Raw genomic sequence first — 56,227 nt, 5'->3', positions numbered from 1 at the left:
AGAAACACCGTGCGACATTGACGGCACCGTGCCTGGCCGATATGGCCTTGTCGATGGAGCGGCTCGAGCCTGGACGTCTGGCCGTCGAGAAAGCATTGCGGACAAGGCAGCAGTTCCCCTGGACAAGCCAGTGCGTCGGCCCATACGCTTTCCCAGTCATCGACCAGCGATGGCAGCGCGCCCTTCGCTCGCAAGTGGCCCAGCAATTCGCGGTGCATGCCCTCGAGTGCCATGGCCTTCTCCATTCGTATTCGTTGGGGACGCCCACACGGACGCCCGCCAATAGGCCTGCGGGACCGACGCGGACCTATCGGGACTTCAGCCGCGAGCCTGGCCTGGTCAGCGTCCATTTGGTTACAAAGCCAGACACTTTTCGAATGTGAAAGTATTACATTTTTACCTTGCGAAGTGTGCTGTTTCGCAGAGGGCCAAACCGGCGATTCGAGATCGCGACCATTGGCCATCGGGTGCCTGTTGAGCAGGCCCATCTCGAAGGAGGGCTCATGTCAAAGATTGTCAAAGGCAACAAACTCGTGAGGCGGATGGGGCGTCGGACCACACTGTCCTCGCAACGACGGCGGGCCACAAGGCGGACCACTTCGGTGGCTCTGCATGCGAGCGACGGCGCGCAACTGGCCTGGATCGCGGCGTCTCGCGTCAGAGAGGCGGCCCAGAATCGAATCGTCTTCGCTTTTCGACGCTATGTCGAGGCTTCGGGGCCTGGGCCCACGGACGCCGAACTGCATCTGTTCGCGCGGCTCGCCATCGCGGAGCAGCGATTGAGAAGCAAGCTCTCGGGGCGGCCCGCTGGCAGGGTCTGGGACTCGGGTTCCATCAGCAGTCGCTGAAGTTCGAGACGGCCTTTTTCTGTGGGAGGGGTCAACCGGCTTCGTCGCCGTCGATCGAGGCCGAATGGCGGGATCCGGCCATCGCCGAGACCAGGCCCACCGCACTGGCACGAATCAGTTCCTGGCGCAGGGCCGCTTCGAGCAGGCGGCGCGCTGTCTCCGGCCGGTCGTGGTCGTATTCTTCGTCCAACTCGCAATGCAGGTAGTAGTCGACCCGGGCCATGAGCCGTTCGACCGATGCTGCGAGGTCTTTCTCGTTCATCTTCCGCTCCTCCGAACCAGTCGTGCGGAAACGACCTTGGTTTGATCCCGATCTTCCTCTGGACTCACCCTGCGCTCACCCAGTCATCGACTGTGTGAGTTTCGTCATTATCCTCCCCCCACGCGCTGTTGCCCCCGGTCCTTTGTCGTGGTGCGCCAACAGTGTGTTCGGGTAGCAAGTTTGTTGGTGCTTTGGTATTCGAAATTCAGCGAAGACGCAGCCGATTCCAGGCGTTGACCAGCCTCGAAGGGCGCGCGGGCGGCGAAGCCGACTCGCTGCGGATGGGCTGCTTGGCGGTCTCGGCGGCGCTGGCAGGCGCCGGAAGCCGATGCCGGACGCTGTGCGCCACCCGCACGCAGTCCTTGATGTGCAACTCGCCCAGGGACCGCAGCGCTGCATAACTGAGCGTGGCAGAAACCACTTGGCCTGCGAGGGGAACGAATCGGGCCGCCTGGCTGGCGGTCAGCTTGACGCCCGCATGGCGGGCCAGCGTGACGAGCAGTTCGCGCGTGACCAGCCGCCCGACCAGCAACGCCCCGACGGCGGCGGCGGTCTTGCGTATGCGTTCGCGCTCGTGCGGCGCCATGCGCTCGACCTGGGTCACCGAAAGGCCGAATTCAGTGCTGATCTGCGGCACCACGCGGGCCAGCAAGGCGGCGTCGGCCGCCCAGTCGATGCCCGGCAGCGGCACGGCGCCGACCGCAGCCGCCATCAGCGCCTTGCGGCCGAGCAGACGACGGCTGCGCCGGATGGCCTCGATCAGCTGGGGATCGCCTTGGGCGAGCTCGATGGCGGAAGACATTCCGCCGCATTATCAGGCGGCGAGCGTTTCCAGTTGGTCCGACAGGGCCAGCCAGCGCTCTTCGAGGCGCGCGATCTCGTCGCCGAGTGTCTTCAGCCGCTTGCCGGCTTCGGCGATTTCCGGGGCCGGCAGGGCCTGGGCCAGTCGTTCTTCGAGTGCGGCCTTCTCGCTGCTCGCGGCGGCCAGCTGCTGGTCGACCTGCGCCAGTTCGCGCTTCAGAGGCTTGGCTTGCTCGCTGCGCTGCTGCCGTTCCTGGGCGTCCTGCTTGCGCTGGTTCCTGGCGGCCGGGGCGGCATCGGCTTGCCGGGGCGCCGGCGCGCTGGCGACCGCGGCTTCGGCGGGTCGCGCGACGACTTCGGCCGCACTGGCCGTCGCGGCATCCCGGTTCGCCACCTTGGCCTCCTCGCGCAGCCGCTTGGCTTCGTCCAGCAGGTAGCGCTGGTAGTCGTCCAGGTCGCCATCGAAATCGGTGACCACGCCGCGGCCGACCAGCCAGAACTCGTCGCACACCGAGCGCAGCAGTGCGCGGTCGTGGCTCACCAGCATCAGCGTGCCCTCGAACTCGTTGAGCGCCACGGCCAGCGCCTCGCGGGTGGCGAGGTCCAGGTGGTTGGTGGGCTCGTCGAGCAGCAACAGGTTGGGGCGCTGCCAGACCATCATGGCCAGCACCAGGCGCGCCTTTTCGCCGCCGCTCATGGTGCCGACCGCCTGCTTGACCATGTCTCCGCTGAAGTTGAAGCTGCCGAGGAAGCCGCGCAGGTCCTGCTCGCCGGTGCGTTCCTTGGCGTTGGCGCCGAGCTCGCGCGCCATCCGCACCATGTGCTCGAGCGGCGTGTCCTGCGGCCGCAGCACGTCGAGTTCCTGCTGGGCGAAGTAGCCGATGTTGAGTCCCTTGCCTTCGGTGACGGTGCCGGCCAGTGCGCCCATTTCCCGGGCGATGGTCTTCACCAGCGTCGACTTGCCCTGGCCGTTGGCACCCAGGATGCCGATGCGCTGGCCGGCCAGCACCGAGCGGTTGACGCCGCGCAGGATGGTCTTCGGTGCCTCGTCCTCGACCCGATAGCCGAAACTCGCATCGCTGATCGACAGCATCGGATTCGGGATGTTGCCCGGTTCCTTGAATTCGAAGGTGAAGTCGGCTTCGGCCAGCAGCGGCGCGACCTTCTCCATGCGTTCGAGCGCCTTGACCCGGCTCTGCGCCTGCTTGGCCTTGCTGGCCTTGGCCTTGAAGCGGTCGATGAACTTCTGCAGGTGGGCGATCTTGTCCTGCTGCTTGGCGAAGGCCGATTGCTGCAGCTCCAGCTGCTGCGCCCGCAGGGTCTCGAAGGCGCTGTAGTTGCCGCCGTAGCGCGTCAGCTTCGCATGTTCGATGTGCAGGGTGACGTCGGTCACGGCATCGAGGAACTCGCGGTCATGGCTGATCACGATCATGGTGCCGGCGTACTTCTGCAGCCAGGCCTCCAGCCAGACCAGCGCGTCCAGGTCCAGGTGGTTGGTGGGTTCGTCGAGCAGCAGCAGGTCGCTCGGGCACATCAGCGCGCGCGCCAGTTGCAGCCGCATCCGCCAGCCGCCCGAGAAGCTGTTGACCGGCTGGTCGAGCTCGTGGGCCTTGAAGCCGAGCCCCAGGATCAGCGACTGGGCGCGCGGCACCGCGTCGTGCTCGCCGGCATCGGCCAGGTCGGTGTAGGCGTGGGCCAGCGCCATGCCCATCTCGTGGTCGTCGGGGTCGGCCTCGTGGCCTGCCTCCGCCCTGGCGAGCAGCTCGCGCAGCTCGACCAGCCGGGTGTCGCCGCCGACCACGAAGTCGGTGGCCGGCTCTTCGGTCTCGGGCATGTTCTGGGCGACCTGGGCCATGCGCCACTGCTTCGGCAGCGAGAAGTCGCCACCATCTTCGTGCAGCGTGCCGTTGAAGAGTGCGAACAGCGTGGATTTGCCCGCGCCGTTGCGTCCCACCAGGCCAACCTTCTCGCCGGGGTTGATGGTGACGCTGGCGCCGTCGAGCAGCACTTTGGCGCTGCGGCGCAGGATGACGTTCTTGAGAGTGATCATTTCGGTGCCCGCCGGTTGGCGGGCAGTTCAGAGGAGGGATTCGCGCGCGACCAGCAGCACCTGGTCTTCGCCCGCGCTGGTGGCTAGCCACACCACCTCGAGCTGCGGAAAGGCAGCCTCGAAGTGCGCGCGTTCGTTGCCGATTTCAAGCACCAGCACGGCGGAGTCGCTCATGCGGGCCGGGGCGTCGGCGAGCAGCCGGCGAATGAAATCCATGCCATCGGCCCCGCCGGCCAGGGCCAGTTCGGGCTCGGCGCGGTATTCCGCCGGCAGCGCGTCCATGCTGGTCGCGTTGACGTAGGGCGGATTGCAGAGAATCAGGTCGTAGGGGCCATCCACGCTCGCAAGCCCGTCCGACTCGATGAGCCTGATGCGATCGTCGAGCTGGTGGCGCGTGACGTTGATGGCGGCCACCTCGAGCGCCATGGTCGATAGGTCGGCGGCGTCGACGCCGACGTCCGGATAGGTCAGCGCCGCCAGCACCGCGAGGCTGCCGTTGCCGGTGCACAGATCGAGCACCCGGCGCGTGTGCGGGCCCAGCCAGGGATCGATGCTGCCGTCGGCCAGCAGCTCGGCGATGAAGCTGCGCGGCACGATGGCGCGTTCGTCGATGTAGAAGGGCAGGCCCTGCAGCCAGGCTTCCCGGGTCAGGTAGGCGGCCGGCTTGCGGGTGTCGATGCGCTGCGCGAACAGCGCGCCGACGCGGGCGGCATCGGTGGGCGACACCGGGCGCTCGGCCACGGCATCGAGCTCGTCCAGCGGCAGGCCCAGGCGCCACAGCACCAGCCAGACCGCCTCGTCGAAGGCGTTGTCGGTGCCGTGGCCGAAGGCCACGCCGGCGTCGGCCAGCTGCTTTGCGCCGGCCTCGATGAGTTCAATGACGGTGCTCATACGAGGAGCAGCGCTTCGAGCCGGTCCAGCGTGCGGCGGTAGATGTTCTTGAGCGGTTCGATGTCGGCCACCGCGATGTGCTCGTCGATCTTGTGGATGCTGGCGTTGACCGGCCCCAGCTCGACCACCTGCCGGCAGATCTTGGCGATGAAGCGTGCGTCGCTGGTGCCGCCGCTGGTCGACAGCTCGGTCTCGATGCCGGTCTCGGCGCGGATTGCCTGCTGCACGGCTTCGACCAGCGCGCCGGGCACGGTGAGGAAGGGCAGGCCGCCGAGGGTCCAGGCGAGCGTGTAGTCGAGTCCGTGCGCATTGAGCACCGACTTGACGCGCTGCTGGAGCGATTCGGGCGTCGATTCGGTCGAAAAGCGGAAATTGAAATCGATCACCGCCGCACCCGGGATCACGTTGCTCGCGCCGGTGCCCGCGTGGATGTTGCTGATCTGCCAGCTGGTCGGCTGGAAGTGGTCATTGCCGGCATCCCAGCCGCCGGCCGCGTTGATCGCGACCAGCTCTGCCAATGCCGGCGCGAACGCATGCACCGGGTTCTTCGCCAGGTGCGGGTAGGCGATGTGGCCCTGCACACCGTTCACCGTGAGCTTGCCGCTCATCGTGCCGCGGCGGCCGTTCTTGATCATGTCGCCGCAGCGTTCGACCGAAGTCGGCTCGCCGACGATGCAGTAGTCGATGGCTTCGCCGCGCGCCGCCAGCGTGTGGCAGACCACCACCGTGCCATCGACGCCCGGGCCTTCCTCGTCGCTGGTGAGCAGCAGCGCCAGCGTGAGCCGCGGATCGGGCGTCGCGGCCAGGAACTCCTCGATCGCGACCACGAAGGCGGCCAGCGAGGTCTTCATGTCGCAGGCGCCGCGGCCATACAACCGGCCCTCGCGGTGCGTCGGCGTGAACGGATGGCTGGTCCACTGCTCGAGCGGTCCGGTCGGCACGACGTCGGTGTGGCCGGCGAAGGCCAGGGTCTTCGAGCGCTCTCCGGTGCCGGGGCGTACCGCCCACAGGTTGGTGACGCGAAAGTCGGACGGGCCGCTCTCGATGGTCTCGAGCCGGAATCCGAGCCGTGCCAGGCGTTCGCCGAGGATCTGCTGGCAGCCGCCGTCGTCGGGGGTGACCGAGGGGCGGGAGATCAGTTGTTCGGCGAGCTGGAGCGTTCGGGACATCGATGCGGGGCAGGTGGCTCAGGGACGCACGTCGAGCGTGATGTCCGTGAAGGTGGGTTCCTCGACCTGGTCGAGGAGGGAGCGCTCTTCGTTGCGCGTGGGCGGCGCCTTGCGGTTCTGCAGGCGCCACATCAGGTTGGTCGGCGAATCGGCCTGGGCCAGGCCTTCTTCGCGCGTCACCAGGTTCTCGGTGATCAGCCGCGCGATGTCTTCCTCGAAGGTCTGGGAACCCTCGGCCATCGATTGTTCCATGGCTTCCTTGACCGCCGAGAAGTCGCCCTTGCCGATCAGCTCGGCCACCAGCGCGGTGTTGAGCAGCACTTCGAGCGCCGGCACGCGGGCGCCACCGGGCGTGCGCAGCAGTCGCTGCGCGACGATGGCGCGCAGGGCGCCGCTGAGGTCCCCCAGCAAGGTGGTGCGCACTTCCACCGGGTAGAAGCTCAGGATCCGGTTCAGCGCCCGGTAGCTGTTGTTGGCATGCAGCGTGGCGACGCACAGGTGGCCCGACTGCGCGTAGGCGATCGCGGCGGTCATGGTCTCGCGGTCGCGGATCTCGCCGATCTGGATCACGTCGGGCGCCTGGCGCAATGCGTTCTTGAGCGCGATCTGCAGCGACTGGGTGTCGCTGCCGACGTCGCGCTGGTTCACCATCGACTTCTTGTTGGTGAAGGTGAATTCGATCGGTTCCTCGACCGTGAGGATGTGGCCGGTGGCGTTCTCGTTGCGGTAGTCGAGCATCGAGGCCAGCGTGGTGCTCTTGCCGGCGCCGGTGGAGCCGACCATGAGGATCAGGCCGCGCTTCTCCATCACCAGCGTCTTGAGGATCTCGGGCAGGTTGAGGTCCTCGAAGCTCGGGATGGTCGAGGCGATGTGCCGGACCACCACCGCGTAGCTGCCGCGCTGGCGCATCGCGCTGATGCGGAAGTTGCCCGAGCCCTCGAGCGCGATCGCCATGTTGAGTTCGCCGGTGCGCTCCAGTTCGGCGATGCGGCTTTCGTGCACCACCTCGCCGAGCAGGCTCAGCGGCGCCTCGGGCGGCAGCACCTGGGCGTTGATCGGCATGCAGTTGCCGTTGATCCGGATCAGTGCCGGAGAGTTGGCCGAAAGATAGATGTCCGAAGCCTTGCGCTCGGCCATCAGACGAAGAATTCGTTCCATCGTGCTCATCGGCTATCTCTCCTCGGCGTTGTGGTTGTTGAACTCGGTCGTCGGCGGGCCGCCCCCTCAGGCGGCCGGCTTTTTCTTCAGTCGCGCAGCAGGTCGTTCAGCGAGGTCTTGGCCCGGGTCTGGGCGTCGACGCGCTTGACGATGATCGCCGCGTAGAGGCTGTAGCGGCCGTTGTCCTTGGGCAGCGTGCCGCTGATGACCACCGAGCCGGCCGGCACGCGGCCGTAGCTGACTTCGCCGGTCCCGCGGTCGTAGATCGGCGTGCTCTGGCCGATGTAGACGCCCATCGACAGCACCGAGTTCTCTTCGACGATCACGCCCTCGACCACCTCGGAGCGGGCGCCGATGAAGCAGTTGTCCTCGATGATGGTCGGGCCGGCCTGCAGCGGTTCGAGCACGCCGCCGATGCCGACGCCGCCCGACAGGTGCACGTTGGCGCCGATCTGGGCGCAGGAGCCGACGGTGGCCCAGGTGTCGACCATCGTGCCTTCGCCGACGTAGGCGCCGATGTTGACGTAGGACGGCATCAGGATCGCGCCCTTGGCGATGTAGCTGCCGCGGCGGGCCACGGCCGGCGGCACGATGCGCACGCCGGCTTCCTTGAGCTCGTTGGCCGACAGGTGCGCGAACTTGGTCGGCACCTTGTCGTAGAAGCCCAGCGCGCCGGCCTGGATCTGCTCGTTGTCCTTCAGGCGGAAGGACAGCAGCACGGCCTTCTTGATCCACTGGTGCACGGTCCACTGGCCGACCGCTTCGCGCGTGGCGACCCGCAACTTGCCGTTGTTGAGTTCGGCGATCACGTGGTCGACGGCGTCGCGCACTTCCTTCGGGGCGCTGGTGGCGGAGATGTTGGCGCGGTCTTCCCACGCGGCGTCGATGGTCTGCTGGAGTTGTTGGGTCATGGAGTAGCTCTGTTCTGGATGAAGTTCACGATGCGGTTCGCGGCCTCGGTGCATTCGGCCGTGTCGGCGACCAGCGCCATGCGGATGCGCCCGCGGCCCGGATTGGCACCGGCCACGTCGCGGGCGAGGTAGCTGCCGGGCAGCACCGTCACATTGTATTGAGCGTAGAGCGCCCGGGCGAAACCGGGGTCGTCGCCTTGCCACGAAGGCGGCACGCCGGCCCAGAGATAGAAGCTGGCGTCGGGCAGGCGGACGTCGAGCACGGGCTCGAGCAGCGGCGTCACGGCGGCGAACTTGGCGCGGTACCGGGCCCGGTTGTCGACCACGTGGAGTTCGTCGTCCCAGGCCGCGATGCTGGCCGCGGCCACCGTGCCGCTCATCGCGCTGCCGTGGTAGGTGCGGTAGAGCAGGAAGGACTTGATGATCGCGGCGTCGCCGGCCACGAAGCCGCTGCGCAGGCCCGGCACGTTGCTTCGCTTGGACAGCGAGGTCAGGGCGATCAGGTTGCGGAAATCGCTGCGGCCGAGCTTGGCGGCGGCTTCGAGCCCGCCGAGCGGCGGCTCGTCGCGGAAGTAGATCTCGCTGTAGCACTCGTCGGAGGCGATCACGAAGCCGTGCCGGTCGGACAGAGCGAAGAGTTTTTCCCATTCGCCGATCGGCATCACGGCACCGGTCGGATTGCCCGGCGAGCAGACGAACACGAGTTGGGTACGCGTCCAGACGTCTTCGGGCACGCAGTCCCAGGCCACCGCGAAGTTGCGCTCGGGCACGCTGGGCACGTAGTACGGCTCGGCGCCTGCGAGCAGGGCCGCGCCTTCGTAGATTTGATAGAAGGGGTTGGGCGACAGCACCCTCGGGGCCGGCGAACGGCTGGCATCGACCACGGTCTGGGCCAGCGCGAACAGGGCCTCGCGCGACCCGTTGACCGGCAGCACCTGGGTGGCGGCGTCGAGCGCCAGCCCGTAGCGCCGCTGCAGCCAGCCGGTAAAGGACTGGCGCAGATTCAGATCGCCGGCGGTGGCCGGGTAGACGGCCAGTGCGTCCATGCCGGCCGCCAGCGCGTCCTTGATGAAGGCCGGCGTCGGGTGCTTGGGCTCGCCGATGCCGAGGCTGATCGGCGTGAACGCAGGGTTCGGGGTGATTCCCGCGAACAGTTGTCTCAGCCGCTCGAAAGGGTAGGGCTGCAGTTTGGCGAGCAGGGGATTCATGATCCCGAATTATCAGGGAGCGCGGGCAACGAGGTATGCAATCGACGCAACCCTTTCGGGAACACCGCGGAACCGGCTTTGCCGGGCCGCTGGTGTTGCCCCTGGCAGGGGGCTGAGAAGCCGCGGCTCCAAGCCTGCCCGCGCAGGCTTGGACGGCTCCGAAGCGCCGCTGCCTCTGGCAGCGACTCGAGGCGGCTACACGAAGTGAGCCAACCTGGGGGTGAGCTCAAAGTCTTTTGACCAGCACCTGGCTCTTGCGATCCCAGTTGTACTTGCGCTTGCGGGCCTCGGGCAGCCAGTCGGGGTTGACCTGCTGGAAACCGCGCTTGAGAAACCAGTGCATGGTGCGGGTGGTCAGCACGAAGATGCTTTCCAGGCCCGAGGCCTTGGCGCGCTGCTCGACCCGCTTGAGGATCCGCTCGCCGTCGCCCTGGGCCTGCGAATGCGGCGACACGGTCAGCGCGGCCATCTCGGCGGTCTTCGCCTCGGGATAGGGGTAGAGCGCCGCGCAGCCGAAGATCACGCCGTCGTGCTCGATCACCGTGTATTGGCCGATGTCGCGCTCGATCTCGGTGCGGCTGCGCTTGACCAGCGTGCCGTCGCGCTCGAAGGGCTCGATCAGTTGCAGGATGCCGCCGATGTCGTCGGCCGTGGCTTCGCGCAGCGACTCGAGCTTCTCGTCGATCACCATGGTGCCGATGCCGTCATGCACGTAGACCTCGAGCAGCAGCGAGCCGTCGACCGAGAAGGGCAGGATGTGGTTGCGCTCGACGCCGGCCTCGCAGGCTTTCACGCAGTGCTGCAGGTAGAAGGCGGTGTCGGTCGGGCGCTGCGGCGGCGGCAGCGCGGCCAGCAGCTTGCGGGCGGTGTCGAGCGGCAGCTCGGTGTCGATCGGATTGTCTTCGCCGATGGGCAGGGCCGGGTCCTGGGCGATGCCGGGCACTTCGGTCAGGAAGATCAGCTTGTCGGCCTGGATCGAGATCGCCACGCTGGTCGCGACCTCTTCCATCGTGAGGTTGAAGGCTTCGCCGGTGGGCGAGAAGCCGAAGGGCGACAGCAGCACCATCGAGCCGAAGTCCAGGGCGCGCCGGATGCCGGCCGCATCGACCTTGCGCACCAGCCCCGAATGCTGGAAGTCGACGCCGTCGACCACGCCGACCGGCCGGGCGGTGATGAAGTTGCCCGAAATCACGCGGATCGTGGAGCCGGCCATCGGCGTGTTGGGCAGGCCCTGGCTGAAGGCGGCCTCGATCTCGTAGCGCAGTTGGCCGGCGGCTTCCTGGGCGCAGTCGAGCGCCACCTCGTCGGTGATGCGGATGCCGTGCGAGTACCTGGCCTCATGGCCCTTGGCGCGCAGTTGCTCGTTGACCTGGGGCCTGAAACCGTGCACCAGCACGACCTTGACGCCCATGCTCTGGATCAGCGCCAGGTCCTGTGCGATGTTCGCCAGCTTGCCGGCGGCGATCGCCTCGCCGGCCATCGCGACCACGAAGGTCTTGCCGCGGTGCATGTGGATGTAGGGCGCCACCGAGCGGAACCAGGGGACGAAGGTGAAGTTGAAGACGGTGGACATTGGCGGGGTAGATCGGGCGGAATTGCCGGGCGCAAGATAATCGGCGATTTTCCCCGAACTGCCCGCCTTGTCTTCGCCTCCTCTTCGAATCGAGTTCCCCGAGTCCCTGCCGGTGTCGGCCCGGCGCGACGAAATCAGTGCCGCCATCGAGGCGAACCAGGTCGTCATCGTCTGCGGCGAGACCGGCTCGGGCAAGACCACGCAGTTGCCCAAGATCGTGCTCGGGCTCGGCCGCGGCAAGCTCAATGCGCCGCCGGGCAAGGGCCGGCTGATCGGCCACACCCAGCCGCGGCGCATCGCCGCGACCTCGGTGGCCAAGCGCATCGCCGAGGAACTGAAGACGCCGCTGGGCGAGGTGGTGGGCTACAAGGTGCGCTTCCAGGACCGGCTGTCGCGCGACGCCTCGGTCAAGCTCATGACCGACGGCATCCTGCTGGCGGAGACCCAGACCGATCCGCTGCTCAAGGCCTACGACACGATCATCATCGACGAGGCCCACGAGCGATCCCTCAACATCGACTTCCTGCTGGGCTACCTGCGCGAGATCCTGCCGCGGCGGCCGGACCTCAAGGTGATCGTGACCTCGGCGACCATCGACGCGGATCGATTTGCGCAGCACTTCGCCTCCGCTCGCCCGGCGCCGGGCCGCCCCAAGGCGGGCGCGGCTCCCTCGGGGGGCAGCGACGACGCGCAGCGCGGAGCGTGGGGGCCCATGATTCCGGCGCCGACGATCATGGTCTCGGGGCGCACCTTTCCGGTGGAGCAGCGCTGGCGCCCGTTCGAGGAGTCGCGCGACCACGACCTCAACGACGCCATCGCCGATGCGGTGGACGAGCTCTGGCGCGATCCACACAACGCCGGCGACATCCTGGTCTTCCTGCCCGGCGAGCGCGAGATCCGCGAGGCGGCCGACCACCTGCGCCGCCACCTGAGCCACCAGCCGCTGATGCGCAGCGCCGAAGTGCTGCCGCTGTTCGCCCGGCTGTCGCAGGCCGAGCAGGAACGCATCTTCGACAGCCACAGCGGCCGGCGCATCGTGCTGGCCACCAACGTGGCCGAGACCTCGCTGACCGTCCCCGGCATCCGCTACGTGATCGACACCGGCACGGCGCGGGTCAAGCGCTACTCGTTCCGCAGCAAGGTCGAGCAGCTGCTGGTCGAGCCGATCAGCCAGGCGGCCGCCAACCAGCGCGCGGGGCGTTGCGGCCGGGTCGCCAACGGCATCTGCATCCGGCTCTACGACGAGAAGGACTTCGAGGGCCGGCCGCGCTTCACCGACCCGGAAATCCTGCGCTCCTCGCTGGCCGGCGTGATCCTGCGCATGAAGTCGCTGCACCTGGGCGACGTCGAGCGCTTTCCGTTCCTGGAGGCTCCCCAGCGCCGCGCGATCGCCGACGGCTACCAGCTGCTCAACGAACTCGGCGCGGTCGACGACGCCAACGAGCTGACGCCGATGGGCGCGGAGCTGGCCCGGCTGCCGCTCGATCCACGGGTGGCGCGGATGATCGTCGAGGCCCGCTCGCGCGGTGCGCTGGAGGAAGTGCTGGTGATCGCCAGCGCCTTGTCGGTGCAGGACGTGCGCGACCGGCCGATGGAGATGCAGCAGCAGGCCGACCAGGCGCATTCGAAGTTCGACGACGAGAAGAGCGAGTTCAGCGGCTACCTGCGCCTGTGGAAATGGATCCTGGATGCGCGCGGCGGCCATGGCGACACCCACAAGCTCTCGAACCGGCAGTACGAGCAGCTGCTGCGGCAGAACTTCATCAACATCCGCCGCGTGCGCGAATGGCGCGACATCCACTCGCAGCTGCTGACGGTGGTGACCGAGCACAAGTGGCGCATCAACACGCAGCCGGCCGGCTACGAACCGCTGCACCTGTCGATGCTTTCGGGGCTGCTGGGCAACATCGGCTGGAAGCTCGAGGACGACGAAGCCTACCTGGGCGCGCGCGGCATCAAGTTCTACCGCCATCCGGGCGCCCACCTGAAGAAGAAGCCTGGCCGCTGGATCGTCGCCTCCGAACTGGTCGAGACCACGCGCCTGTTCGGCCGCGGCATCGCCAACATCGAGCCGCAGTGGCTCGAGCAGGCGGCGGGCCATCTGCTGAAGAAGCAGTTGCTCGACCCACATTGGGAAAAGAAGGGCGCCCAGGTCGCGGCGCTGGAGCGCGCCACGCTGTACGGCCTGGTGGTCTACAGCGGTCGCCGGGTCGACTTCAGCAAGGTCGATCCGGTCGCGGCGCGCGAGATCTTCATCCGCGAGGCGCTGGTCGGCGGGCAGTGGGAAAGCAAGCTGCCCTTTCTCGCGGCCAATCGCAAGCTGGTGCGAGAGGTCGAGGGCCTGGAGCACAAGTCGCGCCGCCAGGACGTGCTGGTCGACGACGCGCTGATCTACGCCTTCTACGATGCCCAGCTGCCGCCCGACGCGTCGAGCGGCCTGACGTTCGAGAACTGGTATCGCAGCCAGTCTCGCGAACAGCCGCGGCTGCTCTACCTGACACGCGACGAGCTGATGCGGCACCAGGCCGCCGGCATCACGACCCAGTCCTTTCCGCCGACCCTGCGGCTGGGTGGCGTCGACTGCGCCGCGACCTACCTGCACGAGCCGGGCGACGCCAAGGACGGGCTCACGGTCAGCGTGCCGCTGTTCGTGCTGAACCAGGTCAGCGACGAACGCTGCGAATGGCTGGTCACCGGGATGCTGAAGGACAAGATCCAGGCCCTGCTGAAGAGCTTGCCGCAGAAGCCGCGCGCCCGCCTGGTGCCGCTGCCCGAGTCGGCCGCGCGGCTGGCCGAGGAACTGGGTGCGCCCGAGGTTTTCGGCCACGGATCGCTGACCGATGCGCTGCTGAAGCGGGTGCGCGACCAGACCAGCCTCGACGTCAAGCGTGCCGACTTCAAGCTCGACATGCTGCCGCCGCATCTCTTCATGAACCTGCGGGTGGTCGACGAACATGGCCGGCAGCTCGGGATGGGCCGCAACCTCGGCGCCCTGAAGTCCGAACTGGGGGCGCAGGCCCGCGGCGCGTTCCAGGCGCTGGCCGGGCTCAATGTGCGGGCGTCCGCCGAGCCGGCGGCGGCCGGTGCCCGGGAGCAACCCGCCGGCGCCGGTGCCGCCGTCGAGTCGCCGGCGGCACCGGCCTTGCCGGCCGGCCAGCGCTATGCCACCTGGAGCTTCGGCGAACTGCCCGAGTTGATGGAAGTGCGGCGCGGCGCGCAATCGCTGATCGGATTTCCGGCGCTGGTCGATGGCGCCGATGCGGTCACCATCGAAGTCTTCGACGAGCCCGCCGTGGCCGCGGCAAAGCACCGGGCAGGCCTGCGGCGGCTGTTCGCGCTGCAGCTCAAGGACGCGCTGAAGTACCTCGAGAAGAACATTCCCGATCTGCAGAAGATGGCGGTCACCTACATGCCGCTGGGCACCGCCGAAGAACTCCGGGCACAGATCATCGAGGTGGCGATCGACCGGGCCTTTCTGCAGGAGCCTTTGCCGACAGACGAATTCGCCTTCAAGCGCCGGCTGGACGAGGGCCGCGGCCGCCTCACGCTGATCGCCAACGAGATCGCCCGGCTGGCCGGCGTGATCCTGGTCGAGTACGGGCTGGCGGCGCGCAAGATCAAGGACACCAAGGTGCAGCCCGACGCCACCGCCGATGCCGCGCAGCAATTGCAGCGGCTGATGGGCAAGCGCTTCATCGCCGACACGCCGTGGCCTCGGCTGCAGCACTTTGCGCGCTACCTGAAGGCGATCACCTTGCGGCTCGACAAGCTGCGCGCCGACGCCGCGCGCGATGCGCAGCGGCTGGCGGAATTGCGGCCCCAGGAGCAGCGCTACTGGCGACTGCTGGCAGAGCGCAAGGGCGCGGCCGACGAGCGCATGAGCGAGTTCCGCTGGCTGCTGGAGGAACTGCGCGTGAGCTTCTTCGCCCAGGAGCTGCGCACGCCGCAGCCGGTCAGCGTGAAGCGCCTGGACAAGCTGTGGGCGCAATTGGGGCATTGATAAAGCTCGCCCCCAGGTTGCCCGCACGTCGTGTCGGGCGCCCACCCCCTACCGGGGGCAACACCAGCGGCCCGGCGAAGCCGGTTTCGCGGTGTTTCACCAACGGGCCTGGCTGCGCCCGGCCGAGTTGAACCGGGCTGTGCTTGTTTTTCGGCTGCGCGCAGCGCGCCCGTTCAGGGGGGCCGCGGCCAACCTGGGGCGAGCTTTACAAGCTCGCCAGTCGCTCAATGGCGGTCTGCAGGGTTTCGTCCTTCTTGGCGAAGCAGAAGCGAACCACGCGCTGGTCGAAACCATCGCCGTAGAAGGCCGACAGCGGGATCGCGGCGACCCCGATCTCGCGCGTGAGCCATTGGCAGAAATCCGATTCGCCGAGTTCGCTGACCTCGCTGATGTCGACGCACTGGAAGTAGGTGCCGGCGCTGGGCAGCAGCTTGAAGCGGGTCTTTGCCAGACCGGCGGCGAACAGGTCGCGCTTGCGCTGATAGAAGGCCGGCAGTTCCAGATAGGGCGCCGGATCGGCCATGTAGCGGGCCAGCGCGTACTGCATCGGGGTGTTGACCGTGAAGACGTTGAACTGGTGCACCTTGCGGAACTCGGCGCTGAGCGTGGCTGGCGCTGCCACGTAGCCGACCTTCCAGCCCGTCACGTGATAGGTCTTGCCAAAGCTGCTGACGATGAAGCTGCGCGCGGCCAGACCCGGGAAGCGGGCGGCGCTCTGGTGGCGGGCGCCGTCGTAGACCATGTGCTCGTAGACTTCGTCGCTGATCACCAGCACGTCGGTCGGCGCCAGCAGGTCGTCCAGCTGCCGCATCTCGGCTTCGGTCCAGACCGTGGCGCTCGGGTTGTGCGGCGTGTTGACGATGATGGCCCGGGTGCGGGGCGACAATGCGGCGGCGATCTTCGTGAAGTCGGGGCGGAAGCTGCCGGGCGTGAGCGGCACGCGCACCACGGTGCCGCCGGCCAGGTCGATGTTCGGCACGTAGCTGTCGTAGCAGGGCTCGAGCACGATCACCTCGTCGCCCGGGCGCACCACCGCCAGGATCGCCGTGATGATGGCCTGGGTGGCGCCGGCGGTCACGGTGATCTCGCTCTGCAAGTCGTAGCGGTGGCCGTACAGCGTCTCGATCTTGGCGGCGATCGCCTCGCGCAGCGGCGCGATGCCGGGCATCGGCGGGTACTGGTTGTGGCCCGCCGCCATCGCATCGGTCACGGCCTGTAGCAGCTGCGGGTCGCAGTTGAAGTCGGGGAAGCCCTGGCCGAGATTCACTGCATGCTTCTCGGCGGCGAGCGCCGACATCACGGTGAAGATCGTGGTGCCCACGGCGGGCAGCTTGCTTTGCAGGGCGGGGGTGCGGACGGTCGCTCGGCTCACAGTTCGTAGTCCTGGTGTTGACCGCTCAAGGCCTTGGCGATCAGGTTGCGATCGAGCCGGTCGGAGAGCAGCTCGGCGAATTTGTAGACGAAGTTGCGCAGGTAGGCGCTGCGCTTGAAGGCCACGCGGGCGATGTTGACGCCGAAGATGTGGCCCATCGGCCGCACCACCAGGTCGGCGTTGGAGTCGTCCCGCACCGCCATTTCGGCCACGATGCCGACGCCCAGGCCGAGCCGCACGTAGGTCTTGATGACGTCCGAATCGATCGCCTCGAGCGCGATGCGCGGGGTCAGTTTCTTCTGCGCGAAGGCATGGTCGATGCGCGTGCGCCCGGTGAACGAGGGGTGGTAGGTGATGATCGGCTCGTTCGCCAGGTCCTCGAGCGAGATGCGCTCCTTGTCCGCCAGCGGATGCCCCTGCGGCAGCACCAGCACGTGCTGCCATTCATAGCACGGCATCGTCACGAGCTCGGTGTAGTCGGACAGCGATTCAGTGGCGATGCCGATCTCGGCGATCTCGTCGATCACCATCCGCGCCACCTGGTCGGGCGAGCCCTGGTGCAGGCTCACGTTGACCTTCGGATAGGCCTCGCGCAGCTTGGCCACCGGCACCGGCAGCACGTAGCGCGCCTGGGTGTGGGTGGTGGCGATCGACAGCGTGCCGCTGTCCTGGGCGCTGAACTGCTCGCCGATGCGCTTGAGGTTGCCGACCTCGCGCATGATGAGCTCGATGCTGGCGAGCACGTGCTGGCCGGGCTCGGTGACCCGCTTCAGGCGTTTGCCGTGGCGGGCGAAGATCTCGACGCCGAGCTCTTCCTCGAGTTCGATGATGGCCTTCGAGACGCCCGGCTGCGAGGTATGGAGCGCCTTGGCAGCTTCGGTCAGGTTCAGGTTGCGCCGGACGGCTTCCTGAACGAACTTGAACTGGTGGAGATTCATAACGGATTCCGTATTATTTTCGGATTCATTATGCCTTCTAAGTCTATGAAAATCTCCACAAGTTCAGGTTTCGAGTGCCTTTCGAGCCAGCATCGTGATCACTTCGGGGTCTTCGCCGACTGCGGCGCGCAACGAGAACTCGACGTCCGGGCGCAGGGCGCGGAGTTCGTCGACCAGCGCCGGCAGGTCGTCGCGCACGTGCCTGCCCATGCCCAGGAACAGCGGCACGATCCGCACGGTCCGGGCGCCGGCGGCGATCAAGGCCAGCGCGGCGCTGCGCAGGTCGGGGGCGACCAGTTCGAGGTAGGCGCAGGCCACCCGCGCGGTCGGATCCAGCGCAGCGACCTGACGCGCCACCGCCTCGACCGGCGCCCGCCAGCGTTCGTCACGCGATCCGTGGGCGAACAGCACGATCCCCAGGGGTGCTTGCATGGCCTGCATCCGCGCTACCGCCTCAGCACCAGCCAGCTGAAGGCGCCCAGCGACATCACGGAGTAGATCAGTCCGGGCGCCGCCGCCGTGATCCACGGCCACCAGTTGCCCAGGTTGCCGAGGTAGCCGAAGACGTTGTTCAGCAGGAAGAAGCTGATGCCGATCATGACGCCGCCGAAGACGTAGGTGGCGATGCCCGACTGCCGGAAATGCAGGTACGCGAAGGGCAGGGCCAGGACGATCATCACCAGGCAGGACAGCGGATAGAACACCTTGCGCCAGAACTCGATTTCATAGCGCTGCGCGGTCTGTCCATTGGCCTCGAGATGGCGAATGTAGTCGAACAGGTCGAGGGTGCGCATGCGGTCCGGGCGCAGCAGCGCGACCGACACCATCTCGCTGCTCAGCGAGGTCGGCCACTCGAGCACCGGAACGGTGGTGTTGACGATGCGCGGGGCGCCGGGGCCGCGGGTCTCGTACTGCTGGCGCTCGGCATTGACCAGCGTCCAGTGGCCGCGATCGACGCTGGCCGCGGGCGCCGAGGTCTGTGCGACCAGGAAGCCCTGGCCATCGAATTCGAGGATCCGGGGATCCTTCAGGATACCGTTGCGCCCCATCGACGCCACATTGACTGCGAAGGACGATTCGCCCTGGCGCTCCTTGAGCCAGGCACCGGTATTGCCGATCAGCGACAGGGACCCCTGGTAGCGGGCCTTGAGCAACTGGGCCGTGCGGTCCGAGGCGGGCGCGAGGTAGTCGCCGATCGCGAAGGTAAGCACCACGAAGCCGACCCCGAGCAGCAGCAGGGTGCGCAGGGCGCGCCATGGGCCGAGGCCGCTGGTTCGCAGGATCGTGAATTCGGAACTCTGCGCCAGCCGCGCCATCACGAAGATGGTGCCGATCAGCACCGTGATCGGCAGCAGCTCGTAGAGGTGGCTGGGAATCAGCAGCGCCACGTACAGCAGCGCCTGGGGCGCGCCGTAGCCGAGCGAGCCGGGGTTGGCGATCGCCTGCAGTTCGTCGACGAAGTCGAAGAAGAAGAACAGGCTCAGGAAGCCCAGGGTGACGAAGGCCACGGCCTTCACCACCTCCGCGTAGATCAGGCGGCGGATGGTATTCACGAGACGGAGGTGCTTTCGGGCCGTGCACGGGCGAAATGCGCCCGGAAGCCCCAGTTGAAATGCCGCTTCGCGAGCCAGAGCAGGCCGAGCAGCAGCACGCCGCCGTGCAGCGTGACCATGAAGCCGCCCATGGAGTAGCGGCCGGCGCTGATCCAGCTTTGGCCCAGGTTGAGCAGGTTGAAGTAGAGGATGAAGGCGAACAGCGCGAACACCAGGTTGCCGCTGCGCCCGACGCGTGGATTCACGCTCGACAGCGTCAGCGCCAGCAGCACGAAGTTGGCCCCTGCCAGCAACAGGCCGAGGCGCCAGGCGAGCTCGGCGCGGTTGACGGCGATCGGGTCGCGCAGCAGGGTCAGCGTGGGCCGGGCCCGCACCGGCGTCGCGTCCAGGGGGTCGGACGGACGGCCGCCGATGCGGGCGCCATAGGTCTCGAACTCGCTGACCTTGATGCCGGTCGGCTGCAGCGGCTCCTCGATGCGCTGGCCATTGCTCAGCATCAGGTAGCGGACGCCGTTCAGGTCTTCCATCCGGCCGCTGCGGGCCGAGGTCACGATGCGCAGGTTGCGCTCGACCGAGGAGATGAACACGTTGCTCGCGGTGGCGCTGTCGGGTGCATCCTTGTCGATGAAGAACACCCGCAGCCGGCCGGCCGATTCGCGGAATTCACCGGGCGCGACGCGCTCGATGTCGCTGCGGCGTTCGTAGCGCTCGCGCATGTTCTGGGTCTGCGAATTGGCCCAGGGCCAGCCGACCAGCGAGAACACGCCGATCAGCAACAGGATCGGCCAGGCGAATCGGAACAGCGGCCGGAGGAAGTCGGCCAGGCCGCGTCCGCTCGAGAACCAGATCACCATCTCGCTGTCGCGGTACATCCGCGACAAGGTGCCGACGATCGCGATGAACAGGCAGAGGCTCAGGATGGTCGGCATGTAGCCGAGCACGGTGTAGGTCATTACGAGGAAGACCTCGGAGGGATTCACGCTGCCCCTGGCGGCCAATCCGAGCGTGCGGATCAGCATCATCGTCATCACGATGGTGACCAGCACCACCAGCGTGGCGCCGAAGCTGCGTGACAGCTCCTTGCGTAGAGAGGAATGGAATAACATCGTCGAGGGAAAAAAAGGATTATGGACTTTCAACTCAAGACCCTCTCCATCGCCCAGGCCGCCACCGAGAAAGCCGATGTCCTCATCGTGCTGGTCGCCGCCGGTACCACCACCTCGAAAGATGCGCTCTCCGCCCTGGCGGCCGAGGCCCGCAAGGCGGGCGACTTGCCCGACAAGGCCGGCAAGTTGCTGGCGTTGTACCGCCCGGCCGGCGTGGCGACGGCGCGCGTGCTGCTGGTCGCCGCAGGGGACGGCGGCGCGGCCGCAGTCCGCACGGCGGTGCAGGCGGCCGTGAACGCGGCCAAGGGCTCCGCTCCGAAGCGGGTCGCCATGGTCTTCGCGGGCGCCACCGATGCGGCGGCACTGGCCAGCGCGGTGCTGGCGGCTGCCGACGCCAGCTATGTCTACACCGAGACCAAATCCAAGGCCGAGCCCCGCACCATCCGCCAGCTGAGCGTGGGCGTGCCGGATGCCGCGGCCTTGCGCGAGGCCTTCGACCAGGCCACCGCGACCGTCGCCGGCATCGAACTGGCCAAGGAATGGGGCAACCGGCCGGGCAACCACTGCACGCCCACGATGCTGGCCGATGCCGCGAAGAAGCTCGCGGAGCTGCCGAACGTGAAATGCGAGGTGCTGGGGCCCAAGGAAGTGGCCAAGCTCGGCATGGGCGCCTTCGCGGCCGTCTCGCAAGGCGCGGCCGAACCGCTGCGCTTCATCGTCCTGCGCTACCACGGCGCGCCCAAGGATCAGGCGCCGGTGGTGCTGGTCGGCAAGGGCATCACCTTCGACACTGGCGGCGTCTCGCTCAAGCCGGCGGCGGAGATGGACGAGATGAAGTTCGACATGTGCGGTGCGGCCAGCGTGCTGGGCGTGTTCCGCGCGCTCGGCGACATCCAGCCGGCGATCAACGTGATCGGGCTGGTCCCCTCGTGCGAGAACATGAACGACGGCCGGGCGCTGAAGCCAGGCGACGTCGTCACCAGCATGAGCGGCCAGACCATCGAAGTGCTCAACACCGACGCCGAGGGACGCCTGATCCTGTGCGACGCGCTGACCTACGCCAAGCGCTTCGCGCCGGCCTCGGTGATCGACATCGCCACCCTCACGGGGGCTTGCGTGGTGGCCCTGGGCGGCGTGCGCAGCGGGCTCTTCTCCAGTGACGATGCGCTGGCCGGCGCACTCCAGGCCGCCGGCGAGGAAGCACAGGACCGCTGCTGGCGGCTGCCGCTCGACGACGACTACGCCGAGGGCCTCAAGACCAACTTCGCCGACGTCGCCAACGTGGCCGGCCGCGCCGGCGGCGCCGTCACGGCGGCCAAGTTCCTGCAGCGCTTCGCCAGCGACTATCCCTGGGCGCATCTGGACATCGCCGGCACGGCGTGGAAGAGCGGGGCGGCCAAGGGCTCGACCGGCCGGCCTGTGGGCCTGCTGCTGAACTATCTCCTGGCGCAGGGCGCCAAGACCTCGCCGCGCACGACGGCGAAGACCCCCAAGGCGCGGCCCCGCAAGTGACCGAGATCGACGGCCACTACAACATGCCCGACAAGTTGGGCTATGCCTGCCGCCTGCTGCGCAAGGCGGTGGGTGCGCATGGCGCGCGGCTGGTGGTGGTGGCGGACGCCGCATTGCTGGACGCGATCGACCTGGCCCTGTGGAAGCTCGCGCCGAGCGATTTCGTCGCCCATTGCCGCAGCGACGACCCGCCCTACATCGTCCAGCGCTCGCCCGTGGTGCTGGCGGACAGCACCGAGGCCGCCTTGCCTGACCGGCCGATCCTGGTCAACCTCGGTGCCGAACTGCCCGCGAGGTTCGAGCGTTTCGAGCGGCTGATCGACATCGTCGGCAGCGACGACGCCGACCGCCAGGCCGGCCGTGTCCGTTGGCGGCACTACAAGGACCGCGGCTACGTCATCCGCACCCATGCCTACGCCGGGGGGGCCAACGGATGACCGGGGCGCCTCGTACGCCGCCGCGCTTCGTACCCACCTTGACGACGGTGCTCGAGCCCGCGCAGCAGGGCGCGACAGCCCCCGCGCCGCCGGAGCCGGAGCCGGCGGCGCCGACCGCGATCGAGCCTTCGCGGGCCGTCGCGTTGAGCCCCGAGGCCAAGCTGTCCGAGGCCGAGGCCTTTCGCCTCGAAGAGCAGTTGCTGCACCGCGTGCTGCAGCGCGTCGACCTCTCGCTCGAGGAGCGCGTGAGCGATGCCGTGTCAGCTGCCGTTCAGCAGCACCTCGACACCATGATCCCCAGTCTGCGCAATGAAATCGAGGCGGTCCTGCGGGCGTTGGTGAGCGAAGCACTGGCCCGCGAGCTTTCGGACAACCCCGGGTCTACGCCAGCATTCGGGCGCGAAACCTTGGGCTAAACTGCGCCCGGGTCGAAAAGCGCGAGGGCGCTGCGCATCCGCGGCGCGATACTTGCTGAAGGTATTTGCCCGGATCCAAAGACCGGTTTTCAACTCTACTCATCCATGTTCTGGAGGTTCTCATGCAATTGAAATGGACTGCTGTCGCCCTGGCCGCTCTTGCGCTCGTGGCCTGTGGCAAGAAGGAAGAAGCCGCGGCGCCTGCGGCACCCGCACCGACCGCAGCCGCTCCTGCTCCCGCCGCGCCCCCGGCCGATGCCCTGGTGGTCAAGATCGGCCACGTGGCACCCACCAGCGGTGCCATCGCCCACCTCGGCAAGGACAACGAATTCGGCGCTCGCATGGCGGTCGAGGACCTCAATGCCAAGGGCATGAAGATCGGCGACAAGGTTGTCAAGTTCGAACTGCTGGCCGAAGACGACGCGGGTGACCCGAAGCAGGGCACCGCGGTGGCCCAGAAGCTGGTCGACAGCAAGGTCAACGGCGTGGTCGGCCACCTGAACTCGGGCACCTCGATTCCTGCTTCCAAGCTGTACAGCGACGCGGGCATTCCTCAGATCTCGCCCTCGGCGACCAACCCCAAGTTCACCCGCCAGGGCTTCAAGACCACGTTCCGCGTGGTGGCTGACGACACGCAACTCGGCGGCACGCTCGGCAAGTACGCGGTCGAAACGCTCAAGGGCAAGAACATCGCCGTGATCGACGACCGCACCGCCTACGGCCAGGGCGTCGCCGAAGAATTCGAGAAGGCCGCCAAGGCTGCCGGCGGCACCATCGTCGGCCACGAATTCACGACCGACAAGTCGACCGACTTCAATGCCATCCTGACCAAGCTCAAGGGCGCCCAGCCCGACATCCTGTTCTTCGGCGGCATGGACGCCGTCGGCGGCCCGATGCTCAAGCAGGTCAAGCAGCTCGGCATGAACGTCAAGTTCATGGGCGGCGACGGCCTGTGCACCGGCGAACTGGCCAAGCTGGCCGGCGACGCGATCGGCGAGGAGATGGTCGTCTGCGCCGAAGCCGGTGGCGTGGATGGCGACTTCAAGGCGCCGCTGGAAGCCTGGAAGACCAAGTTCAAGGAAAAGAACGGCGTCGAAGTCCAGATCTATGCACCGTACGTCTACGACGCCGTGCAGGTGCTGGCCGCTGCGATGCAGAAGGCCGGTTCGGCCGATCCGGAGAAGTACCTGCCTGAAGTCGGCAAGGTCGAGTACAAGGGCCTGACCGGCCCGATCGCCTTCGACGAGAAGGGCGACATCAAGAACGGTGCGCTGACGCTGTACACCTACAAGAACGGTGCACGCACGCAAATCGCCGTGGTGCGTTGAGCGCTGCGTAGCAAGCAGGAAAAGGGGCCTTCGGGCCCCTTTTTCTTTTTCGGCTATGCCGGCTGCAGGCCGGTGCAATAGTCGAAGAAAGCCTCGAGGTCCCTGGACTTGTCGAACACGGCGTCGGCGCCGAGCGCCATGCAGCGTGCACGGATGTCGGGACTGACGAAGTTGCTCAGCACCACTGCGCGCTGGCGTTCGTGACGCCGGAGGCAGGCCCGCAGCACGCCCAGTCCGGAGCCCTTCTTGAGGAACAGGTCCACGATCAGCAGTTGCCATTCGCCGCCATGGGCGGCGAGCCACTCGGATGCGTCGGTCTCGGTCTCGGCGATGCCGAGCACGCGGGCACCCACCAGGTCCTCGAGCGCGGGGATCAGGTTGTCGCGTATGGTCCTGTTGTCTTCGACAAGGAACGTGAGGAGAGCCATGCCGGTTCCTGCCAGTGCAAGACACAAAGCCTAGCCCGCCGCCCATCGCCGGCCAAGGCCGGACGGCTTGCGCTCGCGTAGGAGAAAGCGCACGGATGCGCCGCTTGCCGGCGGCGCCGTGCCTCAGTTGGCGGCTTTGTCGTCGGCGGCGCACAAAAAAGCCCCGGCATGCGGGGCTTTCAGGACGGATCCGTTGGCAGTTGGAAGCTGCTGGAGACGTGTTTTCTGGCGGAGCAGGCGGGATTCGAACCCGCGGAGGGCTATTAACCCTCACACGCTTTCCAGGCGTGCGACTTAAACCGCTCATCCACCGCTCCGAGCCCATGATTGTAGCAGTGCGACGGCGTGGTATTCGCAGCCCGTGGGCGACGCCGGCGGAGGCGCCGGCGCTTCGTCCAAAAGGCCGCCTGAAACTTCGTTGACCGGGCGGGCCCGATTCTTCATCTGAATTCCGTACACTTCGCGCCTATTCGCCTGTCCGGAGCCCTGCTCATGAAATTCCGCTTTCCCATCGTCATCATCGACGAGGACTTCCGCTCCGAGAACACGTCGGGCCTGGGTATCCGCGCCCTGGCGCAGGCCTTCGAAAGCGAGGGCTTCGAGGTGCTGGGCGTCACCAGCTATGGCGACCTGAGCCAGTTCGCGCAGCAGCAAAGCCGCGCCAGCGCCTTCATCCTGTCGATCGACGATGAAGAGTTCTCGGTCGGTCCGGACCTCGACCCGGCGGTGCTGAGCCTGCGCACCTTCATCGGCGAAGTGCGGCGCAAGAACGCCGACGTGCCGATCTACATCTATGGCGAGACGAAAACCTCGCGCCACATCCCGAACGACATCCTGCGCGAGCTGCACGGGTTCATCCACATGTTCGAGGACACGCCGGAGTTCGTGGCGCGCCACATCATCCGGGAAGCGAAGAGCTATCTGGAAGGCGTGCAGCCGCCGTTCTTCAAGGCGCTGATCGACTACGCCGAAGACGGCTCCTACTCGTGGCACTGCCCGGGGCACTCGGGCGGCGTCGCCTTCCTCAAGAGCCCGGTGGGCCAGATGTTCCACCAGTTCTTCGGCGAGAACATGCTGCGTGCCGACGTCTGCAACGCGGTCGAGGAACTCGGGCAGCTGCTCGACCACACCGGCCCGGTGGCGGCCAGCGAGCGCAACGCGGCGCGCATCTTCAATGCCGACCACTGCTTCTTCGTCACCAACGGGACCAGCACCAGCAACAAGATGGTGTGGCACCACACGGTGGCGCCGGACGACGTGGTGGTGGTCGACCGCAACTGCCACAAGTCGATCCTGCACGCGATCATCATGACCGGCGCGATACCGGTCTTCATGAAGCCGACACGCAACCACTTCGGCATCATCGGCCCGATTCCCAAGAGCGAGTTCGAGCCGGCGGCGATCAAGGCCAAGATCGCGGCCAATCCGCTGCTCTCGCACGTCGATGCCAACAAGGTCAAGCCGCGCGTGATGACGCTCACGCAGTCGACCTACGACGGCGTGATCTACAACACCGAGACCATCAAGAACATGCTCGACGGCTACGTCGACACGCTGCACTTCGACGAGGCCTGGCTGCCGCACGCGGCCTTCCATCCGTTCTACGGCGCCTACCATGCGATGGGCAAGCGCCGGGTGCGGCCGAAGGACTCGCTGGTGTTCGCCACCCAGTCGACCCACAAGCTGCTGGCCGGCATCAGCCAGGCCAGCCACGTGCTGGTGCAGGACTCGCAGAACCGGGCGCTCGACCGCGACCTGTTCAACGAGGCCTACCTGATGCATTCGTCGACCAGCCCGCAGTACGCGATCATCGCCAGCTGCGACGTCGCCGCGGCGATGATGGAGCCGCCCGGCGGCACCGCGCTGGTGGAGGAGAGCATCCTCGAGGCGCTCGACTTCCGCCGCGCGATGCGCAAGGTCGAGGCCGAGTTCGGCAAGGACGAGTGGTGGTTCAAGGTCTGGGGCCCCGAGAAGCTCGTCGACGAGGGCATCGGCCGCGCCGACGACTGGATCATCAAGGGCGAGTCGCGCACCGCCAAGTGGCATGGCTTCGGCAAGCTGGCCGACGGCTTCAACATGCTCGACCCGATCAAGTCGACCATCGTGACACCGGGCCTGGACCTGAACGGCAAGTTCGCCCAGACCGGCATCCCGGCCAGCATCGTCACCAAGTTCCTGGCCGAGCATGGCGTGATCGTGGAGAAGACCGGGCTCTACAGCTTCTTCATCATGTTCACGATCGGCATCACCAAGGGCCGCTGGAACACGCTGTTGACAGCGCTGCAGCAGTTCAAGGACGACTACGCGCGCAACCAGCCGATGTGGCGGATCATGCCGGAGTTCTGCCAGGCGCATCCGAAGTACGAGCGCCTCGGCCTGCGCGACCTGTGCCATCACATCCACGAGCTTTATGCGCGCTTCGACGTCGCGCGCCTGACCACCGAGATGTACCTGAGCGACCTGACCCCGGCCATGAAGCCGAGCGACGCCTTCGCCCACATCGCGCATCGCAAGACCGAGCGGGTCGAGATCGACCACCTCGAAGGCCGCATCACGACCAGCCTGATCACGCCGTACCCGCCGGGCATTCCGCTCTTGATTCCTGGCGAGGTCTTCAACAAGAAGATCGTCGACTACCTCAAGTTCGCACGCGAGTTCAACACCGAGTGCCCGGGCTTCGAGACCGACATCCATGGACTGGTGGGCCGCATCGACGAGACCGGCAAGAAGCGCTACTACGCCGACTGCGTGCGGGCCGAGCCGCACCAGGCGGCGGTGATCGAGCCTGCGGCGGTCAAGCCCGCCGCTGTCGTCCCTGCGGCGGCCAAGACGACTGCCGTCAAGCGAGCGACCGTCAAGCCAGCCGCAAGGCCATCACGCCCGCGACGATGACAAGCGTGCCGATGGCACGCTGCCAGCCGAAGGGCTCGCGCAGGAAGAGGGTGCCGATGACCGCGGCGAACAGCACCGAGGTCTCGCGCAGCGCCGCGACGACGGCGACCGGCGCGTGGGTCATCGCCCACAGCGCGATGCCGTAGCTGCCCAGCGACGCGGCGGTGCCGGCCAGCGCGATCTTCCAGCGCCCTGCCATGTACGCCAGGGCTGCGCGCCGCTGGCCGGGGCGCCGCCAAAGCACCAGCAGCAGATAAGGCAGGCCGTCGAAGACGAACAGACCGGCCACGTAGGCGAGTGCATCGCCCGAGGCCCGCACGCCGATGCCGTCGACCACGGTGTAGAGCGCGATGATGGCGGCGTTGGCCAGCGCGAAGCCCAGCGCCTTGCGCCGCCGTCTTTCGTCGCTGTCGCGCAGCGCCGAGCGCGACAGGCCGAGCGTCACCACGCCGATGCAGATGACGGCGACGCCGGCCCAGGCCGCCGCCGAGATGCCTTCGCCGATGAAGGGCAGGCTGCCCATCGCCACCAGCAGCGGCGCGCAACCGCGCATCACCGGGTAGGTGAGCCCGAGGTCGCCATGCTTGTAGGCGCCCGCGAGCGCGATGTAGTAGCCGAGGTGGATCACCAGCGACGCCGCCATGTAGGGCCAGGCCTCGCCCGCCGGCAGACCGGTGTAGAGCAGCAGCGGCACTGAAATGAAGATGCCCAGGCTGTGGATCAGCGCGGTGTCGAGCGCCTTGTCGCCGCCCGACTTGATGAGCGCGTTCCAGCCCGCGTGGAGCAGTGCGCCGATCAGGACCGCACCGACGATCGTCGCGCTGAGCGTCACTTCAGCATGCAGCGCTGGGCGCGCGCCAGGAAGTGCGCGAGCGGCGGCGTCGGGCGTTCGGCTTCCTTGGCGAGGTCGTCCCACAGGCGCAGCCGGACCGCTTCGCCGGCATGGGGCTGGGCGATGAAGCGCTCGGCTTCCCCGGCCGAGAAGATGCCGCCCTGCAATTCGAGGCTGCGTTTGGAATCGGCCGAGAGGCCGGCCCCGTAGTCGGCGCGCGTGGCGCAGAGGTGGCGTTTGGCGTCCACGTGCCACTTGATCGACGTCAGCACCTTGTCGCCGAACACGCCGCGCAGGAAGGACAGGGCGTAGAACTGGTGCAGGTCGTCGATGCCGCGCAGGCTCGGCGACTCGCCCTGCTCGTTGAGCAGGTGGCCGAGGTCGTGCAGCAGCGCCGCCGTGACCAGTTCGTCGTCGGCGCCGTCGAGTTCGGCGCGCTGGGCGGTCTGCAGCGCGTGCTCGAGCTGGGAGACCGGCTCGCCGCTGTACTGCTCGGCGCCGCGGCGCGCGAACAGGGTCTCGATATCTGACAGGCTCAATGCCATCGGGGGTCTCAGGCGGTGGTTGATTTCTGGTGGTTGCGCAGGGTGCGCGCGCGGCTGTTCATCACGTGCTGGTACATCGCCTGGCCGGCTGCCTCGGCGTCGCCGGCCGCGATCGCCTTGACGATCTGGCGGTGTTCGCGCGCATAGACCGCCATCGATTCGTCGGTCAGGTTCTTGCGCCGGAACAGCGACAGTTCCTTGATCAGCTTGCGGTAGGTGGCGCCGAGCTTGGCATTGCCCGCAAGCTCCACCAGCCGGTCGTGGAACTGCAGGTTGACCCGGTGGTAGTCCGGCGCATTGCCGGCCTTGGCCGAGCGGTCCATTGCGTCGGCAAGCTGGCGCAGTTCGCGCACTTCGGCCGGACGGATGGTCTCGGCGACCTTGCGTCCGACATAGAGGTCCATCGCGGCGCGGACCTCGAAGATCTCGAGCGCCTCCTCGATCGGCACGTCGCGCACGAACACCCCGCGGTTCTTCTCGGTGCGCACCAGGCCGGCTTCCTCGAGCATGCGGAAGGCCTCGCGCACCGGACCGCGAGAGACGCCCAGTCGATCGGCCAGCGCCGCCTCGGTGAGCTTCTCGCCGGGGCCGAGCTCGCCTTCCAGAATCAAGCGCTCGATCTCGGTCTGCACCAGGTTGGCGAGCGAGTTGCCCTGCAGTTGTGCAATGGCTGCCTGGGGCGAGAGCGTCGTCGACATGGGGCGATCCTAGGCCACACTCTGTAGATTGTCTACGATTTACAAAACGGATGATCCAGGCCTCGAACTTGCTTGACGGCTCCCATCACGTCGCCGTGATTCCCCCATCCACTGTTGAGGTGCCTTTTCATGACGTTCTGGAAATCGATACTGGCCGGCGCGCTCGGCCTGGCCTTCGCAGCCGGTGCCTGGGCCCAGAAGACCCAGCTCACGGTCTACACCGCCCTGGAGACCGACCAGCTCAAGGCCTACCAGGAGGCCTTCAACAAGGTCCAGCCGAACATCGAGATCAAGTGGGTGCGCGACTCGACCGGCGTGGTCACGGCCAAGCTGCTGGCCGAGAGGTCCAATCCGCAGGCCGACGTGATCTGGGGCGTGGCGGCCTCGAGCCTGGCGCTGTTCGAGCGCAACGACATGCTCGAGCCCTACGCGCCGCTGAACCTCGATGCCATCATGTCGCAATACCGGGACAAGAAGTCGCCGCCGGCCTGGTGGGGCATGGACGTCTTCGGTGCCGTGGTGTGCTTCAACACGGTCGAGGCCAAGAAGAAGAACATCGCGATTCCGACCACCTGGAAGGACCTCGCCAAGCCCGAATTCAAGGGCCAGGTGGTGATGCCCAACCCGGCTTCCTCGGGCACCGGCTACTTCGATGTCGTGGCCTGGCTGCAGCTGTGGGGCGACGACGCCGGCAAGGGCGGCGGCTGGAAGTACATGGACGCGCTGCACGAGAACATCGGCCAGTACACGCACTCGGGTTCCAAGCCCTGCAACATGGCGGCGGCCGGCGAATACGTGGCCGGCATCTCCTTCGAGTACCGCGGCCACACGAACAAGGCCAAGGGCGCGCCGATCGAGCTGGTGTTCCCGAAGGAGGGGCTGGGCTGGGACCTCGAAGGCTTCGCGATCCACAAGGGCACCAAGAAGCTCGATGCGGCGAAGAAGCTGGCCGACTGGGCTTCGTCGAAGGACGCGATGATGCTCTACGGCAAGAACTTCGCGCTGACCGCCCAACCGGGCGTGGCGCCGAAGCTGGCCAACATCCCGCCGGACTACGAGTCGCGCCTGATCAAGATGAACTTCGACCAGGCTGCGGCAGGCCGCGAGCGCACGCTGGCCGAATGGTCGAAGCGCTACGATGGCAAGAGCGAGAAGAAGTAGCACCGGCGGATCGGCCACACATGAGCGACGACGCGAGCTACCTCGACCTGCGGCGCATTCACAAGCGCTTCGGCGGCTTCACCGCGCTGGAGGGCATCGACCTGGCGATCCGGCGCGGCGAGTTCGTCTGTTTCCTCGGCCCCTCGGGCTGCGGCAAGACGACGCTGCTGCGCATCATCGCGGGGCTCGAGACGCAGACCTCGGGCACGATCCTGCAGGCCGGGCGCGACATCTCGGTGCTGCCTCCGTCAGGGCGCGACTACGGGATCATGTTCCAGTCCTATGCGCTGTTCCCGAACCTCACGGTCGGCGACAACGTGGCCTATGGACTGGTCAATCGACGCCAGTCCCGGACCCAGGCGGCGCCCAGGGTCGATGAACTGCTGCGCCTGGTCGGCCTGCCGGACAGCGGCGGCAAGTACCCGGCACAGCTCTCGGGCGGCCAGCAGCAGCGCATCGCGCTGGCCCGCGCGCTGGCCACCTCGCCGGGCCTGCTGCTGCTGGACGAGCCGCTGTCGGCGCTCGACGCCATCGTGCGGGTGCACCTGCGCAACGAGATCCGCTCGCTGCAGCGCAAGCTCGGCGTCACCACCGTGATGGTCACGCACGACCAGGAAGAAGCACTGTCGGTGGCCGACCGCATCGTGGTGATGAACCATGGCGCGATCGAGCAGGTCGGCACCCCGATGCAGGTGTATCGCGAGCCGGCATCGCCCTTCGTCGCCGACTTCGTCGGCAAGGCCAACCGGCTGCGAGCTGTGGCCGAGGGGGACCGCTGGTTCCGCTGTGGCGCGCTGCGGCTGCAGTGCCCGCCGGAGGCCGGCGCCGACTTCCGGCCCGGCCGGCCGGTGATGCTCTACCTGCGGCCCGAGGACCGCGTGGTCGACGGCGTGCGCGACGACGACCCGCTGCGCTGCAGCGGCACCGTGCGCCATGTGGAATTCCTCGGCGGCAACTGCCTGGCCGAAGTCGCGGTCGACCGCATCCCCGACCAGCCGGTGCAACTGCAGTTCTCGCTCAACCAGATGGACGAGTTCGACGTGCGCGAGGGCGCCTCGCTGCGTTTCGCGCTGCGGGCCGATCGGCTGCGGGTGTTCCCGCTGGCCGAGGCCTGAGCGGCGACGGAGTCAGGCCATGTCCGCGGTCCTGAAGATACCTCCGCTGAAGCAACGTGTGCCGGCCGGCGACCGGCTGGCGCACCTGGCGCTCGTCGGTACCGCGCTGCTGCTGCTGGTCGGGCTGGTGGCGCCGCTCGCGATCATCCTGTCGAAGGCGCTGGAGGCGCCCGAGGGCGCGACCGGGCTCGGCAACTTCGCGGCCTACCTGGCTTCGCCGGCCTTGCTGCAGAGCCTCTGGCACAGCGTCTGGGTGTCGCTGCTGGTGACGCTGATCGTGGTGCCGCTGGCCTTTGCGTTCTCCTATGCGCTGACGCGCAGCTGCATGCCCTTCAAGGGCGTGTTCCGCGCCATCACGCTGCTGCCCTTGCTGGCGCCATCGCTGCTGTCGGCGATTTCTCTGATCTACTGGTTCGGCAACCAGGGCGTCGCCAAGGCACTCTGGCTGGCGCTCGGCTTCGAAGGCATCTACGGTGCGCCGGGCATCGTGCTGGCCGAGTGCTTCGCGACCTTTCCGCACACGCTGATGATCCTGGTGGCCGCGCTGACGCTGGCCGATGCCCGCCTGTACGAGGCCGCCGATGCGCTCGGCACCCCCACCTGGCGCAAGTTCTTCACCATCACGCTGCCAGGCGCCAAATACGGGCTGGTGTCGGCGGCGCTGGTGACTTTCACGCTGGTCATCACCGATTTCGGCATTCCCAAGGTGGTCGGCGGCAGCTTCAACGTGCTCGCGACCGACGTCTTCAAGCTGGTGATCGGGCAGCAGGACTTCCAGCGCGGCGCGGTGGTCGCCTTGCTGCTGTTGACGCCGGCGGCGCTGACCTTCGCGATCGACCATCTGGTGCAGCGGCGCCAGACCTCGACCCTGTCGGCCCGCGCCGTCGCGCTGCTGCCGAAGCGCTCGCCGCGCTTCGATGCGGCAATGACGCTGTACTGCCTGCTGATCGTCGCCCTGATGCTGGCGATGTTCGGGATGGCGGTGTTCGCCTCCTTTGCCACGCTGTGGCCCTACAACCTGGCGCCGAGCCTGGTGCACTACGTCTCGGGCCTGGTCGACGCCGAGCTCGGCGACGCGATGCTCAACAGCGTCAAGCTGGCGTCGGCAACGGCCCTGTTCGGCACGGCGGCGGTGTTCGTCGGCGCCTACATGCTCGAGAAGACCCGTGGCTTGTCTCTGGTGCGGGCCTCGATCCGGCTGATGGTGATGTTGCCGATGGCCGTGCCCGGACTGGTGCTCGGCCTGGGCTACATCTTCTTCTTCAACGCGCCGGCCAATCCGCTCAACGTCCTCTACCAGACGATGGCGCTGCTGGTGCTGTGCACCATCGTCCATTTCTACACCACCGGCCATCTGACGATGGTGACCGCGCTGAAGGCGATCGACCCCGAGTTCGAGGCCGTCTCGGCCTCGCTCAAGGTGCCGATCTACAAGACCTTCTGGCGCGTCACGCTGCCGATCTGCCTGCCGACCCTGCTCGACGTCTCGCGCTATTTCTTCATCAACGCGATGACGACGATCTCGGCGGTGGTGTTCCTGTATTCGCCCGACACCAAGGTGGCGGCGGTGGCGATCCTCAACCTCGACGAGGCCGGCGAGAGCGGGCCGGCGGCCGCGATGGCGGTGCTGATCGCCGGCGTCTCGACGCTTGTCACACTGCTGTATCTCGCACTGGGCAGACTGGTCGACCGGCGCACGCAGGCCTGGCGCGCGCCGGCCCGCTGAGCCTTTCCGATTCGAAGCGCATGACTGACACTCCCACCCATTTCGACCTCGTGGTCGTCGGAGCCGGCATTGTCGGCCTGGCCCATGCCTACACTGGCGCGCGGCGCGGACTCAAGGTCTGCGTCGTCGAGCGCGACGCCGCCTGCGTCGGCGCCTCGATCCGCAATTTCGGCTTCATCACCGTGACCGGGCAGGGCGCCGGCGACACCTGGCGGCGGGCCCGCCGGGCGCGCGAGATCTGGGGGGAGGTCGCGCCAGCCGCGGGCATCGAGACCCTGCACCACGGGCTCTGGCTCACCGCCTTCCGGCCGCAGGCGCTCGAAGTGCTGAAGGCGTTCATGGCCACGCCGATGGGCGAGGGCTGCGAGCTGCTCGAGGTCGCCGAGGCCGCCGCGCGGGCGCCGGTGCTGCAGCTGGCCGGCGCGCAGGGCGTGCTCTACAGCCCGCACGAAATGCGGGTCGAGTCGCGCACCGCGATCGGGCTGCTGGCGCGCTGGCTGGCCGAGGCGATGGGCGTGGTGTTCCGCTTCGGCGAGGCGGTTCTCGAGGTGGCCGCGCCGCGGGTGCGCACCTCGCGTGCCATGCTGCACGCCGAGCGGGTCGCGGTCTGCACCAATACCGACCTCAACGGCCTGTTCGCCGAGCGATTGACGCCCCATCGCCTGCAACTGTGCCTGCTGCACATGCTGCGCGTGCAGCCCGAACCCGGATTCAAGTTGCCCGGTTCGGTGATGGCCGACCTGAGCCTGGTGCGCTATCACGGCTACAGCAAGCTGCCGGCCGCCGCCGCCCTGCTCGAGCAGATGCAGCGCGAAGAGGCCGAATCGCTGGCCAACGGCATCCACCTGATCGTGGTGCAGAGCGCCGACGGCTCGCTGGTGGTCGGCGATTCGCACCACTACGGCGCAGCGCCCGAACCCTTCGCCGACCAGCGCGTCGACGATTTGATCCTCGAGCACCTGCACCGGACGCTGCATCTGAAGCGGGCCCGCGTCAGCGAGCGCTGGGTCGGCATCTATCCCTCCTCGGCCACCACCGACTGCCTGATCGACGCGCCCGACGACGCCACGCGGCTGGTGCTGGTCACCAGCGGCACCGGAGCCAGCACCGCCTTCGGCATCGCCGAGGACGTGTTCGCGGGCTGGTAGCCCTTCATCGACGAGATCCAGAGACCATGAGTCCTTTCCCCTCCCGCCTGCGCGCCGTCGTCTTCGACTGGGCCGGCACCATCATCGACTTCGGCTCCTGCGCGCCCATGGGCGCCTTCGTGAAGCTGTTCAAGCAGTTCGACATCGCGATCACCATCGAGGACGCACGCGGCCCGATGGGGGTCGCCAAATGGGACCACATCAAGGCGCTCGGCACCCTGCCGCATGTGGCGGCCCAATGGCTGGAACGCCAGGGCAAGCCCTTCGACGACGCCGACGTCGACCGGCTCTACGAGATCTTCACGCCGATGAACGCGGCCATCGTGGCGGACTTCGCCGACTTCATTCCCGGTGCGGTCGAGATGGTCGACACCTTGCGCGCGCGCGGCCTGAAGATCGGTTCGACCACCGGCTACAACCGGCCGATCATGGACATCGTGACACCGATCGCGGCGGCCGGCGGCTACGTGCCGGACAACCTGGTCTGCGCCGGCGACCTGGCGGCGGGCCGGCCGAGCCCGCTGATGATGTATCGCAGTTTCGCCGACCTCGGCGTCTGGCCGCCGTCGACCGTGGTCAAGGTGGACGACACCGGCGTCGGCATCGAGGAGGGCCTGCACGCCGGCACCTGGACCGTCGGGCTGGCGGTCAGCGGCAACGCGGTCGGCCTGCCGCTGGCCGACTGGCAGGCCCTCGACCCCGGCCGCCAGCAGGAACTGCGCGCCGCCGCCACGGCGAAGCTCGAGGCCTCCGGTGCGCACTATGTGATCGACAGCGTGGCCGACCTGCTGCCGGTGCTGGAAGACATCGAGTCGAAGCTGGGGCAGGGCATCTTGCCCTGAGGCACGCATTCGCGTGGTCGCGGTTCAGTCGCTCAGGTCGGGGCGCTCGCGCAGGAAGCGCGCAAAGCGCGGCAGGCCGCTCGGGTTGGTGCCGTTGTAGCGGTAGGTCACCCAGCTGCCGATGGCCGGCGGCTTCTCGCGCTCGGCGTCGCTGAAGCCGCCGCCGAGCTTGAAGCGCTTGCCGTCGGTCGTCTCGACCCACAGCGCGCCCATCCGGCCGCCATGCTTGCCGCGGCCCGGTACGTAGGAGATCACGCGCGCATCGGCGTCGTCGAAGGGCTTGACCTTGACCAGGTCGCTGTTGCGTTCGGCCCGGTAGAGCGAGCCGCCCCGGTGCAGCATCAGGCCTTCGCCGCCCATCCGCACGGTCTTGTCGAGCAGGGCCTGCAGGTCGTCGTGGGTGGTGGCGCGAAGTTGCGGAACCGGCACGATCCAGGGCGCTTCGGTGATCGGCAGCAGCTTGCGCAGGGCCGCGAGCCGGCTCGTGAAGTCGCCCGGCGCGGCCGGCAGATCGAAGACCATGAAGCGCATCTGGCGCCACGCGACATCGTTCGGCGTCTGGCTGCGCACGGTCGAGACCGCGTGTGCGAAGCGGCCGCGCCCGGCCCAGAGTTCGCCGTCCATCGGCACTGCCGGCAGCGCGGCGGTGAACCACGCCGGCGCCGCGATCCGCTCGCCGCCGCGGGTCCACAGCTGCTTGCCGTCCCAGTAGCCCCGCACACCGTCGAACTTCTCGCTGACCCAGTAGTCCGCCAGCGACATGCCGGGGCGATACACCTCGGCCAGCATCAAGGGAGGCGCGGCATTGCCGGCCAGCGCGGTCGATGCCAGCGCGGCCAGCCCCGCCAGAACGAACGCCCGTCGATCCATCTTGTTCATTGACAAGTCCTCCCTGCCCAACCACCGCCAAGGCGCTGGCGCGCCCGATCGTCCGGAACGCGGCTAGCCTTCCGACACGCCGCCCACCACCTGGCTGAAGCCGCCGTCCACATAGGTGATCTCGGCGGTCACGCCGCTCGCGAGATCGCTCAGCAGGAAGGCGGCGACGTTGCCGACTTCCTCGATGGTCACGTTGCGGCGCATCGGCGCGATCTTCGAGATTGCCGACAGCAGCTTGCCGAAATCCTTGATGCCGCTGGCCGCCAGCGTCTTGATCGGGCCGGCGCTGATGCCGTTGACGCGCATGCCCTTGGGGCCGAGCGACTCGGCCAGGTAGCGCACCGAGGCTTCGAGCGAGGCCTTGGCCAGTCCCATGGTGTTGTAGTTGGGCAGGGCCCGGATCGCGCCCAGGTAGGTCAGCGTGAGCAGCGCCGACTTGTCGTTGAGGTAGGGCAGGGCCGCCTTGGCCATGGCCGGAAAGCTGTAGGCACTGATATCGTGCGCGATCTTGAAGCCTTCGCGCGACAGGCCCTCAAGGAAGTCGCCGGCGATCGCCTCGCGCGGTGCGAAACCGATGCTGTGGACGAAGCCATCGAACTTCGGCCAGATCTGGGCCAGGTCGGTGAACAGCTTGTCGATCTGGGCGTCGTCGCCGACATCGCAGTCGAACACCAGCTTGGAGTCGAAATCGGCCGCGAACTCGGTGATGCGGTCCTTGAAGCGCTCGCCGACGTAGCTGAAAGCCAGCTCGGCGCCTTGCGCATGGCAGGCCTTGGCGATGCCGTAGGCGATGGAGCGATTGCTCAGAACGCCCGTGATCAGAAGTTTTTTGCCGGAAAGAAAGCCCATGGGACGACCTCGTGTAAATCTTGGGCAGAATTCTCGCATGCGGGTTTGGCTTCTTTTCGTGTTGGCGCTTTGCGCGGCGCCGTCTTGGGCGGCGCATGCCTACGCCCAGTTCGGCGACATCAAGTACCCGGCGGGGTTCACCCACTTCGACTATGTCAATCCGCAGGCGCCCAAGGGCGGCGAGATCCGCATGGTCCCGCCGACGCGGCCGACCAACTTCGACAAGGTCAATCCCTTCACGCTCAAGGGCACGGCACCGTACGGCATCGGCAACCTGATGTTCGAGAGCCTGTTGACGGGCAATTCGGAGGAGCCGACCACCGCCTACGGCCTCCTGGCGGAGGACGTCGCGGTCGCTGCGGACAAGAAGTCCGCCACCTTCAGGATCCATCCCAAGGCGCGTTTCAACGACGGCAGTCCGGTGCTGGCGGCGGACGTCGTGCACTCGTTCACCACGCTGACCAGCAAGCTGGCGGCCCCCCAGTTCAAGACGATCTATGCGGAAGTGAAGGGCGTCAGGGCAGTCGACGAACGAACCGTGCGCTTCGATTTCAAGAGCCCCAATCCCGAGCTTCCGCTGGTGGTTGGCGGCATGCCGGTGTTCAGCCGGGCCTGGGGCGGCGGCAAGCCCTTCGATCAGATCACGACCGACCTGCCGATCGGCTCGGGGCCCTACAAGCTGGTGAACCCGCGCATGGGGCGGGACATCACCTACACGCGCGATCCGAGCTACTGGGGGGCCGACCTGCCGGTGCGCAAGGGTTTCTTCAACTTCGACCGCGTCACCTACAGGATCTACCTGGACGACACGGCGCGCTTCGAGGGCCTCAAGGCCGGCGAGTACGACTTCATGCGCGAATTCACTTCGCGCAACTGGGCCCGCCAGTACAAGGGCAAGCAGTTCGAATCCGGCGAGCTCGTGAAACGCGCCTTCGAGAACAGGAACCCCGGTGATTTCCAGGGCTACGTCTTCAACGCGCGCAATCCGAAGTTCAAGGACATCCGGGTGCGTCAGGCGATCGGGCTCGCGGTGGATTTCGAGTGGCTCAACCGGCAGCTCTTCTACGGGCTGTACAAGCGCGTCGAGGGCTATTTCCCGAACAGCGAGTTTCACGCCGAAGGACTGCCGACGCCGGAAGAACTGGCGCTGCTCGAGCCCTTGCGCGACAAGCTGCGGCCCGAGGTCTTCGGCCCTGCCGTGGTCTCGCCGAGTACCGCGCCGCCGGGCAGCCTGCGCGAGAACCTGCGCAAGGCACGCGCCTTGCTGGCTGAAGCAGGGTGGACTTATCGGGATGGCGCCTTGCGCGACGAGAAGGGCGAGATCTTCACGATCGAGTTTCTCAACGACCAGCCTTCGCTGATCCGCGTCGCGACGCCGTTCCAGTCGGCGCTGCAGAAGCTGGGCATCCAGATGACGTTTCGCACGGTCGACTTCTCGCTGGCCCAGCAGCGCATGGACAACTTCGAATTCGAGATGACGACCGTGCGCTTGCCGGGCAGCACGGCGCCGGGCGGCGAACTGCTGGAGCTGTTCGGCTCGGAGGCCGCCGCGACCCATGGCTCGCGAAACATCTGGGGCATCGCCGACCCTGCCGTGGATGCGCTGGTGCAAAAGGTCGTGAGCGCCACCACGCGTCCCGAACTCAGCGCCGCCATGCGTGCGCTGGACCGCGTGCTTTCCCACGGCTACTACTCGATTCCGCAGTACTACGGCGGTGCCTTCCTGATCGGCTACCATCCGAAGCCTTTCGTGCTGCCCCCCGTGATCCCACCCTACTACGACGCCCACGACTGGGCCATGAGCACCTGGTGGGCATCGCCCGCCAACAAGTAGGCAGGCGATGGTCAGCTACATCCTCAAACGCCTGCTGCTGATGGTGCCGACCCTGTTCGGCGTGCTGCTGTTGACCTTCGTCGTGATCCAGTTCGTGCCGGGGGGGCCGGTCGAGCAGATGGTGTCCCAGTTGCAGGGCCGCGATTCCGGTGGCGAGCGGGCCGCCGCGAGCGGCGCAGGCTATCGGGGGCGGCAAGGGCTCGATCCCCAGCGCATCGAGGAGATCAAGCAGCTCTACGGTTTCGACAAGCCGCCGCTCGAACGCTTCTGGCAAATGCTGAAGTCCTATGCGCACTTCGACCTGGGAACGAGTTTCTATCAACGCAAGGCCGTGTGGGACCTGGTCAAGGAAAAGATGCCGGTGTCGATCAGCCTGGGGCTGTGGACTTTCTTCATCAGCTACCTGATCGCCGTGCCGCTGGGCGTTGCCAAGGCGGTGAGGGCGGGCACGCGCTTCGACTTCCTGACCACGCTGCTGGTGCTGGTGGGCTATGCCATTCCGGGCTTCGTGCTGGGTGTCGCGCTGCTCGTGGTCTTCGGCGGGCAACTGCAGTGGTTTCCGCTTCGGGGCTTGACCTCGTCGGGCTGGGAGTCCATGGGCTGGGGCGCGAGAATCGTCGACTACCTCTGGCATATCGCGCTGCCCGTGACGGCGATGGTGCTCGGCAGCTTCGCCGTCACGGCCATGCTGACCAAGAACTCCTTCCTGGAGGAGATCCGCAAGCAGTACGTGCTGACCGCGCGCGCCAAGGGCCTGACCGAGCGCGAGGTGCTGTGGAAGCACGTGTTCCGCAACGCGCTGATCCCCATCGTCACAGGTTTCCCGGCGGCGTTCATCGGCGCCTTCTTCACGGGTTCCCTGCTGATCGAGACGCTGTTCTCGCTCGACGGCCTGGGCCTGCTGAGCTATGAGAGCGTGATCCGGCGGGACTATCCAGTGGTGCTGGGCACGCTCTACCTGTTCACGCTGATCGGGCTGGTGACCAAGCTGGTCAGCGATCTTTGCTACGTACTGGTGGACCCGAGGGTGAAGTTTGACTAGCGGCGGCGCCACGCTTTCCCCCGGCCGTCGTGCCTGGTTGCGCTTCAAGCGCAACCGGCTCGGCTACTGGAGCCTGGTGCTCTTCACGCTGCTGGTGGTGCTGAGCCTGTTCGCCGAAGTGCTCTCCACCGACAAGCCGCTGGTGGTGCGCTACGAAGGCCAGACCTACTTTCCGGTGTTGCGCGACTACTCGGAAAAGACCTTCGGCGGCGACTTCGAGACCCCGGCCGACTACCTCGATCCATTCATTCGCGAGCGCATCACCGCCGGCGCCAACTGGGCCCTCTACGCGCCGAATCCCTACGGCCCGAAGACGCTCAACTACTTCGCGAAATCCCCGAATCCGGCGGCGCCGTCGGCCGAAAATTTCCTCGGCAGCGACGACCGCGGCCGCGACCTGCTGGCGCAACTCATCTACGGCTTCCGGGTGAGCGTGCTGTTCGCCCTGGCGCTGACTTTCGTCGGCGTGGTGCTGGGCATCGTCACGGGCGCCATCCAGGGCTTCTTCGCCGGCAAGACCGACCTTGCGTTCCAGCGCTTCATCGAGATCTGGGGTTCGATGCCCGAGCTCTACCTGCTGATCATCTTCAGCGCGATCTTTGCGCCCAGCGTTTCGCTGCTGCTGATCCTGCTGAGCCTGTTCGGCTGGATGGGCCTGTCCGACTACGTGCGCGCCGAGTTCCTGCGCAACCGGCAGATGGACTACGTGCGCGCCGCGCGGGCGCTCGGCGTCGGCAACCTGCAGATCATGTGGAAGCACATCCTGCCCAACAGCATGACGCCGGTCGTGACCTTCCTGCCGTTCCGGATGAGCGCGGCGATCCTGGCGCTGACTTCGCTCGACTTCCTCGGCCTGGGCGTGCCGCCGGGCACGCCATCGCTCGGCGAACTGCTGAGCCAGGGCAAGGCCAACATCGACGCCTGGTGGATCTCGATGTCGACTTTCGGCGTGCTGGTGCTGACGCTGATGCTGCTCACTTTCATGGGCGATGCGCTGCGCGACGCGCTCGATCCGCGGAAGGCCGAACAATGAGCGCCGCCCGGCCGCCCGAAGGCGCTCGCACCGCAGTGCGAAGCACGGAGGTTGCCTTATGAGCGAGGCACTCCTGAGCGTGCGCGGCCTGAGCGCCTCCTTTTCCGGCAAGGAAGTCGTGCACGGCATCGACTTCGATATCGCGCCGGGCGAGAAGCTTGCGCTGGTGGGCGAGTCGGGCTCCGGCAAGACGGTGACTGCCTTGAGCCTGCTGCGCCTGGCGCAGAACGCGCAGTTGTCGGGGCGCGCGACATTCGCAGGGGAGGGCGGCGGCGCGGTGCGCGAACTGCTGGCGCTGCCCGAGCGGCAATTGCGCGGCATCCGCGGCAAGGAGATCGCGATGATCTTCCAGGAGCCGATGACCGCGCTGAATGCGCTCTATCCGGTCGGCGACCAGATCGCCGAGGTGCTCGAGCTGCACCAGGGCCTGTCGGCGAACGCGGCGCGCGAGGCGGCCGTGCAGTTGCTGGCCGACACCGGCATTCCCGAGCCGGCGCGGCGGGCGCGGGCGTTCCCGCACCAGCTCTCCGGCGGCCAGCGCCAGCGCGCGATGATCGCGATGGCCCTGGCCTGCAAACCGCGCCTGCTGATGGCCGACGAACCCACCACCGCGCTCGACGTCACCGTGCGCGCGCAAATCCTCGACCTGCTGACCGAACTGCAGCGCAAGCACGGCATGGCGGTGCTGCTGATCACGCACGACCTGAACCTGGTGCGCCGTTTTGCCGATCGCGTGGCCGTGATGGAGAACGGCCACCTCGTCGAGCAGGGCCCGGTGGCCGCGGTGTTCGATGCGCCGCGGCACCCCTACACGCGAAAGCTGATCGACAGCCGCCCGACCCGGGATGTCGCTCCGGTGGCGGTCGACCCGCAGGCGCCGCCGGTGCTCGAGGCCGCCGGGCTGCGCGTGATCTATCCGGTGCCGCGCCCCGGCATCAAGGGCTGGTTCACCAAGGGCGAGTTCGTGGCCGTGCAGGGCGCCGACTTCCGCATCGCGCCGGGCCAGACGCTCGGCGTCGTCGGTGAATCGGGATCGGGCAAGTCGACGCTGGCCCTGGCGGCGCTCGGGCTCCTGAAGCACCAGGGACGCCTGGCCGTCGCGGGGCGGCAGTGGGCCGCGGGCGGCCGCAGCGACCGCGAACTGCGCCGGCTGATGCAGGTGGTCTTCCAGGATCCGTTCTCATCGCTGTCGCCGCGCATGACGGTCGAGCAGATCGTCGGCGAAGGCCTCACGGTGCATGCGCCGGAACTGGACGCCCGCGCCCGCCGCGACCGGGCATTGACCGCGCTGGCCGACGTCGGCCTGAGCGAGGCCCACTTTCCGTCGTTGCTCGACCGCTATCCGCACGAGTTCTCGGGCGGCCAGCGTCAGCGGCTGGCGATCGCGCGGGCCCTGATCGTCGACCCGAAGCTGCTGGTGCTCGACGAGCCGACCAGCGCGCTCGACGTCACGATCCAGAAGCAGGTGCTGGGCCTGCTGCAGAGGCTGCAGCGCGAGCGCGGGCTGAGCTACTTGCTGATCACCCACGACGTCGAGGTGATCCGGGCCATGGCGCACCAGGTCATCGTGATGAAGGACGGCGCCATTCTCGAATCGGGGCCGGTCGAGCGCGTGCTCGATGCCCCCGAGCATCCCTATACGCAGAAGCTGGTGGCCGCGGCCCTGGCAAGCTGAGACCTTGCGGGACAGACCAAGAACTGCGCAGCAGTTTTGCTCTGTCCTCGACCTTCTGAAACCTTGCGGGACAGATCAAGAAACTGCGAAGCAGTTTTTGCTCTGTCCTCAACTCACCTGAAACCTTGCGGGACAGATCAAGAAACTGCGAAGCAGTTTTTGCTCTGTCCTCAACTGACTAGAACAAAGGAATGAAATGTCGTTGACCGGCTACGACAGGCACGCCGCCTGGCGCGCAGCGCTGGCCTGCATGGTGACACTGGCCGTTGCCATGGGCCTCGGGCGCTTCGCCTTCACGCCGATGCTGCCGGTCATGCTGCACGAGGGCAAGCTCGACCTGCAGGCCGGCGGCGTGCTGGCGTCGCTCAACTACCTGGGCTACTTCCTGGGTGCCGTCAGCTGCGCGGCGATCCGCGTCAAGCCCGCCAGCATGGTGCGTGGCGGCCTCGTCGCCACTGCGGCGCTGCTGCTCGGCATGGGCTTGCTGCAGGGATTCACGTGGTGGGGCGTGCTGCGCACCGCGGCGGGTGTCATGAGCGCCTGGACTTTCGTCTTCGCCTCCGGCTGGGGCCTGCGTCGCCTGGCGGAAACCGGCGCGCCGGCACTGGCCGGCGTGATCTACACCGGGCCCGGCATCGGGATCGCGGCGACCGGCCTGCTTGGCGGCGCACTGGGGCGCTGGGGTTCGGAGGCCGGCTGGATCGGCTTCGGCCTGCTGTCGCTGGCGCTGATCGCCGTGATCTGGCGCATTTTCGGCGATGGCGAATCGGCGCCGGCCGGCGCCTCGGCGGCGCCGAGCGCTGCACCATCGGCCGCCGCATCGGCGGTGGCGCGCCGCGACGCCCGCTGGCTGGTCGGCCTCTACGGCCTGGCGGGCTTCGGCTACATCATCACCGCGACCTTCCTGCCGGTGATCGCCCGGCAGGCGCTGCCCGGCTCGCCGTGGCCGGACTTCTTCTGGCCGCTGTTCGGACTGGCGATCGTTCCCGGCGCGCTGATCGGCGCGCGGGCGCCGGTCCACTGGGACAATCGGCTGCTGCTCGCGGTCGCCTATGCGCTGCAGGCGCTCGGGGTCGTGCTGTCGGTGGCCTGGCCGACGATCTGGGGTTTCGGCCTCGGCAGCCTGCTGCTGGGCATGCCGTTCACGGCCATCACCCTTTTTGCAATGCGGGATGCGCGCCGCTTACGAGGCAACGCATCGGCCGGCCTGATCGGCTATGCGACCGCCTCCTACGGCGTCGGCCAGATCCTGGGGCCCCTGTTCGCCGCTCCGCTGGCCCAGCGGAGCGGATCGTTCGCCGCGCCCCTGCTGGTCGCCGCCGCGGCGCTGGCCGTCGGTGCGTTGCTTTTTGCAATGGTTTGGTGGCGTTCCGCAGCCGCCAAAACGGTTCGGAGGCCGTAGAAACCCCTGTTTCTGTAACGAATTTGGCATATAATTCGAGGCTCACGACCAAACGGGCGGGTACCAACCGCCCGTTTTTTATTGGTCGAAGCATTTTCGATGCGGCTGGCGCGTTCGGAGCGCGGGGAGCGCGGCGGCATCGGTTGAACTCAAAGGCGAACAAAGACACGTGGCATTGCAGCAGACAGTGGAACAAACCGTGGCCGGGCTCGGCTACGACCTGGTCGAGATCGAACGCTCGGCCGGGGGATTGCTGCGCGTCACGATTGATTTGCCCTGGGCCGGCCCCAACTTGGAAGCGGCCGCCGCAGGAATGCCGGAGCCTTTCATCACGGTCGAGGATTGCGAGAAGGTCACGCGGCAGCTGCAGTTTGCGCTCGAGGTCGATGGCGCCGAATACAAGCGGCTCGAGGTGTCGTCGCCGGGTATCGACCGGCCGTTGCGCAACGAACAGGATTTCGAGCGTTTTGTCGGCGAAGTGATCGACATCACGCTGAAGGCGCCGATGGGTGCGGCGGCGGCGGGCCAGGTGGCGGCCAATCGCAAGAAATTTCGCGGCACGCTGGAGCGCGTCGCAGCCGCAGACGGTACGCCCGGATGGCAGATCGTCTGGAGCGAGGAGCCGGCCGCGAAGCCCGGCCAGAAGATCAGCAAGAAGCGCGTGCCTGCCCCGTTGCAGGCACTGGGCTTTGCATTGGACGAGTTGCGCGAAGCGCGGCTCGCCCCGATAGTGGATTTCAATGGGCGCAGGCCAAAACCCGGCACCGCGGTGTCGGACTGAACGAGGAGAGTGGTGGCATGAATCGCGAAATGTTGATGTTGGTGGATGCGATCTCGCGCGAGAAGAACGTCGAGCGCGACGTCGTCTTCGGCGCGGTCGAATCCGCCCTGGCGCAAGCCACCAAGAAGCTCTACCAGGGCGATGTGGACATTCGCGTCGCCGTCGACCGTGACAGTGGCGACTACGAGACCTTCCGCCGCTGGCACGTGGTTCCGGACGAAGCCGGCCTGCAGCTGCCCGACCAGGAAATCCTGCTGTTCGAAGCCAAGGAAGAGATGCCCGACATCGAGCTCGACGAGTACATCGAGGAATCGGTGGATTCGGTGCCGATCGGCCGCATCGGCGCCATGGCCGCCAAGCAGGTGATCCTGCAGAAGATCCGCGACGCCGAGCGCGAGATGCTGCTCAACGACTTCATGTCGCGCGGCGAGAGGATCTTCACCGGCACCGTCAAGCGCCTGGACAAGGGCGACATCATCGTCGAAGCGGGCAGGGTCGAAGGGCGCCTCCGCCGCAGCGAGATGATCGCCAAGGAAAACCTGCGCAACGGCGACCGCGTGCGGGCCATGATCATGGAGGTCGACCTGACCCTGCGCGGCGCGCCGATCATCCTGTCGCGTTCGGCGCCCGAGTTCATGATCGAGCTGTTCCGCCAGGAAGTGCCCGAGATCGAGCAAGGCCTGCTCGAAATCAAGAGCTGCGCCCGCGACCCCGGTTCGCGCGCCAAGATCGCGGTGCTCTCGCACGACAAGCGGGTCGATCCGATCGGTACCTGCGTCGGCGTGCGTGGCACCCGGGTCAATGCGGTGACCAATGAGCTCGCCGGCGAGCGCGTCGACATCGTGCTGTGGAGCGAGGACCCGGCCCAGTTCGTGATCGGCGCCCTGGCGCCGGCCAACGTGTCGTCGATCGTGGTCGACGAAGAGAAGCATGCAATGGACGTGGTGGTCGACGAGGAAAACCTCGCGATCGCGATCGGCCGTGGCGGCCAGAACGTGAGGCTCGCCTCCGACCTGACCGGCTGGAAGATCAACATCATGGACGCCAACGAGTCGGCCCAGAAGCAGGCGACCGAAACCGATGCCAGCCGCAAGCTGTTCATGGAGAAGCTCGACGTCGACGAGGAAATCGCCGACATCCTGATCTCCGAAGGTTTCACCAGCCTCGAGGAAGTGGCCTACGTGCCGATCTCCGAGCTGCTCGAGATCGAGAGCTTCGACGAAGACACCATCAATGAGCTGCGTTCGCGCGCCAAGGATGCGTTGTTGACGGCGGAGATCGCCCGTGAAGAGGACGTCGAGAGCGTTTCGCAGGATCTGCGCGACCTCGCCGGCCTCGACCCGGCCCTGATTCCCAAATTGGCCGAGGCGGGTGTGCACACCCGTGACGACCTGGCCGACCTCGCGGTCGATGAACTCACCGAAATCACCGGCCAAAGCGCCGATGAGGCCAAGAACCTGATCTTGAAAGCCCGCGAACATTGGTTCGCCGGCCAAGAGTGACGGTCATGGAGGCACGAAACCAATATGTCCAGTACCACTGTCGCCGAGTTCGCGAACGAACTCAAGAAGACTCCCGAAACCTTGCTTGACCAGCTCAAGAGCGCAGGCGTGCCCAAGCAGGCCGTCACCGACGCGCTCAGCGAGGCCGACAAGCAGCGCCTGCTCGGCTTCCTGAAGGCCAGCCACGGCACGGTCGAGCCCGAGCGCAAGAAGATCACGCTGACCAAGAAGTCGACCAGCGAGATCAAGCAGGCCGACGCCACCGGACGCGCCCGCACCATCCAGGTCGAAGTGCGCAAGAAGCGAACCTTCATCCAGCGCGACGAGGGCCATCCCGCCGTGCCGGAGGCGAGCGCAGCCGCCGAGGCCGAGGCGCCCGCCGCTGCAGCGCCCGCAGCACCCCGGATCGACGAAGCCGAGCTCGCCCGCCGCGAGGAAGACGCCCGCCGCCAGGCCGAATTGATCCGCCGCCAGGAAGAAGAACTGGCCGAGAAGCGCCGCCTGCGCGAAGAAACCGAAGCCCGCGAGCGCGAGAAGCTCGAGCGCGCCGAGCGTGCCGAGCAGGAGGCGAAGGCCGCCAGCAAGAAGGCGTCCGAGGCCGCCGCGGCCGCCACCGTGACCGAAGGTGCGCCCGAAGCGCCTGAAGAGGCCCCGGCCGTGACCGACCGCAAGGCGGCTGCCGAGGCGGCCGCGACGCAGGCCAAGGACGATGCCAAGGCCAAGGCCGCCGCCGAATCGAAGGCCCGCGCCGACGAAGAAGCCGCCCGTGCCAAGGACCTCGACGAACGCCGCCGCAAGGCGCTGGCTGAAGCCGAGGCCATCCGCGCCATGATGAATGCACCGGCGCGCGTGCTGGTGCCGCACAAGGCGCCCGAGAAGCCGGCGCCCGAGAAGGCGGCCGTCAAGGGCACGCTGCACAAGCCGACCGCACCGCCGGCCCGGCCGGGTGCGCCCGCTGCACCGGGCACCGCTGCCGCGCCCGGCGCCGGCGCCGGCAAGGAAGTCAAGTCCGCCAAGCTCTCCTCGAGCTGGGCTGGCGACACGGCCAAGAAGAAGGAAATCAAGACCCGCGGCGATGCCAGCGGCGGTGTCGGCCGTGGCAACTGGCGCGGAGGCCCGCGTGGCCGTCGCGGCAACGATCGCGGAGGCCACGAAGAGCGCATGCCGGCGGCACCGGTCGAGGCGCGCATCCTCGAAGTGCACGTGCCCGAAACCATCACGGTGTCGGAGCTCGCGCACAAGATGGCCGTCAAGGCGGGCGAGGTCATCAAGCAACTGATGAAGCTCGGCCAGATGGCGACCATCAACCAGTCGCTCGACCAGGACACCGCGATGATCATCGTGGAGGAAATGGGCCACAACGCGGTGGTCGCCGCGCTCGACGACCCGGAAGCCTTCACCGACGACGACGTGTCGGCTCAGCAGGCCGAAGCCCTGCCGCGCGCTCCGGTCGTGACCGTCATGGGCCACGTCGACCACGGCAAGACCTCGCTGCTGGACTACATCCGCCGCGCCAAGGTGGCCGCGGGCGAAGCCGGCGGCATCACGCAGCACATCGGGGCGTACCACGTCCTGACCGACCGCGGCATGGTGTCCTTCCTCGACACCCCGGGCCACGAGGCGTTCACCGCCATGCGTGCCCGCGGTGCGCAGGCCACCGACATCGTGATCCTGGTGGTCGCGGCCGACGACGGCGTCATGCCGCAGACCAAGGAAGCCATCAAGCACGCAAAGGCGGCAGGTGTGCCGATCGTGGTCGCGATCAACAAGATCGACAAGCCCGATGCCAACCTCGACCGCGTCAAGCAGGAGCTGGTCGCCGAAGAAGTCGTGCCTGAAGAGTACGGCGGCGATGTGCCCTTCGTGCCGGTCTCCGCCAAGACGGGGCAGGGCGTCGACAGCCTGCTCGAGCAGGTGCTGCTGCAGGCCGAAGTGCTGGAACTCAAGGCGCCGGTCGATGCCGCCGCCAAGGGCCTGGTCATCGAAGCCCAGCTCGACAAGGGCCGTGGCCCGGTGGCGACGGTGCTGGTCCAGTCCGGCACCCTCAAGACCGGCGACGTGGTGCTGGCCGGCTCGACCTATGGCCGCGTGCGCGCCATGATCGACGAGGACGGCAAGACCATCAAGTCGGCGGGTCCGTCGATCCCGGTCGAGATCCAGGGCCTGACCGAAGTGCCGCAAGCGGGCGACGAGTTCATGGTGATGGCCGACGAGCGCCGTGCGCGCGAGATCGCCACCTACCGGGCCGGCAAGTTCCGCAACACCAAGCTGGCGAAGGCCCAGGCCGCGAACCTGCAGAACATGTTCACCGACCTCTCGGCCGGCGAAGTGCAGACGCTGCGGATCATCATCAAGGCCGACGTCCAGGGTTCGCAGGAAGCACTGGCGCAATCGCTGCTCAAGCTGGCGACCGAAGAGGTCAAGGTGCAGATGGTGTACGCCGGCGTCGGCGGCATCAGCGAGAGCGACATCAACCTCGCGATCGCCTCGAAGGCCATCGTGATCGGCTTCAACGTGCGGGCCGATGCCGGTGCGCGCAAGCTGGCCGAGAGCAACGGCGTTCAGCTGCACTACTACAGCATCATCTATGACGCTGTGGACGACATCAAGGTCGCGATGTCCGGCATGCTGGCTCCCGAGCGGCGCGAAGAGATCATCGGCTCGGCCGAGATCCGCACCGTGTTCGTGGCCTCCAAGATCGGTACGGTCGCGGGTTGTATGGTCACCTCCGGCTCGGTCAACCGCAGCGCGCATTTCCGCCTGCTGCGCGACAACGTCGTGATCTACACCGGCGAAGTCGACTCGATCAAGCGCCTCAAGGACGACGTGCGCGAAGTGCGCGAAGGCTTCGAGTGCGGTATCAAGCTCAAGAACTACAACGACATCAAAGAGGGCGATCACCTCGAGTTCTTCGAGATCAAGGAAATCGCCCGGACGCTGTAAGCGACCGAAGCGAAACTGGCCATGCCCAAACGAAAAGCCGCAGCCCCGAACCGCGCCTTCAAGGTGGCCGATCAGATCCAGCGCGATCTGACGGAACTGATCGCGCGCGAACTCAAGGACCCGCGGGTGGGCATGGTCACGATCCAGGCGGTCGAGGTCACGCCCGATTACGCGCACGCGAAGGTCTTCTTCAGCCTGCTCGTGGGCGACCCGGTCGAGACCACCGAAGCCTTGAACCAGGCCGCGGGCTTCCTGCGCAACGGCCTGTTCAAGCGCCTGCACATCCACACGGTGCCGACCCTGCACTTCCAGTTCGACCGCACGACCGAACGTGCGGCCGACATGAATGCGCTGATCGCGCAGGCCGTCGCTTCTCGTTCCAAAGACGACTGAAGATGAACGCGCCACGCACACGGGTGCAGCGGCGCCCTGTGCATGGGGTGTTGCTGCTCGACAAACCGCTGGGGCTCTCCAGCAACCAGGCCTTGCAGAAGGCCAAGTGGTTGCTGCGCGCCGAAAAGGCGGGCCACACCGGCACCCTCGATCCGCTCGCGACCGGCGTCTTGCCGCTGTGCTTCGGTTCGGCGACCAAGTTCAGCCAGCTCCATCTCGACGCCGACAAGACCTATGAGGCGAGCGCGCGCCTGGGCGTGAAGACCGCCACCGGCGATGCCGAGGGCGATGTCATCGCCGAGCGGGCCGTCGCCGTGAGCGCGGAGGATCTGGCGTGCGTGCAGGCCCGGTTCACCGGCCCGATCCGCCAGCTGCCGCCGATGCACAGCGCGCTCAAGAAGGACGGCCGCGCGCTGTACGAGTACGCGCGCGAAGGCATCGAGATCGAACGCGCACCGCGCGATGTCGTGATCTACAGGCTGGCCCTGGCGGCGCTGTCGGACATCGATATCCGCATCGAGGCGACCGTCAGCAAGGGCACCTACATTCGCACGCTCGGCGAGGACATCGGCGAGGCACTGGGTTGTGGCGCCCATCTGACTTCGCTGCGCCGCACCGCGACCGGCGGTTTCGAAGTTTCGCAATGCGTGACCCTCGAGGCCCTCGAAGCCATGAACGAGGACGAGCGGCTGGCCTGCCTGCTGCCGACCGAGGCCCTGGTGGCCGATCACACGCGCGTCACGCTCGGCGCCGAAGATGCCGGGCGCTTCCTGTCCGGGCTGCGCCGGCGCGGCAACTGGGCCGATGCGCCCGCCGTGGCCGTGTTCGGCAACCAGCCGGAAGCCTTCCTGGGCACGGCCCACGTCAAGGCCGGCGAACTGATCCCGGGGCGGCTGCTGAGCCCCATCGAAATCCAGCAGACATTATTTTTGACCGAAGCGACACCATGACCCAACAGATTCGCAATATCGCCATCATCGCCCACGTGGACCATGGCAAGACCACGATGGTCGACCAGCTGCTGCGCCAGTCCGGCACCTTCGCCGAGCACGAGAAAGTGGTCGACACCGTGATGGACAACAACGCGATCGAAAAAGAGCGCGGCATCACGATCCTGGCCAAGAACTGCGCCGTGACCTGGAAGGGCACGCACATCAACATCGTCGACACCCCCGGCCACGCGGACTTCGGCGGTGAAGTCGAGCGCGCGCTGAGCATGGTCGACGGCGTGGTGCTGCTGATCGACGCCCAGGAAGGCCCGATGCCCCAGACCCGCTTCGTGACCAAGAAGGCGCTGGCTCTCGGCCTCAAGCCGATCCTGGTGGTGAACAAGGTCGACAAGCCCGGCGCCCGCCCCGACTACGTGGTGAATGCCGCCTTCGACCTGTTCGACAAGCTCGGCGCGACCGACGAACAGCTCGACTTCCCCGTGGTCTATGCCTCGGGCATCAATGGCTGGTCGTCGCTCGAAGAAGGCGGCCAGGGCGAGCAGTGGGGCCCCGACATGTCGGCCCTGTTCGACACCATCCTGAATCACGTGCCGTCGCAAATGGGTGACCCCAACGCGCCGCTGCAGCTGCAGATCTCCGCCCTCGACTTCTCGACCTTCGTCGGCCGCATCGGCGTCGGCCGGATCAGCCAGGGCACCATCAAGCCCATGATGGACGTGGTGGTGATGGAAGGTCCGGACGGCAAGGCCGTCAAGGGCCGTGTCAACCAGGTGCTGACCTTCCAGGGCCTGGAGCGTGTGCAGGCCACCGAGGCCGGCCCGGGCGAGATCGTGCTGATCAACGGCATTGCCGACATCGGCATCGGCGTCACCGTGACCGACCCCTCGAACCCGGCGCCGCTGCCGATGTTGAAGGTTGACGAGCCGACCCTGACCATGAACTTCTGCGTCAACACCAGCCCGCTGGCCGGCCGCGAAGGCAAGTACGTCACCAGCCGCCAGATCTGGGACCGCCTGCAGAAGGAACTGCAGCACAACGTGGCGTTGCGCGTGAGCGAGACCGACGAGGAAGGCATCTTCGAGGTCATGGGCCGCGGTGAACTGCACCTGACCATCCTGCTGGAGAACATGCGCCGCGAAGGCTTCGAGATGGCCGTGTCCAAGCCGCGCGTGGTGTTCCGCGAGATCGACGGCGTCAAGCACGAGCCGATCGAGCTGGTCACCGCCGACATCGAAGACCAGCACCAGGGCGGTGTGATGCAGGCGCTGGGCGAACGCAAGGGCGAACTGGTCAACATGGAACCGGACGGCCGCGGCCGCGTGCGCCTCGAGTACCGCATTCCGGCGCGGGGCCTGATCGGCTTCACCAACGAATTCCTGAACCTGACGCGCGGCTCGGGCCTGATCTCGAACATCTTCGACAAGTACGAACCGTTCAAGGGCGAGATCGGCAGCCGCAAGAACGGCGTGCTGATCTCGATGGACGACGGCGAGATCTTCACCTACGCGCTGGGCAAGCTCGACGACCGCGGCCGCATGTTCGTGCGCGCCAACGACCCGGTGTACGAAGGCATGATCGTCGGCATCCACAGCCGCGACAACGATCTGGTGGTCAACGCCACGCGCACCAAGCAGCTGACCAACTTCCGGGTCTCGGGCAAGGAAGACGCGATCAAGATCACGCCGCCGATCGAACTCACGCTGGAATACGGCGTCGAGTTCATCGAGGACGACGAACTGGTCGAGATCACGCCCAAGAGCGTGCGCCTGCGCAAGCGCTACCTGAAGGAACACGAGCGCAAGCGCGCTTCGCGCGAGTAAGCGCTCCAGGGCCATGAGCGGGCGTGGCTTGACCCACGGGCGTGCCGTCTGGCTGATGGTCTGCGTCACCTTGATGTGGGCCACGGCCGGGGTCGTCACGCGCCATCTGGAGCACGCGCGCAGCTTCGAGGTCACGTTCTGGCGCAGCTTCTTCACGCTGGTCTCGCTGCTCGTGATCCTGCCGCTCTGGCAGGGCCGCGCGGTATTCGGGAAGGTGCGCCGGGGCGGCCGGGAACTGTGGATCTCCGGCGTCTGCTGGAGCGTGATGTTCACGGCCTTCATGGTCGCGCTCACCTTGACCAGTGTCGCCAACGTGCTGGTCACCATGGCGCTCGGCCCGCTGCTGACGGCGCTCGGCGCACGGATCTTCATCGGCCACAGGCTGCCGGCGCGCACCTGGGCCGCGATCGTGGTGGCGGGCCTCGGCATCGGCTGGATGTACGGCACCCAGCTCGGCGAAGGGCAGCTGCTGGGCACGCTGGTGGCGCTGTGCGTGCCGCTGGCCGGCGCCTGCAACTGGACCGTGGTGCAGCATGCCCATGCCGAGGGCCATGACGTCGACCTGGTGCCCGCGGTGCTGGTCGGTGCGGCGATCTCCACGCTGCTCACCCTGCCGCTGGCCTGGCCGTTCCAGGCCAATGCACACGACCTCGGTCTGCTGGCCTTCCTGGGCCTGTTCCAGCTGGCGATTCCCTGCGTCTTGTCGGTGTTGTGCGCCCGCGTGCTCAAGGCGCCCGAAGTGGCGCTGCTGGCGCTGCTCGAAGTGATCTTCGGCATCGCGCTGGCCTGGATCGGGGCCGGCGAGGAGCCGGAGCCGAGCGTGCTGACGGGCGGCGCGCTGGTCATCGGCGCACTAATCTTCAATGAACTGCTGGGCCTGCGGGAGCGGCGCGACGCCTCGCGCCAGTCATTGACTGCGGGGCTCTGAGCCGCCCCCAAAAAAAGGCCGGCGCCCGGCGCCAGCCTTCGTCATGCACGCGCCCCGCGGGCGCGTTGATGGCCTCAGGGCCGAGCCACCTTCCAGACGCCGTTGAAGCCGTCACCGGTCTTGTCGCCGGCCTTGGTGTCCTTCGACCAGTAGTAGAGCGGAGCGCCCTTGTAGGCCCACTGCTTGGTGCCGTCGTCGCGCACGATGATCGTGTAGGGGCCCATCGGCTTGGCGGCGTCGGCCACCTTCAGTGCCGGCCAGACCGTGATGCAAGGTCCGTTGCAGACGGACTTGCCGCTGCCAACGACGTCGCGGTCGAAGGTGTAGAGCGTCATTCCGGTGGGGCCGATCAGCACGCCGTCGGCGGTGCGGGTCGGCGTGTCCGGCGCCTTGCTGGACATGCTGCCGCAGCCGGCGAGCAGGGCAACGGCAAGAATCGAGGCGCTGAGCAGTTTCATGAGTTTTTCTCCTTCGGTTAAAAAAATCGGAATGCAGCCCGGACAGTCTAGCCGCCGGCACTTTCGAGTTGACGGTACACGGCGGTCGCGAGTCCCAGCAAGGCATCGCGCGGAAGCGCGCCCGCCAGAGCGTAGCCGAAGCCCCGATCGACCCAGTAGAAGCTCGGCACCGGGCCCTCGGTGGCGAAGCGGAAGGCGGTTTCATCGGACCTGGAGGCTGCGGCGCCGTCGAGGCTGCCGATGTACAGCGTCACGCGTTCGCCACCTGCCCCCTCGAACATGAACTGTGCCCTGGGCCCCTGGCTGCCCGGCAGCAGGCGGCCGCCGACGAGCGTGTAGCCCTGGGCCGACAGATCGGGCAGTTTCAAGGGCCGGTCGAGCCGCCTGGAGAGCCACTGGACCAGATGCTGCTGCTCGGCCGCGGCGACCTCCACCGGATGCCGCTTCTCGGGCGAGTAGACCGCATGCGCAACCGCTGCCGCATGCACGAACTCCTGCGCCGCCGGCACGGCGCGGGCCAGCCGCGTGGTGCCGCCGGTCGCGCGCAGCCACTGCGAATTGGCGATCCATCCGGCGCCGAAGGCGATCAGCACGGCGGCCGCCATGCCGCCCCAGCGCAGCCATGGCGCTTCGGCGCGGCGCGGCCCGCCCCTGACGCCCGCCGCCGCGAGCAGGGGCGCGGGCACGGGTTCGTCGAGCACCTCGCGATGCAGCTGGCGCAGGGCGTCGCGCTGGGCCAGCCAGGCGTGCGGATCGTCGTCGTCGAGGGGTGGAGGCGGGGTGTTCATGGCAGGCAGCCGGTTACTTGAGGCGGCGCAGGGCGGTGCGGCCGGCGACCGGAGGCGCCTCGTCCATCAGGGCCTGCAGGCGGGTGCGGGCCCGCGACAGGCGCGACATCACGGTGCCGGCCGGGATGCCGAGGACCTTCGCCACCTGGGCATACGACAGGTCCTCGAGCGCGACCAGCAGCAGCACCGCGCGCTGGTCCTCGGGCAGCAGCAGCAGGCAGCGCTGCAGGTCGATCGCCTGGTCGCGCTGGGTGTCGACCGCGCGCAGTTCATGCCCCGCCTCGTCGATGTCGACCATGGCGCGTGCCGGTGCCCGCCGCATCTGGCTGGCGAACTGGTTGTGCATGATCGTGAAGAGCCAGGCCCGCAGGTCGGTCCCCAGGCTCCAGAGCCGCCACTTGCGGCAGGCGCGCTCCAGCGTGTCCTGCACCAGGTCGTCGGCCGCCCAGGCGTCGCCGGTCAGCGCGCGGGCGTAGCGCCGCAGGCTCGGGATGTGAGGGACGAGGGAACGTGGATCCATGGGTGATGTACCTGATGCACGAACGCCGCCGGCGGGGCGCTTATTCCATCGCTCCGAAAAAAATTCCTTAACGGCTGCGGCTCTTCATGGCGCGCTCGACCTCGCGCTTGCCTTCGCGGTCCTTGATGGTGTCGCGCTTGTCGTGCTCGGCCTTGCCCTTGGCCAGGGCGATCTCGCACTTGACCTTGCCGGCCTTCCAGTGAAGGTTGAGCGGCACCAGCGTGTAGCCCTTCTGCTCGATCTTTCCGATCAGGCGGCGGATCTGCTCCTTGTGCAGCAGCAGCTTCTTGGTGCGCACCGAATCCGGGTTGACGTGGGTCGAGGCCGACTTGAGCGGGTTGATCTGGCAGCCGATCACGTAGAGCTCGCCTTCACGGATCACGACGTAGCCGTCGGTCAGCTGCACCTTGCCCTCGCGCAGGGACTTGACCTCCCAGCCTTCGAGCACCATGCCGGCCTCGAAGCGCTCTTCGAAGAAATAGTTGTACGCGGCCTTCTTGTTGTCGGCGATGCGGGAGGAGGGGTCTTGCTTCTTTTTGGTGGCCATGGTGTTTCAGGTGAGGGCTGCATGGCTTCAATACAATCCGTCGCGCACGCGGTGCCGATTCTATGAAAACAGTCCACAAGTCCGTTCTTATCTGGTACAGCGCCGAAGAGATGTACGCGCTCGTCACCGATGTGGCGAAGTATCCCGAGTTCCTGCCGTGGTGCGATCGCTCGAAAGTCGTCGAGGCGAGCGAACACGGCATGACCGCCGAGGTCGGCCTCGCGTTCAGCGGCTTCCACCAGAGCTTCACCACCCGAAACACCCATGTGCCGGGCCGCGAGGTGCACCTGAAGCTGGTCGACGGGCCGTTCTCGAACCTCGATGGGGTCTGGACCTTCACCCCGGTCGGAGAAGACGGCGAGCGGGCCTGCCGGGTCGAGCTCAACCTGAGCTACGGCTTCAGCAACTTCGCGCTCCAGGCGCTGGTCGGCCCGGTGTTCGACAAGATCGCCTCGAACCTGGTGGAGGCTTTCGTGAAGCGCGCCGAGCAGGTCTACGGCGTCGCGTGATGCCGAGGGTCACTGTCGCCTGTTCGCCGCGGCCGCGCGAGGTCTTCGAGCAGGAGCTCGAAGTCGCGCAAGGCGCGACGGTGCGCGAGGTGGTGGTCGCCAGCGGCCTGCCGCAGGCGTTGCCGGGACTGGACTGGCAGGCGATGACGCCGGGGATCTGGGGCCGGGCGGTCGAATGGACCCGCTGCGTGAGCGACCTCGACCGCGTCGAGCTGTGCCGTCCGCTCGCAGTGGACCCGAAGGTGGCGCGGCGCGAGCGATTCCGCCAGCAGGGCGCGCGCGGGACCGGATTGTTCGCGAACCGGCGCAAGGGCGGCAAGGCGGGGTACTAGGGCCTGTTCACACTACTTCCGGGGATCGCGTTGCCGGGCCAAGGGGCTGGATGCAAGGCGCCCGCGCGCAGCAAGGCTTTCGCCTTGCAAGCGCGGGCAACGCCGCAGACGGCCCCTTGGCC

At 67.3% G+C, this 56,227-nt stretch carries 50 protein-coding genes and 1 tRNA gene (1 of these 51 cut by a window edge); 25 read left to right on the top strand and 26 right to left on the bottom strand.

Translation table 11 applies throughout. The features are described 5' to 3' along the window. The 10 genes from AC1DYD_RS18270 to argA all read right to left on the bottom strand — a co-directional run. On the bottom strand, nt 1–233 hold the 5' portion of the coding sequence (locus AC1DYD_RS18270; RefSeq protein ID WP_478174161.1) for a hypothetical protein. Its footprint begins 16 nt before the window's first position; only the first 233 of its 249 coding nucleotides appear in the window; the start codon lies at nt 231–233; its stop codon lies beyond the left edge, outside the window. Nucleotides 234–879: 646 nt separating this feature from the next. Beyond that, on the bottom strand, nt 880–1,110 hold the full coding sequence (locus AC1DYD_RS18265; RefSeq protein ID WP_478174160.1) for a hypothetical protein: 231 nt from the start codon (nt 1,108–1,110) through the stop codon (nt 880–882). Nucleotides 1,111–1,315: 205 nt separating this feature from the next. Continuing rightward, the gene (locus tag AC1DYD_RS18260) at nt 1,316–1,912 is read right to left on the bottom strand and encodes a hypothetical protein (protein ID WP_478174159.1); all 597 of its coding nucleotides are present in this window, start codon (nt 1,910–1,912) and stop codon (nt 1,316–1,318) included. Nucleotides 1,913–1,924: 12 nt separating this feature from the next. Further along, on the bottom strand, nt 1,925–3,961 hold the full coding sequence (locus AC1DYD_RS18255; RefSeq protein WP_478174158.1) for an ABC-F family ATP-binding cassette domain-containing protein: 2,037 nt from the start codon (nt 3,959–3,961) through the stop codon (nt 1,925–1,927). 27 nt (nt 3,962–3,988) lie between these two features. Beyond that, entirely contained in the window at nt 3,989–4,852 is an 864-nt protein-coding gene (gene prmB, locus AC1DYD_RS18250) for a 50S ribosomal protein L3 N(5)-glutamine methyltransferase (protein ID WP_478174157.1), read from the bottom strand. Next, on the bottom strand, nt 4,849–6,021 hold the full coding sequence (gene dapE, locus AC1DYD_RS18245; RefSeq protein ID WP_478174156.1) for a succinyl-diaminopimelate desuccinylase: 1,173 nt from the start codon (nt 6,019–6,021) through the stop codon (nt 4,849–4,851). Before dapE ends, prmB begins: the two co-directional genes overlap by 4 nt. 18 nt (nt 6,022–6,039) lie before the next feature. Beyond that, nucleotides 6,040–7,188: a PilT/PilU family type 4a pilus ATPase gene (locus AC1DYD_RS18240; protein WP_478174155.1), complete on the bottom strand. Its 1,149-nt coding sequence runs from the start codon at nt 7,186–7,188 to the stop codon at nt 6,040–6,042. Nucleotides 7,189–7,265: 77 nt separating this feature from the next. Beyond that, on the bottom strand, nt 7,266–8,090 hold the full coding sequence (gene dapD, locus AC1DYD_RS18235) for a 2,3,4,5-tetrahydropyridine-2,6-dicarboxylate N-succinyltransferase (protein ID WP_478174154.1): 825 nt from the start codon (nt 8,088–8,090) through the stop codon (nt 7,266–7,268). Continuing rightward, nucleotides 8,087–9,298, bottom strand: a complete 1,212-nt coding sequence (dapC, locus tag AC1DYD_RS18230) for a succinyldiaminopimelate transaminase (RefSeq protein WP_478174153.1) — start codon at nt 9,296–9,298, stop codon at nt 8,087–8,089. Before dapC ends, dapD begins: the two co-directional genes overlap by 4 nt. A gap of 226 nt (nt 9,299–9,524) precedes the next feature. Beyond that, nucleotides 9,525–10,871 carry an amino-acid N-acetyltransferase gene (argA, locus tag AC1DYD_RS18225; RefSeq protein ID WP_478174152.1) on the bottom strand — a complete coding sequence of 449 codons (1,347 nt, stop codon included), beginning with the start codon at nt 10,869–10,871 and terminating at the stop codon, nt 9,525–9,527. 67 nt (nt 10,872–10,938) lie between these two features. Between argA and hrpA the strand changes: the two genes are divergently transcribed. Then, nucleotides 10,939–14,871, top strand: a complete 3,933-nt coding sequence (gene hrpA / locus AC1DYD_RS18220) for an ATP-dependent RNA helicase HrpA (protein ID WP_478174151.1) — start codon at nt 10,939–10,941, stop codon at nt 14,869–14,871. A 205-nt stretch (nt 14,872–15,076) separates the two neighbouring features. Here hrpA and AC1DYD_RS18215 read toward each other — a convergent pair whose 3' ends face one another. The 5 genes from AC1DYD_RS18215 to lptF all read right to left on the bottom strand — a co-directional run bounded on the left by AC1DYD_RS18215 (nt 15,077) and on the right by lptF (nt 19,840). Then, complete coding sequence (locus AC1DYD_RS18215) at nt 15,077–16,243, bottom strand: pyridoxal phosphate-dependent aminotransferase (RefSeq protein WP_478174150.1); 1,167 nt, start codon at nt 16,241–16,243, stop codon at nt 15,077–15,079. Next, complete coding sequence (locus tag AC1DYD_RS18210; RefSeq protein ID WP_478174149.1) at nt 16,240–17,181, bottom strand: CysB family HTH-type transcriptional regulator; 942 nt, start codon at nt 17,179–17,181, stop codon at nt 16,240–16,242. The genes AC1DYD_RS18215 and AC1DYD_RS18210 overlap by 4 nt, the downstream gene beginning before the upstream one ends. Nucleotides 17,182–17,244: 63 nt before the next feature. Next, nucleotides 17,245–17,613, bottom strand: coding sequence for a sirohydrochlorin chelatase (locus AC1DYD_RS18205; protein WP_478174148.1), 369 nt, complete (start codon nt 17,611–17,613; stop codon nt 17,245–17,247). A 14-nt stretch (nt 17,614–17,627) separates the two neighbouring features. Further along, a complete protein-coding gene (gene lptG / locus AC1DYD_RS18200; protein WP_478174147.1) occupies nt 17,628–18,734 on the bottom strand; it encodes an LPS export ABC transporter permease LptG in 1,107 nt (368 codons plus the stop codon). Then, complete coding sequence (gene lptF / locus AC1DYD_RS18195) at nt 18,731–19,840, bottom strand: LPS export ABC transporter permease LptF (protein ID WP_478174146.1); 1,110 nt, start codon at nt 19,838–19,840, stop codon at nt 18,731–18,733. Before lptF ends, lptG begins: the two co-directional genes overlap by 4 nt. Before the next feature lie 21 nt (nt 19,841–19,861). Here lptF and AC1DYD_RS18190 point away from each other — a divergent pair, with 21 nt between their 5' ends. The 4 genes from AC1DYD_RS18190 to AC1DYD_RS18175 all read left to right on the top strand — a co-directional run bounded on the left by AC1DYD_RS18190 (nt 19,862) and on the right by AC1DYD_RS18175 (nt 23,533). After that, on the top strand, nt 19,862–21,352 hold the full coding sequence (locus tag AC1DYD_RS18190) for a leucyl aminopeptidase (RefSeq protein ID WP_478174145.1): 1,491 nt from the start codon (nt 19,862–19,864) through the stop codon (nt 21,350–21,352). Beyond that, a complete protein-coding gene (locus tag AC1DYD_RS18185) occupies nt 21,349–21,789 on the top strand; it encodes a DNA polymerase III subunit chi (RefSeq protein WP_478174144.1) in 441 nt (146 codons plus the stop codon). The genes AC1DYD_RS18190 and AC1DYD_RS18185 overlap by 4 nt, the downstream gene beginning before the upstream one ends. A 47-nt stretch (nt 21,790–21,836) precedes the next feature. Next, a complete protein-coding gene (locus tag AC1DYD_RS18180) occupies nt 21,837–22,205 on the top strand; it encodes a hypothetical protein (protein WP_478174219.1) in 369 nt (122 codons plus the stop codon). Between the two features lie 122 nt (nt 22,206–22,327). Next, entirely contained in the window at nt 22,328–23,533 is a 1,206-nt protein-coding gene (locus AC1DYD_RS18175; protein WP_478174143.1) for a branched-chain amino acid ABC transporter substrate-binding protein, read from the top strand. A 53-nt stretch (nt 23,534–23,586) separates the two neighbouring features. Here AC1DYD_RS18175 and AC1DYD_RS18170 read toward each other — a convergent pair whose 3' ends face one another. Continuing rightward, entirely contained in the window at nt 23,587–23,961 is a 375-nt protein-coding gene (locus AC1DYD_RS18170; protein ID WP_478174142.1) for a response regulator, read from the bottom strand. A 226-nt stretch (nt 23,962–24,187) separates the two neighbouring features. After that, nucleotides 24,188–24,278: transfer RNA gene (locus AC1DYD_RS18165), tRNA-Ser, on the bottom strand. A 175-nt stretch (nt 24,279–24,453) separates the two neighbouring features. Here AC1DYD_RS18165 and AC1DYD_RS18160 point away from each other — a divergent pair. Beyond that, a complete protein-coding gene (locus AC1DYD_RS18160) occupies nt 24,454–26,853 on the top strand; it encodes an Orn/Lys/Arg family decarboxylase (RefSeq protein ID WP_478174141.1) in 2,400 nt (799 codons plus the stop codon). On the opposite strand, the gene AC1DYD_RS18155 is transcribed toward AC1DYD_RS18160, so the two are convergent. The 3 genes from AC1DYD_RS18155 to AC1DYD_RS18145 are packed head-to-tail and all read right to left on the bottom strand — an operon-like array spanning nt 26,816 to nt 28,928. Next, nucleotides 26,816–27,685, bottom strand: a complete 870-nt coding sequence (locus tag AC1DYD_RS18155) for an EamA family transporter (RefSeq protein ID WP_478174140.1) — start codon at nt 27,683–27,685, stop codon at nt 26,816–26,818. The two genes, AC1DYD_RS18160 and AC1DYD_RS18155, sit on opposite strands and share 38 nt — an antisense overlap. After that, on the bottom strand, nt 27,682–28,230 hold the full coding sequence (locus tag AC1DYD_RS18150) for a phosphonate degradation HD-domain oxygenase (protein ID WP_478174139.1): 549 nt from the start codon (nt 28,228–28,230) through the stop codon (nt 27,682–27,684). Before AC1DYD_RS18150 ends, AC1DYD_RS18155 begins: the two co-directional genes overlap by 4 nt. Before the next feature lie 8 nt (nt 28,231–28,238). Next, nucleotides 28,239–28,928, bottom strand: a complete 690-nt coding sequence (locus tag AC1DYD_RS18145) for a phosphonate utilization associated transcriptional regulator (RefSeq protein WP_478174138.1) — start codon at nt 28,926–28,928, stop codon at nt 28,239–28,241. 129 nt (nt 28,929–29,057) lie between these two features. On the opposite strand from AC1DYD_RS18145, the gene AC1DYD_RS18140 reads away from it, so the two are divergent. From AC1DYD_RS18140 to phnX, 5 genes are read left to right on the top strand one after another with little or no spacing between them, the layout of a single operon-like run. Then, on the top strand, nt 29,058–30,089 hold the full coding sequence (locus AC1DYD_RS18140; protein ID WP_478174137.1) for a putative 2-aminoethylphosphonate ABC transporter substrate-binding protein: 1,032 nt from the start codon (nt 29,058–29,060) through the stop codon (nt 30,087–30,089). A gap of 20 nt (nt 30,090–30,109) precedes the next feature. Then, nucleotides 30,110–31,204, top strand: coding sequence for a putative 2-aminoethylphosphonate ABC transporter ATP-binding protein (locus tag AC1DYD_RS18135; RefSeq protein ID WP_478174136.1), 1,095 nt, complete (start codon nt 30,110–30,112; stop codon nt 31,202–31,204). A 19-nt stretch (nt 31,205–31,223) separates the two neighbouring features. Further along, nucleotides 31,224–32,930: a putative 2-aminoethylphosphonate ABC transporter permease subunit gene (locus tag AC1DYD_RS18130; RefSeq protein ID WP_478174135.1), complete on the top strand. Its 1,707-nt coding sequence runs from the start codon at nt 31,224–31,226 to the stop codon at nt 32,928–32,930. Between the two features lie 20 nt (nt 32,931–32,950). Continuing rightward, a complete protein-coding gene (locus AC1DYD_RS18125) occupies nt 32,951–34,078 on the top strand; it encodes a TIGR03364 family FAD-dependent oxidoreductase (RefSeq protein WP_478174134.1) in 1,128 nt (375 codons plus the stop codon). Nucleotides 34,079–34,104: 26 nt separating this feature from the next. After that, complete coding sequence (gene phnX, locus AC1DYD_RS18120) at nt 34,105–34,920, top strand: phosphonoacetaldehyde hydrolase (RefSeq protein ID WP_478174133.1); 816 nt, start codon at nt 34,105–34,107, stop codon at nt 34,918–34,920. A gap of 24 nt (nt 34,921–34,944) precedes the next feature. Here the strand turns inward: phnX and AC1DYD_RS18115 are convergent, their stop codons facing one another. Further along, entirely contained in the window at nt 34,945–35,790 is an 846-nt protein-coding gene (locus tag AC1DYD_RS18115; RefSeq protein ID WP_478174218.1) for a DNA ligase, read from the bottom strand. A gap of 72 nt (nt 35,791–35,862) precedes the next feature. Further along, nucleotides 35,863–36,648, bottom strand: a complete 786-nt coding sequence (fabI, locus tag AC1DYD_RS18110) for an enoyl-ACP reductase FabI (RefSeq protein WP_478174132.1) — start codon at nt 36,646–36,648, stop codon at nt 35,863–35,865. Between the two features lie 37 nt (nt 36,649–36,685). Here fabI and AC1DYD_RS18105 point away from each other — a divergent pair, with 37 nt between their 5' ends. The 12 genes from AC1DYD_RS18105 (at nt 36,686) to AC1DYD_RS18050 (ending at nt 52,951) form a co-directional block, all read left to right on the top strand. After that, nucleotides 36,686–38,482, top strand: a complete 1,797-nt coding sequence (locus tag AC1DYD_RS18105; RefSeq protein WP_478174131.1) for an extracellular solute-binding protein — start codon at nt 36,686–36,688, stop codon at nt 38,480–38,482. A gap of 7 nt (nt 38,483–38,489) precedes the next feature. Then, complete coding sequence (locus tag AC1DYD_RS18100) at nt 38,490–39,524, top strand: microcin C ABC transporter permease YejB (RefSeq protein WP_478174130.1); 1,035 nt, start codon at nt 38,490–38,492, stop codon at nt 39,522–39,524. After that, nucleotides 39,517–40,557, top strand: coding sequence for an ABC transporter permease (locus AC1DYD_RS18095; protein WP_478174129.1), 1,041 nt, complete (start codon nt 39,517–39,519; stop codon nt 40,555–40,557). The genes AC1DYD_RS18100 and AC1DYD_RS18095 overlap by 8 nt, the downstream gene beginning before the upstream one ends. A gap of 58 nt (nt 40,558–40,615) precedes the next feature. Beyond that, the gene (locus AC1DYD_RS18090) at nt 40,616–42,232 is read left to right on the top strand and encodes an ABC transporter ATP-binding protein (RefSeq protein ID WP_478174128.1); all 1,617 of its coding nucleotides are present in this window, start codon (nt 40,616–40,618) and stop codon (nt 42,230–42,232) included. 196 nt (nt 42,233–42,428) lie between these two features. Further along, nucleotides 42,429–43,634 (top strand): YbfB/YjiJ family MFS transporter, encoded by a 1,206-nt coding sequence (locus AC1DYD_RS18085; RefSeq protein ID WP_478174127.1) that lies wholly within the window; start codon nt 42,429–42,431, stop codon nt 43,632–43,634. A gap of 169 nt (nt 43,635–43,803) precedes the next feature. Beyond that, the gene (gene rimP / locus AC1DYD_RS18080) at nt 43,804–44,415 is read left to right on the top strand and encodes a ribosome maturation factor RimP (RefSeq protein ID WP_478174126.1); all 612 of its coding nucleotides are present in this window, start codon (nt 43,804–43,806) and stop codon (nt 44,413–44,415) included. 17 nt (nt 44,416–44,432) lie between these two features. Beyond that, the gene (nusA, locus tag AC1DYD_RS18075; RefSeq protein WP_478174125.1) at nt 44,433–45,917 is read left to right on the top strand and encodes a transcription termination factor NusA; all 1,485 of its coding nucleotides are present in this window, start codon (nt 44,433–44,435) and stop codon (nt 45,915–45,917) included. A 24-nt stretch (nt 45,918–45,941) separates the two neighbouring features. Beyond that, nucleotides 45,942–48,860 (top strand): translation initiation factor IF-2, encoded by a 2,919-nt coding sequence (infB, locus tag AC1DYD_RS18070; protein WP_478174124.1) that lies wholly within the window; start codon nt 45,942–45,944, stop codon nt 48,858–48,860. A gap of 21 nt (nt 48,861–48,881) precedes the next feature. After that, nucleotides 48,882–49,253, top strand: coding sequence for a 30S ribosome-binding factor RbfA (gene rbfA, locus AC1DYD_RS18065; protein ID WP_093107543.1), 372 nt, complete (start codon nt 48,882–48,884; stop codon nt 49,251–49,253). Nucleotides 49,254–49,255: 2 nt separating this feature from the next. Beyond that, on the top strand, nt 49,256–50,203 hold the full coding sequence (truB, locus tag AC1DYD_RS18060) for a tRNA pseudouridine(55) synthase TruB (protein ID WP_478174123.1): 948 nt from the start codon (nt 49,256–49,258) through the stop codon (nt 50,201–50,203). Continuing rightward, entirely contained in the window at nt 50,200–52,023 is a 1,824-nt protein-coding gene (gene typA, locus AC1DYD_RS18055; protein WP_478174122.1) for a translational GTPase TypA, read from the top strand. The genes truB and typA overlap by 4 nt, the downstream gene beginning before the upstream one ends. A gap of 13 nt (nt 52,024–52,036) precedes the next feature. Continuing rightward, the gene (locus AC1DYD_RS18050; protein WP_478174121.1) at nt 52,037–52,951 is read left to right on the top strand and encodes a DMT family transporter; all 915 of its coding nucleotides are present in this window, start codon (nt 52,037–52,039) and stop codon (nt 52,949–52,951) included. A 74-nt stretch (nt 52,952–53,025) separates the two neighbouring features. Here AC1DYD_RS18050 and AC1DYD_RS18045 read toward each other — a convergent pair whose 3' ends face one another. The 4 genes from AC1DYD_RS18045 to smpB all read right to left on the bottom strand — a co-directional run bounded on the left by AC1DYD_RS18045 (nt 53,026) and on the right by smpB (nt 55,264). Further along, entirely contained in the window at nt 53,026–53,409 is a 384-nt protein-coding gene (locus AC1DYD_RS18045) for a COG4315 family predicted lipoprotein (protein WP_478174120.1), read from the bottom strand. A gap of 47 nt (nt 53,410–53,456) precedes the next feature. After that, nucleotides 53,457–54,197, bottom strand: a complete 741-nt coding sequence (locus tag AC1DYD_RS18040; protein ID WP_478174119.1) for an anti-sigma factor family protein — start codon at nt 54,195–54,197, stop codon at nt 53,457–53,459. A 13-nt stretch (nt 54,198–54,210) separates the two neighbouring features. Next, on the bottom strand, nt 54,211–54,717 hold the full coding sequence (locus AC1DYD_RS18035; RefSeq protein WP_478174118.1) for a sigma-70 family RNA polymerase sigma factor: 507 nt from the start codon (nt 54,715–54,717) through the stop codon (nt 54,211–54,213). Between the two features lie 67 nt (nt 54,718–54,784). After that, nucleotides 54,785–55,264, bottom strand: a complete 480-nt coding sequence (gene smpB, locus AC1DYD_RS18030; RefSeq protein ID WP_478174117.1) for an SsrA-binding protein SmpB — start codon at nt 55,262–55,264, stop codon at nt 54,785–54,787. 62 nt (nt 55,265–55,326) lie between these two features. On the opposite strand from smpB, the gene AC1DYD_RS18025 reads away from it, so the two are divergent. Next, on the top strand, nt 55,327–55,773 hold the full coding sequence (locus AC1DYD_RS18025; RefSeq protein ID WP_478174116.1) for a type II toxin-antitoxin system RatA family toxin: 447 nt from the start codon (nt 55,327–55,329) through the stop codon (nt 55,771–55,773). Next, nucleotides 55,773–56,105, top strand: a complete 333-nt coding sequence (locus AC1DYD_RS18020; protein WP_478174115.1) for an RnfH family protein — start codon at nt 55,773–55,775, stop codon at nt 56,103–56,105. The genes AC1DYD_RS18025 and AC1DYD_RS18020 overlap by 1 nt, the downstream gene beginning before the upstream one ends. Nucleotides 56,106–56,227: the final 122 nt, after the last annotated feature.

This window comes from Variovorax sp. P4_B11 (genome assembly GCF_056402355.1).
The sequence above is the reverse complement of the archived record's forward strand: the minus strand, read 5'-3'. Positions and strand labels throughout refer to the sequence as shown.

Excerpts from the sequence above, each read along its gene's own strand:
- AC1DYD_RS18265 (WP_478174160.1), bottom strand. The coding sequence starts at position 1,110 with ATGAACGAGAAAGACCTCGCAGCATCGGTCGAACGGCTCATGGCCCGG.
- AC1DYD_RS18260 (WP_478174159.1), bottom strand. The coding sequence starts at position 1,912 with ATGTCTTCCGCCATCGAGCTCGCCCAAGGCGATCCCCAGCTGATCGAG.
- AC1DYD_RS18255 (WP_478174158.1), bottom strand. The coding sequence starts at position 3,961 with ATGATCACTCTCAAGAACGTCATCCTGCGCCGCAGCGCCAAAGTGCTG.
- prmB (WP_478174157.1), bottom strand. The coding sequence starts at position 4,852 with ATGAGCACCGTCATTGAACTCATCGAGGCCGGCGCAAAGCAGCTGGCC.
- dapE (WP_478174156.1), bottom strand. The coding sequence starts at position 6,021 with ATGTCCCGAACGCTCCAGCTCGCCGAACAACTGATCTCCCGCCCCTCG.
- AC1DYD_RS18240 (WP_478174155.1), bottom strand. The coding sequence starts at position 7,188 with ATGAGCACGATGGAACGAATTCTTCGTCTGATGGCCGAGCGCAAGGCT.
- dapD (WP_478174154.1), bottom strand. The coding sequence starts at position 8,090 with ATGACCCAACAACTCCAGCAGACCATCGACGCCGCGTGGGAAGACCGC.
- dapC (WP_478174153.1), bottom strand. The coding sequence starts at position 9,298 with ATGAATCCCCTGCTCGCCAAACTGCAGCCCTACCCTTTCGAGCGGCTG.
- argA (WP_478174152.1), bottom strand. The coding sequence starts at position 10,871 with ATGTCCACCGTCTTCAACTTCACCTTCGTCCCCTGGTTCCGCTCGGTG.
- AC1DYD_RS18210 (WP_478174149.1), bottom strand. The coding sequence starts at position 17,181 with ATGAATCTCCACCAGTTCAAGTTCGTTCAGGAAGCCGTCCGGCGCAAC.
- AC1DYD_RS18205 (WP_478174148.1), bottom strand. The coding sequence starts at position 17,613 with ATGCAAGCACCCCTGGGGATCGTGCTGTTCGCCCACGGATCGCGTGAC.
- lptF (WP_478174146.1), bottom strand. The coding sequence starts at position 19,840 with ATGTTATTCCATTCCTCTCTACGCAAGGAGCTGTCACGCAGCTTCGGC.
- AC1DYD_RS18190 (WP_478174145.1), top strand. The coding sequence starts at position 19,862 with ATGGACTTTCAACTCAAGACCCTCTCCATCGCCCAGGCCGCCACCGAG.
- AC1DYD_RS18175 (WP_478174143.1), top strand. The coding sequence starts at position 22,328 with ATGCAATTGAAATGGACTGCTGTCGCCCTGGCCGCTCTTGCGCTCGTG.
- AC1DYD_RS18170 (WP_478174142.1), bottom strand. The coding sequence starts at position 23,961 with ATGGCTCTCCTCACGTTCCTTGTCGAAGACAACAGGACCATACGCGAC.
- AC1DYD_RS18160 (WP_478174141.1), top strand. The coding sequence starts at position 24,454 with ATGAAATTCCGCTTTCCCATCGTCATCATCGACGAGGACTTCCGCTCC.
- AC1DYD_RS18150 (WP_478174139.1), bottom strand. The coding sequence starts at position 28,230 with ATGGCATTGAGCCTGTCAGATATCGAGACCCTGTTCGCGCGCCGCGGC.
- AC1DYD_RS18145 (WP_478174138.1), bottom strand. The coding sequence starts at position 28,928 with ATGTCGACGACGCTCTCGCCCCAGGCAGCCATTGCACAACTGCAGGGC.
- AC1DYD_RS18140 (WP_478174137.1), top strand. The coding sequence starts at position 29,058 with ATGACGTTCTGGAAATCGATACTGGCCGGCGCGCTCGGCCTGGCCTTC.
- AC1DYD_RS18135 (WP_478174136.1), top strand. The coding sequence starts at position 30,110 with ATGAGCGACGACGCGAGCTACCTCGACCTGCGGCGCATTCACAAGCGC.
- AC1DYD_RS18130 (WP_478174135.1), top strand. The coding sequence starts at position 31,224 with ATGTCCGCGGTCCTGAAGATACCTCCGCTGAAGCAACGTGTGCCGGCC.
- AC1DYD_RS18125 (WP_478174134.1), top strand. The coding sequence starts at position 32,951 with ATGACTGACACTCCCACCCATTTCGACCTCGTGGTCGTCGGAGCCGGC.
- phnX (WP_478174133.1), top strand. The coding sequence starts at position 34,105 with ATGAGTCCTTTCCCCTCCCGCCTGCGCGCCGTCGTCTTCGACTGGGCC.
- AC1DYD_RS18115 (WP_478174218.1), bottom strand. The coding sequence starts at position 35,790 with ATGGATCGACGGGCGTTCGTTCTGGCGGGGCTGGCCGCGCTGGCATCG.
- fabI (WP_478174132.1), bottom strand. The coding sequence starts at position 36,648 with ATGGGCTTTCTTTCCGGCAAAAAACTTCTGATCACGGGCGTTCTGAGC.
- AC1DYD_RS18105 (WP_478174131.1), top strand. The coding sequence starts at position 36,686 with ATGCGGGTTTGGCTTCTTTTCGTGTTGGCGCTTTGCGCGGCGCCGTCT.
- AC1DYD_RS18100 (WP_478174130.1), top strand. The coding sequence starts at position 38,490 with ATGGTCAGCTACATCCTCAAACGCCTGCTGCTGATGGTGCCGACCCTG.
- AC1DYD_RS18090 (WP_478174128.1), top strand. The coding sequence starts at position 40,616 with ATGAGCGAGGCACTCCTGAGCGTGCGCGGCCTGAGCGCCTCCTTTTCC.
- AC1DYD_RS18085 (WP_478174127.1), top strand. The coding sequence starts at position 42,429 with ATGTCGTTGACCGGCTACGACAGGCACGCCGCCTGGCGCGCAGCGCTG.
- nusA (WP_478174125.1), top strand. The coding sequence starts at position 44,433 with ATGAATCGCGAAATGTTGATGTTGGTGGATGCGATCTCGCGCGAGAAG.
- infB (WP_478174124.1), top strand. The coding sequence starts at position 45,942 with ATGTCCAGTACCACTGTCGCCGAGTTCGCGAACGAACTCAAGAAGACT.
- rbfA (WP_093107543.1), top strand. The coding sequence starts at position 48,882 with ATGCCCAAACGAAAAGCCGCAGCCCCGAACCGCGCCTTCAAGGTGGCC.
- truB (WP_478174123.1), top strand. The coding sequence starts at position 49,256 with ATGAACGCGCCACGCACACGGGTGCAGCGGCGCCCTGTGCATGGGGTG.
- typA (WP_478174122.1), top strand. The coding sequence starts at position 50,200 with ATGACCCAACAGATTCGCAATATCGCCATCATCGCCCACGTGGACCAT.
- AC1DYD_RS18050 (WP_478174121.1), top strand. The coding sequence starts at position 52,037 with ATGAGCGGGCGTGGCTTGACCCACGGGCGTGCCGTCTGGCTGATGGTC.
- AC1DYD_RS18045 (WP_478174120.1), bottom strand. The coding sequence starts at position 53,409 with ATGAAACTGCTCAGCGCCTCGATTCTTGCCGTTGCCCTGCTCGCCGGC.
- AC1DYD_RS18040 (WP_478174119.1), bottom strand. The coding sequence starts at position 54,197 with ATGAACACCCCGCCTCCACCCCTCGACGACGACGATCCGCACGCCTGG.
- AC1DYD_RS18035 (WP_478174118.1), bottom strand. The coding sequence starts at position 54,717 with ATGGATCCACGTTCCCTCGTCCCTCACATCCCGAGCCTGCGGCGCTAC.
- smpB (WP_478174117.1), bottom strand. The coding sequence starts at position 55,264 with ATGGCCACCAAAAAGAAGCAAGACCCCTCCTCCCGCATCGCCGACAAC.
- AC1DYD_RS18025 (WP_478174116.1), top strand. The coding sequence starts at position 55,327 with ATGAAAACAGTCCACAAGTCCGTTCTTATCTGGTACAGCGCCGAAGAG.
- AC1DYD_RS18020 (WP_478174115.1), top strand. The coding sequence starts at position 55,773 with ATGCCGAGGGTCACTGTCGCCTGTTCGCCGCGGCCGCGCGAGGTCTTC.